The organism is Paenibacillus sp. PastF-3 (assembly GCF_029893135.1).
GTDB lineage: Bacteria > Bacillota > Bacilli > Paenibacillales > Paenibacillaceae > Paenibacillus_AQ > Paenibacillus_AQ nitricinens.
Window position 1 is genome coordinate 1 of record NZ_JARXWM010000005.1, and the last position, 57671, is coordinate 57671.

Below are 57671 nucleotides of genomic sequence, written 5' to 3' on the forward strand. Positions count from 1 at the left end.
CCGAAGCTATGAACCGAAGCCCCAGTAAACGGCGGCCGTAACTATAACGGTCCTAAGGTAGCGAAATTCCTTGTCAGGTAAATTCTGACCCGCACGAATGGCGTAACGACTTGGGCGCTGTCTCAACGAGAGATCCGGTGAAATTTTAATACCTGTGAAGATGCAGGTTACCCGCGACAAGACGGAAAGACCCCATGGAGCTTTACTGCAGCTTGATATTGAATTTGGGTACGATCTGTACAGGATAGGTGGGAGCCGTAGAAATCGGAGCGCAAGCTTCGGTGGAGGCGCCGTTGGGATACCACCCTGATCGTATCTAGGTTCTAACCTAGTACCGTAATCCGGTACGGGGACCGTGTCAGGCGGGCAGTTTGACTGGGGCGGTCGCCTCCTAAAGAGTAACGGAGGCGTTCCAAGGTTCCCTCAGAATGGTTGGAAATCATTCGAAGAGTGCAAAGGCATAAGGGAGCTTGACTGCGAGACCTACAAGTCGAGCAGGGACGAAAGTCGGACTTAGTGATCCGGTGGTACCGCATGGAAGGGCCATCGCTCAACGGATAAAAGCTACCCTGGGGATAACAGGCTTATCTCCCCCAAGAGTCCACATCGACGGGGAGGTTTGGCACCTCGATGTCGGCTCATCGCATCCTGGGGCTGAAGTAGGTCCCAAGGGTTGGGCTGTTCGCCCATTAAAGCGGTACGCGAGCTGGGTTCAGAACGTCGTGAGACAGTTCGGTCCCTATCTGTCGTGGGCGCAGGAAATTTGAGAGGAGCTGTCCTTAGTACGAGAGGACCGGGATGGACGTACCGCTGGTGCACCAGTTGTTTCGCCAGAAGCATGGCTGGGTAGCTACGTACGGACGGGATAAGCGCTGAAAGCATCTAAGCGTGAAGCCCCCCTCAAGATGAGATTTCCCAATTAGTAAGACCCCTTGAAGACGACGAGGTAGATAGGTTGGAGGTGGAAGTGCAGTAATGCATGGAGCTGACCAATACTAATCGGTCGAGGGCTTATCCTATACTTAAAACGCAAATTCAATTCGGATTCAGTTTTCAGGGAGTCAAATTCCTGTTTGGATTGCTGTGGTACTGATATCGTTTGGAGAGATACCCAAGTGGCTATAAGGGGACCCTCTGCTAAGGGGTTAGACTGCGTAAGCGGTGCGTGGGTTCGAATCCCACTCTCTCCGCCATTTTCAATCCATAGCATTTCTAAATTATTGTGGCGGTGTAGCTCAGCTGGCTAGAGCGTACGGTTCATACCCGTGAGGTCGGGGGTTCGATCCCCTTCGCCGCTACCATAATACCTGGAGGCTTAGCTCAGCTGGGAGAGCATCTGCCTTACAAGCAGAGGGTCGGGGGTTCGATCCCCTCAGCCTCCACCATTTTTATCTCTTTAGGATCTATTTCACACCGTGCCGGTGTAGCTCAACTGGTAGAGCAACTGACTTGTAATCAGTAGGTTGGGGGTTCAAGTCCTCTCGCCGGCACCATTATTATCAATGCGGAACCGTGGTGTAGTTGGCCTAACATGCCTGCCTGTCACGCAGGAGATCGCGAGTTCGAATCTCGTCGGTTCCGCCATTTTTTTCCACAAAACTAGGGTGGGAAGTTTAATGCTACCACTTTATTTTTATGTCAATTTAATATGGCTCGATAGCTCAGTCGGTAGAGCAGAGGACTGAAAATCCTCGTGTCGGCGGTTCGAATCCGTCTCGAGCCACTTTTCCCTGGGGGATTAGCGAAGTGGCCAAACGCATCAGACTGTAAATCTGCTCACGTACGTGTTCGGTGGTTCGAATCCATCATCCCCCACCATTTATGAGCCATTAGCTCAGTTGGTAGAGCACCTGACTTTTAATCAGGGTGTCGAAGGTTCGAGTCCTTCATGGCTCATCCCAAACAGAAAGTCATCACCTTAGGGTGGTGGCTTTTTTTGTGTTTTATGGTTGTATTATAGCAGCGCGCTACTGAAGCGATTAACATAATATAAGAGAATATGCTAAAATAGGCGAAAAGAGCAAAAGTGGTGGAGCATGGTGACTATGGATAGTGAGACATTGCGGAAAAAATTAGAGCAGCTCACCGGAAAGAGAACCGGAATCAAGCAGTTAGGGAGGCAACATTCAGCTTCTCTTTTTAGCATGGGATTAGAAGGACAGGATCAGCTGGTAATCCATGAGGGTCATCTCTGGGCACCTTTGTATGAGAGTGACGGACGTATAACCGCTGTTTGGGTAGAAATGGAGGGGCTTACCTCTCTGGAAGTACAACTGGTCAACTATGCAGTTCGAAATTTTGCTATTGCACTTAAAGCTACAGGGCTTAGAGAAGAAGGTGAAGTGGAGGCGCGGCAGCTTGGCGCTTGGTTGAACACGGAGCTAGAGCAAGAGAAGAATGACACTGAAATTCCCGATGAGATCACCCTAAAGGGACGTCTGTTCGGAGATATGATTCCATTCCTCCTTAGTAGTGAGATTGCGCATAGTCCACAGATCTCTTACCGTTCACTGATGAAATTACTGCGCAGCTATTTTGAGAACGAAATTCTGCTCATTCCCCTTCAAGAGAAGGAATGGTTAATATTAGCTCGTAAAGAATTACTTACGGGCGGGGATGATAAGGATGATGAAGAAGAGAGTGTAGATGATCTTCTAGCACAGACTAGTATGGGGTTACATGAGCTGATAGCTAGTGAATGGGTAGGGGTATTCCATTTGGCAGTAGCTCGAGCTATGGTCCCTGTTAAGGGATTGACTGGATCTGTAGCTCTGCTCAGGGAGACCATTGTACTCGGTCGTATTTTTCAAGTAGGAGAGTATATTCATTTACCTTGGGAGCTGCATTTGGAACGTCTGGTTAACAGCATTCCTGATGTACGCCGCAAACAGTTGCTTGGACAAATTGGTGACTATTCCTCTGTACTATCAGATAAAGAAATGCTGCTGACTTTGGAGACTTTTTTTGAGATGGACTGTAATGTAAGTGAAACCGCCAAGAAGTTGTATATCCATCGGAATACGCTGCTCTACCGTCTGGATAAGATAAAACAAGAGACCGGAGCAGATGTACGAAGCTTTGGGGACGCTGCTATTGTGAAGCTTACTATGCTTTTGTATAAAGTGACGAAAAGGAAATAGGTTTTTTGTGAACCTTACAAATAGCCATAGTGTCCCGACTGGGGTAATATAAATGTACAAGGAAGCAGAATTTTTATATTAACTAATTAATAATTAACTCGAGGGGGAAATACAATGGCAGGCGTACGTTTAGAGCATATTTTCAAAAAATACCCGGGTTCAGATAAAGCAACAGTAATCGATATCAATCTTGATATTAAAGATAAGGAATTTCTAGTATTGGTTGGACCTTCCGGTTGCGGTAAATCCACAACTTTGCGTATGATCGCTGGTTTGGAAGAAATCTCCGAAGGTAAAATGTACATTGGCGATCGTGTAGTTAATGACGTTGCACCTAAAGACCGCGATATCGCGATGGTATTCCAATCCTACGCCCTGTATCCGCATATGAGCGTATACCAAAACATGGCTTTCGGTTTGAAACTTCGTAAAGTGAAGAAGGATGAAATCGACAAGAAAGTTCGCGAAGCTGCTAAAATTCTTGATATCGAGCATTTGTTAGATCGTAAACCAAAAGCGCTTTCCGGTGGTCAACGCCAACGTGTCGCTTTGGGACGCGCTATCGTACGTGATCCACAAGTCTTCTTGATGGATGAGCCTCTTTCCAACTTGGATGCTAAACTTCGTGGTCAAATGCGTGCTGAAATCACTAAACTGGTTAAGCGCCTTGAAACTACTTGTATCTACGTAACGCATGACCAAACAGAAGCAATGACAATGGGTGATCGCATCGTAGTTATGTATGATGGTATCATTCAACAAGCAGCTTCCCCTGAAGAGTTGTACAATGAACCAACAAACTTGTTCGTAGCTGGATTTATCGGATCCCCTACAATGAACTTTATCAATGGTACTTTGTCCGAAGTGAGCGGTTCTATCCGTTTCCGTGCTGAGAACCTTGATGTTGAAGTACCAGGCGGAAAAGCTCAAATCATCCGCAACAAAGGCTACATCGGTAAAGAAGTAATCATGGGCGTTCGTCCAGAAGATATCCATGAAGAGCCAGTATTCTTGGAAGCTTCCCCGAACACAATCTTCACTTCATTGGTTGATGTTACTGAGAACCTTGGTCACGAAATGCTCCTTTACTTGAGCGGCCTTGGTAAATCTACTGTAATCGCTCGTGTAGATGGACGTTCCACTACTCGCGAAGGCAGCAAGCCTAAATTGGCTATTGATATGAACAAAGTTCACTTCTTTGATAAAGAATCCGAAGCTAACATTTTGTTGGGATAAGATTGTAAAGATCTTTTCTCTCTTGATAAAGCCACCCGAAAGGGTGGCTTTATTGTTTAGATGGACCCTGTTTGGTTAGGTGCTAAGATTGCATTCATAAGCGTTATCAATTAAGATAGCAGGAGAATTACCTCCGGAATGTAAAGAGATCACTGCCAACCGGACGCAGTAAGCGGACAAATACCGCAGGTGACGAAAGGACGAACTTACATGGCTAAGAAAGTAAAAGTATCTGAATTGGTACAGCATTTTCAATTAGAGGTTATTTCCGGCCAGGAAGGTCTAAAGAGACCCATTACGGTCGATGACCTGAATCGCCCTGGACTAGAGATTGCTGGTTATTTTGAATATTATCCAGAAGAACGTGTTCAATTGCTAGGCAAGACAGAACTCGCTTTTTTCTCCATGCTGCCCGAAGCTGAGCGGAAAAGTCGACTTCGTGGAATTTGCAATGATAACACACCTTGTATTGTCATTACACGTGGTTTGGATGTGCCTCAGGAGTTAATTGACATCAGTAATGAAAAGGCCCTTCCTGTGCTTCGCAGCTCGATGGCTACGACTATTTTTTCCAGCCGTTTGACTAGCTTCTTAGAAGGGAAATTGGCCCCAACGGCGACGATCCATGGCGTACTTTGTGATGTATATGGTGTAGGTATGCTAATTACGGGTAGTAGCGGGATTGGTAAAAGTGAAACAGCCCTTGAACTTGTAAAGCGCGGTCATCGATTGATTGCTGATGATGCAGTGGAAATCCGTCAGACTTCAGATAACCAGCTGCATGGTACAGCCCCTGAGTTAATCCGTCATTTACTGGAGATCCGTGGAGTAGGTATCATTAATGTAATGACACTTTTTGGTGCGGGTGCTATTCGTAATCATAAACGGATTACACTTGTTGTTAGATTGGAAGCTTGGCAGCAAGACAAGCAGTATGATCGACTTGGACTTGATGAGGAAACGACACGGATTATTGACACAGATGTTCCGCTTGTAACGATTCCCGTACGCCCGGGACGTAACCTTGCAGTTATTATAGAGGTTGCAGCGATGAACTATCGCCTGAAACAAATGGGCTTTAATGCAGCCTTGCAGTTCACGAATAAGCTAACTGCGACCATATCCGAAGATATGGATGATCTCGATTAGGAGTGTGAGAGAATGTTCCCATTAGCACTAAATCCTATTGTCTTCTCAATTGGATCACTGCAAGTACACTGGTACGGATTAATACTGGGTTTCGGTGCACTCGCGGGGTTATTTCTTGCGATCCGCGAGGGCAAACGGTTTGGTATACCACAAGAATTCTTTATGGATATGCTACTGCTAGGTGTGCCCTCGGCCATTATTGGGGCACGGATTTACTTTGTAGCGTTTAAATGGGAGGATTATAAGGATAATTTAATAGATGTCTTTAAGATCTGGAACGGTGGCATCGCTATCTACGGTGCTTTAATTGGAGCCATTATTTGTGGGATTATTTATTTCCGCTATAAAGGGTACCCCTTCTGGCGTATCGTTGATATTTGTGCTCCTGGACTACTTGCGGGTCAAATGATTGGACGCTGGGGGAACTTTGTCAACCAAGAGGCATACGGCAGCGTGGTTGAAGAGTCATTCTTGCGGGATAAACTGCATTTACCTGACTTCATTGTGAATCAAATGTACATAGGGGATGCTTTTCATCATCCGACCTTCTTGTATGAATCTCTTTGGAGCTTACTGGGTATCGCGCTACTCATGGTCCTTCGTCGCCAGAAGTTTGTGCGTGCCGGTGAGATCTTCATGTCTTACTTTATATGGTATTCTATCGGTCGTTTCTTCATTGAAGCTATACGTACAGACAGCTTGGCGTTTAATGGAAGCGCAGGCTTGGCATCCTTTATGAATGGATTGTGGAAACCGATGGAATGGCTAGGTTTTGAGCAAGGATACTTGGACCCAAGCTATGGAAATATCCGCATTTCTCAGCTGCTTGCGCTACTGATCATCGTCGCAGCTGTACTGCTTATCATTATTCGTAGGGTCACCGGAGAGTCAAAAGCACATTATTCTGATCCTATTGTATGTACTAAACCGATCAAAGCAGATACTATAGTGCCTGAAAGCGCAGTAAATACACCGCAGAAAGCTCGTCACGGGGCTCAATCTGAGCAAGGACAGCCTGCGGATGGAGATAAGAAGGAGCAGTAAAGCTTATGATAGAATGCGTTCTTTTTGATCTAGATGGAACGATTGTCGATACAAATGAGCTAATTATTAGTTCGTTTATGTACGCGCTGAAGGACAATGGTCTAGCTCCACTCACTAGGGAAGAGATTATTCCGCATATGGGCACAACCCTTCAGCAACAGATGAGAGTCTTCTCTGGACTTGAGGATGTAAGTGGTGCGCTTGAGAAATCCTACCGTTCTTATAATTATGAACATCACGATGCGTTAGTACGTCCCTTTCCTCAAGTGAATGAGACAATGGAAGAGCTCTTACGTCGCGGAATTAAAATGGGGATTGTGACCACAAAAATTCGTCCAACAACGATTAAATCGCTTGAGATGTTTGATTTGCTAAAGTACATGGATACGATTGTGACAGTGAACGATGTTACTGAACCAAAGCCACATCCTGAGCCTGTTCTGACAGCAGTCAATAACCTTGGCGTTGATCCTCGTAAAACTCTTATGGTGGGTGACAGTACGGTTGATATTCAGTCAGCAAAAGCTGCCGGTGTATATGCGGCTGGAGTATCGTGGTCATTGAAAGGCGAAGAGACTCTCCGCAAGTATGATCCCGACTATATTATCCATAACATGAAGGATATTATAGAAATAGTGGAGCGAGGAACGAGTGAATCGTGAGAAACGTAACCCGATATCCTGTAGAAGGTCATAACTCACTTTGGTACATTTACCGTACGGTCAGCCCGTGGAAGGGTGTCCGGAACTTTATTTTTATTCAGATTGCCCGTTATTGCCCGATTCTACCGTTAAAGAACTGGATCTATCGTCGGATTCTCGGGATGAAGGTAGGCAAGCATACCTCCTTCGGTCTGATGGCGATGGTGGATGTATTTTTTCCGGAAAAAATAACGGTGGGTGAGAACTCTATTATCGGTTATAACACGACGATTCTGGCGCATGAGTATTTAATCAAGGAATATCGTCTGGGTGAAGTAGTGATTGGTGAAAATGTATTGATTGGCGCGAATACAACGATTCTTCCCGGTGTAACCATTGGTGATTGGGCAGTTGTTGCCGCTGGATCAGTAGTACACAAGAACGTGGCGGCTGGCTCTTTTGTAGGAGGCAATCCACTGCGAGAGCTACGCCCAGCTTCATCGGAAGATTCTTCGGAACAAGTATAAAAGATGCTTCGTAAACCCTGCAGTTTCATATTGCGTTTTTTTAGCGCAGGATCTGCAGGGTTTCTTGCGTCTTGGAGAAGCTTATTAAGAAAACTTTAAGATCTTCTTAAGTTTTTTATTCGGATGTAGACGGTATAATTAGCCTTAGTAATCACGTAAATCCCACGCTAGGCATTCAGCTTCAAATATCAGAATGTAAATTCAGCAAGTGCAGACTTCCTGGTATGTTCAGTTTCCACATTCCGCTTAGCGTCTCTATGAACAACCATCATAGTAGAGAAGAGGAATTTAATATGAATACTGTGAGACAGGAAAGGCTGCCCCAGCTGGATATTTTCAGAGCCCTAGCTATATTAGGAGTACTGCATGTGCATGCGTCATCTTTTGCTGCTGGAGAGCAGGCACTGCATTCTCCTTATTATTACTGGCTGAACTGGATTAACATTTTCTTTAAATTCGGCACGCCCTCATTTATTTTCCTTAGCAGCTTCGTATTGTTTTATAATTATTATGGTCGTCCTGTGACATGCAGCTTGATCATTAATTTCTACCGTCGGCGATTAAAGTACATCTTGCTGCCTTATTTGCTAGCTTCTATGGGCTATTATGCACTAAGTCTATATGTTAACGGACGATTGATGCAGAACTTTGGAGACAACTTGTTAAGCTTTTCTAGAGCATTATTCTCGGGTTCCGCATATGCGCATTTGTATTTTGTCTTTATTAGCATTCAATTTTATTTACTTTTTCCAGTGCTGCTTAAGCTAATGCAGAGTTCCCGCTTCTTAATTAAATGGGCGATACCGGTGGGTTTGGCGCTTCAGTGGGGTTTTATTTTTTGGAATAAGTACGAGCTGCATATTGTTGAAAAAGGGAGCTTGGCGATCTCCTACCTGGCTTATTATATGATGGGTGCTTTTATCGCGATTCACTTTGATAAGGTAAAGATATGGCTGATGAAGCCATGGAGGGAACAATCTGCCGCTCAGAAGGGATGGACTACCTTGCTGGTATCCTCATGGTTGATTGCAGCCTTTATCCATGTGCAGCTATGGTATGTAGCCCGCCATTTTGGGGTGTGGACAGATTCGCTGTGGTACGAGCTATTATGGAATGTCCATACGATGTTATCAGCATTGGTTCTGTTGTACGCTACATTTTTGCTTTATCGTAAGGCTCCTCATGTAATCGTTGCTTCCTTGACTCGTTTAGGTGAGCTGTCATTTGCAATTTATTTGATTCATCCGTTATTGCTGGCGATCTATCGCAGGTTCCGATACCATATTCCCCTAGAGTCGCTAACTTATGTTTTCTTCATCTATGGAGGACTTGTAGTTGCACTGGGAGGAAGCTGGTTCATGGTGCAGTTTGCTTTTCGCCGAATTCCTCAGTCATGGATCTTCTTGGGAAGTGTTCCTCGGTCTCTAGAGTCTAAATCCAAGGTAACGTCAGGACATGCCTCGGAGGAGATGAGGAAGGTTAATACTTGAATAAGGCATCATTTCGATGCAGAGCTTAACAGGAGGAAAGATAATGAGACAAAAAGAAAGAATTCCGCAGCTGGATATTTTTCGGGCGATTGCTATTTTTGCAGTGCTAGCGATTCATGCTACCTCGAGAACGTTGGCGGAGACACTAGGTACCAACATGTTTCATCCGTTCTTATTTATTAATAAATTCAGCCAGTTCGCTGTACCTTCATTCATATTTTTGAGCGGGTTCGTGCTGTTCTATAACTATATTGATCGTCCACTGGGCGGAAAGACGCTGGGGAAATTCTACAGTAGAAGGCTGCTTTATATTATTGTGCCTTATGTACTATTCTCGCTGCTGTATTTCGCATTAAAAATGACAGCGGGGCATACATGGAGCTTACCTCCAGGGGAGATGGCTTCTAAGCTTTGGAAGTATTTATGGACCGGAACGGCATACACGCATTTGTATTATATTATTATCATTATACAGTTTTACGTATTATTTCCGCTCATTTTGTGGTGTCTGCAAAAGGTTCGTCGCCTGGCGGCTTGGGCACCGCTAATCGGATTGGTTCTACAATGGGGTTTTGTGCTGCTGAATAAATACATGACTAATAACGGGTATTGGCAGTTGTCCAAGGGCAGTCTGGCAATCACTTATTTCTCGTATTTCTTGCTGGGTGCTGGGATTGCAGTATACTATCCTTCTTTGAAAAAATGGCTGGTACCTTCACGTGAAGGTTGGCGCGCTGGTAAAGGTCCGGTATGGATTACATTGTGGTTGTTGTGGATCGTAGCAGGGGTTGTTCATGTTGAGCTATGGTTTAACAACTATACGAAGAAAACAGTCATCAATAGTTTATGGTATGAGGGATTCTCTAACCTTCATGCGCTACTCTCTTGTGTGGTGTTGCTACAAGTCTCCTTCTTATTGTACGGAGCGGGCCGAAGCTTGCTGACAAGACTGTTGTTATCTGCCGGAGCCTGCTCTTTCGGAATCTATTTGCTGCATCCGTTACTGCTATTTTTCTATAGAAAAATACCGTTCCACGGAGGTTCTCTTGCATATACCGCAGCGATTGCTGGCGGCTGGCTCTTTGCGCTATTAGGCTCATGGCTCGTTGTAGCTTTGGCCTTCCGATATATTAAACCAGCTTGGATTATCTTCGGATCAGGTCCGCAGAAAGCGAAAACCATATCCAAAGGCGTGTAACTTCCTTATGCGCAAATGGCAATAAAAAAGCGTCGGTCTTCCACCATAGGGTGGCTTGATCGACGCTTTTTTGATTCTTATGCTTGCCGCTGAAATTCTGCAATGGCTTGATACTGGCTTTCGAGACTACGGTAGACAGAAATATAAATGGGTAGTAGCTGTTTGTATATTTTGGTATGTTCCTCCATTGGATCATGTTTATAGGTTGAACCAATCATGTCAAACACCACATCAAAGGAATCTACGCGACCCGTAGCGTAAAGGCCAAGCACGACGGCTCCAAGGCAGGAGCTTTCAATGCTCTCCGGAATGACAACCTCCTGATCAAAGATATCAGCCATCATCTGCCGCCACACCGAAGAGCGGGCGAAGCCGCCTGTGGCTAGGATTCTGCTTGGGCGCCCGATTTGCTCCTCCATAGCAAGAAGAACCATGTACATATTGAAGATTACGCCCTCAAGTACTGACCGAATCATATGTTCTTTATGGTGATTCATGGTAAGGCCAAAAAAGGAGCCGCGGGCATCCGGATTCCACAATGGCGCCCGTTCACCAGTTAAGTAGGGATGAAATAATAGTCCGCCGCTGCCTGGAGGAACTTGCTCCGCAATGCGGGTCAGTACCTCATAGGGGTCAATGCCAAGACGTTTGGCAGTTTCGACTTCAGAAGCGGCGAATTCGTCTCGTACCCACCGGAACAGCATACCGCCATTATTGACCGGTCCTCCGACTACCCAATGATTTGGGGTAAGGTTATAACAGAAGGTCCGTCCTTTGGGGTCCGTAAGCGGGTGATCAACTACGGTACGAATGGCTCCGCTGGTTCCAATCGTAGCGGCTACTACACCAGGTTCAATGGCACCTACGCCGAGATTGGACAGGACGCCGTCACTGGCGCCAATAACAAATGGGGTTGTAGGGAGCAGCAGAAGTTCCTCAGCTAGACCAGGGAGCAGCCCTTGCATGATTTGTGTGGTGGGAACAAGCCGCGAGAGTTGATCCGTTGTAATATGAGCAATCTCCAAAGCTTCTTTATCCCACTCCAGATTCTCCAGATTGAGCATGCCTGTGGAAGAGGCAATGGAATGATCGATGACGTATTCGCCAAACAATCTTGCGAATATGTATTCTTTTATGGAAATAAACTTATAAGTTTGCTGGAACACGTCAGGCTGCTCTTCGCGAAGCCACATTAGCTTGGTGATCGGAGACATTGGGTGTATAGGTGTGCCTGTGCGCAGATATAATTCATGGCCGTTTAGCTCATCCTTCAAACGAATTGCGCATCCGGCACTGCGATTATCAGCCCATGTGATGCAGGCAGTTAGGGCTTTACCCAGTTTATCGACGGCAATGACACTGTGCATGGCGGAACTGAAGGAGACAAATAGAATCTTATCCGCAGGTACACCGCTTTGCCGCATAACTTCAGAAATAGTATGGAAGACTGCGTTCAGGATTTGCTCTGGGTCTTGCTCTGCTATTGAGGGTGAGGGCTGATGTAAAGGATATCCTACATTAGCTTGTGCAGCTATGGCTCCTTTTTCCTCGAACAGAACTGCTTTGGTACTTGTAGTTCCAATATCAACGCCAATCATATAGGATTTAGTCATGCATTAGCCCTTCTTTCTAGTTGTAAGTAGATTTTTAGAACACTAATTACAGAATTATGAAGTACAATCATATTAGCTCATTATAGTATTGGATAAACGTGGAGGCAAAATAAAGGGATTCCCAAGTATTCGTTCGAAGTACATAAGTATTAATTCAGATTCAGATTCTCCTTGCGAGAAATTCAACCTAGATGGACAAGCTTAATCATACAAGCATTTGAAATGAAGTTGTAGCTTTATCCCGTTGGATTGACGAAAAAGCGGTGAACATGATACGATGTTAAAAACACTTTAATTTGCTACCACTTTACCATAGTAAAGTAAATATAGATATTATTTAATGATAACTGACGAGGTGAACAATGAAGATGTCCAAACCAAAGGGATTTGAGAAGCCGTCTGGCGTTCGGGACTATCTGCCCCGGGCTGTAACGAAATTGCGCAAAATTGAGAATGATGTCCTGCATTGCATGAGTCGCTGGGGTTATCAGCAAATGATGACTCCGACGCTAGAATATTACGATACAGTTGGCGTGGCTAGCTCCACGTCCGACCAGAAGCTCTATAAATTGCTTAATAACCGTGGTCAGGCTTTGGTGCTTCGGTCAGAAATGACGGCTCCGGTCGCCCGTGTGGTTGCATCTCTTTTGAAGGATGAGCCATTACCGTTGCGGTTATCCTATCACGCTAATGTTTTCCGTGCCATTGAGGAAGAAGCAGGGCGGGAAGCGGAGTTCTTCCAGACAGGAGTCGAGCTGGTAGGTGATGATTCACCTGAGGCCGATGCTGAAGTAGTGGCGCTCGCGATTTCATCGCTACAGGCTGCGGGTGTGAAATCTTTTAAAATCGCTATGGGGCATGTAGGCTTTCTGAATGGTTTATTTCAAGAGGTGCTTCCGGAATTGCCGGAGGCTCAGGAGGAGCTGAAGAGTCATTTATTGGGCCGTGACTACGTCTCATTTCGGGAGACCTTACGCCGGCTGGATCTGACAGAAGCTCAGAAGAATGAACTGGATGGACTGTTACGTCTGCGTGGAGGCAAGGAGATTTGTGGACAGGCGCTGGAGCTTAGCGATCATCCGCTTGCCCGTCATTCGATAGATCATTTATGCAAGGTATGGGAGGTGCTGGTCTCTTACGGCGTATCACAGCATGTGCTGATCGATCTGACGATGATCGGAGACTTTTCCTATTATACAGGGATGACTTTTGAAGGCTATGCAGCGGAATTAGGGTTTCCGGTATGTAGTGGAGGCAGATATGATAATCTCCTTCAGCAATTTGGACGTCCGATCCCTTCCACAGGTTTTTCTTTAAAAACAAATCGTATTCTCGATGGTGTGACTGGATCGAGCGAAGAGGAAGAGCTGCCTATCTTAATCCAATATGATGCCACTCGTCGAAAAGAAGGTCTGGAAGAGGCAACACGCTTGCGGTCGGAAGGGCACGCAGTAGTGACTAGACTGGCAGCAGGTCCAGAAGAGCTTGAAACGGTGAAGCGTCTAGATACGGATACGATCGAAGCAGATGGTGTGCGGTACGGTGAAATCTATACCTTTGTATCTTTTGTAAGTGAACATGGCTGAGATATCGCTAAACGAGAATGAGCGGTTAAGATAAATTTTGTAGGTAAATGGAAAAGGAGGAAACTTAACAATGGCACAGATTTTGAAGGTCGCTATGCCAAAAGGTCGGATTTACGAAAAGGCTGCTGAGCTGTTCCGCCAGGCAGGTCTCCCGATTCCACCGGATGGTGAGGCATCCCGCAAGCTTGTTATTCCGCTGCCTGAGGCAGGCATGGAGTTTATTTTAGCGAAACCAGTAGATGTACCTACATATGTAGAATATGGTGTAGCCGACATTGGAATCGTGGGCAAGGACGTATTGCTTGAGGAAGATCGTGATGTATATGAGCTGCTTGATCTTGGCATCGCTCGATGCCGGATGTCGATCATTGGATTGCCAAACTGGCAGCCGGGGATTCAGCAACGTGTAGCTACGAAGTATCCGAATGTGGCTTCTAAATATTTCCGGGAGCAGGGACAGCAGGTTGAGGTCGTGAAGCTGAATGGTTCCATTGAGCTTGCGCCGCTGATTGGTCTCGCCGATCGTATCGTGGATATGGTAGAGACGGGCCAAACGCTGCGGGATAACGGATTAATTGAAATGAAGAGCATATTCGAAATTACGAGCCGCCTTGTGGCCAATCGTGTGAGCTATCGGATGAAAAATGAAGAGATACAGCAGCTGTGTGATCGACTGCAGGCGGTTATAGGGGAACCAAGTTTGCGGTAGGTGACAAGATTTAGGGGCTAAGGGAGGAACCAGCGATGAAGGTTGTATCGAGCAAGGACTTTAAGCTAGAGCGAGAAGTCGAGTATGGAACGCCAGAGCAAAATCAGGCGGTAAAGGAAATTGTGACCGCGATTAAAAAAGAAGGAGACACGGCACTTCTTCGCTACACGGAGCAATTTGATCGGGTCACGCTTACGTCGAATCAGCTGCGGGTAACTCCAGAAGAGCTTCAGGCAGCATATGGCCGAGTAGAAGAATCTTTCGTATCCGCTATTCAAGCAGCCGCAGCCAATATCCGGGCCTTTCATGCTAGACAGAAACGGAATTCGTGGATGGATCTTCAGCCCGATGGCACGATTCTGGGACAGATTATTCGTCCGCTGAAGCGGGTAGGGGTTTATGTTCCTGGCGGTAAGGCAGCTTATCCTTCCTCCGTGCTGATGAACGTGATCCCTGCGCAGATCGCAGGCGTGCCAGAGATCGTTATGGTAACCCCGCCATCCACCGGCGGCAAAGAAGGGATTGATCCATACATCCTGGTTGCTGCCGCAGAAGCAGGTGTGAATGAGATCTACCGTGTGGGCGGAGCGCAGGCGGTAGCTGCTTTGGCTTTTGGGACGGAGAGCATAGCGCCGGTAGATAAGATATGTGGGCCCGGCAATATATACGTTGCGCTAGCGAAACGCGAGGTATATGGTGCCGTGGACATCGACAGTATCGCGGGACCAAGCGAAATTGTCGTGCTCGCAGATGAGACCGCTGAGCCGGCCTATGTCGCAGCGGATCTGCTCTCGCAGGCCGAGCATGACGAGATGGCCTCGGCGATTCTAGTCACGCCATCGCAGAGCTTGGCGGATAGTGTGGCTGCTGAAGTGGAGCTTCAGCTACAGGAGCTGCCGCGACAGGCGATCGCCCGTTCATCCGTAGAGAATTACGGTGCGATCATTGTTGTGGAATCTATGGAGGAAGGAATCTCCGTAGTGAATCGTTTGGCACCAGAGCATTTAGAGATTGTTGTCGAGGACCCTATGGGTCTTGTGGGCAGCATTGAGAATGCTGGAGCCATTTTCCTAGGAGCTTATAGCTCAGAGCCTGTGGGCGACTATTTTGCCGGACCGAATCATATTATCCCAACCAATGGTACGGCACGGTTCTCGTCGCCAGTGGATGTGGATGATTTTATAAAGAAATCAAGTCTGATCTATTACAGTAAGGAAGCCCTCCTGCGTGATGGAAAGACCATTATAGAGCTGGCACGTCGCGAAGGGTTAGAAGGCCACGCACGGGCCATTGAGATTCGACTCAAGAACGAAGGAAAAGGTGGAGACGGATATGGAGAATAATAATGAACAAGCCTTGCGCCAAGCAGGACTAAGCCGCAAAACAAACGAGACGGATATCAAGCTGTCTCTTAACGTAGATGGAAGTGGAGTTTCTGAGCTGGAGACGGATGTTCCTTTTTTGAATCATATGCTAGATCTGTTCACAAAGCACGGCCAGTTTGACCTGTCAGTACAGGCGCGAGGAGATATCGAAATTGATGATCACCACACGGTTGAAGACATTGGGATCTGCCTAGGTCAAGCACTGTACGAAGCACTAGGTGATAAAAAAGGAATCAAACGTTATGCGAGTGTTTTTGTACCGATGGATGAGGCGTTGGCGCAGGTTGTGATCGATATCAGCAATCGCCCACACTTTGAATATCGCGCAACGTATCCTTCACAGCAGGTGGGCAGCTTTTCGACGGAGCTTGTTCAGGAATTCTTATGGAAGTTCGCGCTGGAAGCTCGGATAACGCTGCATGTGATTGTACACTACGGTTCTAACACACATCACATGATTGAGGCTGTATTCAAGGCGCTTGGACGGGCACTCGATGAAGCAACACTAATTGATCCACGTGTAAAGGGTGTGCCTTCTACGAAGGGAGTGCTGTAGCATGACTGTTGCAATCGTCGATTATGGCATGGGCAACCTGCACAGTGTGAGCAAGGCGGTAGAACGCCTCGGTTATGAGTGTGTAGTGACGGGGGAAGCCGAGCAAATTCTCGCTGCTGATAGTGTCATTCTGCCGGGTGTCGGTGCATTTGGCGATGCGATGGAGCAGCTGCGGGAAAGTGGCTTGGATCTTGTGGTTAAACATGTAGCTGCCGGAACACAGCCGCTGCTTGGCATTTGTCTCGGCATGCAGCTGCTGTTTAGCAGCAGTGAAGAGCATGGCAGCCATGAGGGTCTTGATATTCTCTCAGGCTCGGTGATGCGATTTGCTCCTAGAGTTGGCTATAAAGTGCCACATATGGGTTGGAATAAGCTGAGCTTCACACAACCTCAAAGTCCGCTGTTTGCAGGTCTCGATGAGGGGCATGTGTATTTCGTCCACTCCTATCACGCACTTGTAGCGAATAAGAGTGATCTGCTGGCAGTCACCGATTATGGTTACCCAGTTACAGCTATCGTGGGCCAGGATAATGTATTCGGCATGCAGTTTCATCCGGAAAAAAGCGGAGAGCTGGGAATGAAGCTGCTGGGTAATTTCTTGAAATTAAAGGGAGAGCGGACGTAAGCCGCGCTATAAATATAATGTAACGAAAGTGGGGAGCGCCAAATGTCTTCTTTTATTGTATATCCGGCGATTGATATCCGGGATGGAAAATGTGTCAGGCTGCAACAAGGGGATTACAGTCAGGAAACGATATACAATGATAGTCCACTGAAGGTGGCCAAATCTTGGGAAGAGCAAGGCGGAAAATTCATTCATTTGGTGGATTTAGACGGGGCAAAAGCAGGTCATCCTGTGAATGATGCGATGATCGGCGCTATTGCTGCTAATGCTAACGTGCCTGTTCAGGTGGGCGGTGGCCTTCGTACTCTTGCGGACGTGGAAAAATTGCTCGGACTTGGTGTTAGCCGCGTTATTATCGGCACTGCTGCGATTAATGATCATGTTTTTACCGAAGCGGTATTGGCTAAATACGGTGATAAAGTAGCTATCGGCATTGATGCACGCAACGGTTATGTTGCCACACATGGCTGGTTGAATACCTCTGAGGTACGTGCTGAGGATCTGGCTAAGGAATTGGCTGCAAAAGGAGCAGAGACGTTCATTTACACCGATATCTCTCGCGACGGAATGATGCAGGGGCCGAACGTGGAGGGCATTGTGTCCATGGCGAAGGTCAGTGGTAAAACGGTGATCGCCTCCGGCGGAGTCACCAGTCTTGATGATCTGTTACGTCTGAGCATGCATAACGGCAGCGGTGTGGGCGGAGCTATTGTTGGCAAGGCGTTGTATACGGGCAATATTGATCTCTCCAAAGCTTTGCAGGCACTCGCACAGAAGTAGTGTTGAGTATGAGCTGCGTTAGTTGACGAACCTGACAAATAATGACTAATAACTGACTAATTAATTCGTTCTTACTGTGCTAAAAATCTTATTAGAGGGTTTGGTTGTATTTTGTGCAATAGAACCCTGCATAAAGGGCTTGAATGTTTATTTGATTGCACTTTATACAGTTGAAATAGTGATAAACCTTCGTTTTCGTGGATTTCTGGGAAATCTAATGCACGAAATACAATAGACGGCACAATTTGATTGTTTGAGGTTTACTCTATTGTACAGAGTGCAATAGAACGTCGAACTAGGTTGATAAACCCTAAGCTATTGAGCGAATAAGGTGGTTTCAGCTAAAGTCTGATGTGGAATCTGTTGTAATAAGCTAATTAGGCGGCGGGATGGGCATTACGCCTTAGCTGGATGATATAAGAGTACTTCATACAACTATTGTTCCAATTAAGAGCATGTTTGCTAATTTAATTGTATTTCGTGCAGCTATAAATGAGAGTTGATCTTATTTCTAAGCTCATTTCCAGATTTAATTGTACGAAATGCAGTTAAACGCATGGTTTGCTGGATGGACGGTGAAATAACTGTACATGATGCAACTAAATGAGCCGATTATTTCATGAGCGCGAGCCCACAGGTGGCCTAATGAATTTGGTCTTGCGGGTGTCGCGAGTCCGTCGTCCTGCCAGGAGCATGAATCGTGGAGACACAGGGATTATGAGTGTATGTCTAGCTTGGGCTTGCAGGCTGTGTAAGCCCGCCTACTCACAGAGGCAAGAACGTCAACGCGAAGGTGTTATGGGCTTAAGTTTGTGTTTAGGGGGACCGAAAAACCTTTGCAATAAAGGAGGGATTTATTATGTTAGCAAAACGAATCATCCCCTGTCTTGACGTTAAGGACGGACGGGTAGTCAAAGGCGTTAACTTTGTGAATCTGCGTGATGCCGGAGATCCGGTTGAGCTCGCGGCGCTGTATGACCGTGAGGGTGCAGATGAGCTTGTGTTTCTCGATATATCAGCTTCCGTAGAAGGCCGAGCGACCATGATTGAGGTTGTGCGGCAGACCGCAGGTGAAATCGCCATTCCTTTTACAGTGGGCGGCGGGATCTCTACACCTGATGATATGAAGCGGATTCTTCGTGCAGGTGCAGACAAAATTGGCATTAATACGGCTGCTATCACAAATCCACAGTTAATTCTGGAAGGTGCACGCCGTTTTGGCTCTCAATGTATTGTGGTAGCCATAGATGCTAAATTTAACGAGGCATTTGGTGAATGGGAAGTGTATACACATGGTGGTCGCAAGCCCACTGGCATCCGTGCTCTGACCTGGGTCAAGGAAGCCGAAAAGCTCGGAGCAGGTGAGATTTTACTCACAAGTATGGATGCAGATGGCACGAAAGATGGCTTCGACCTGAAGCTGACCTCAGCAGTAAGCGACTTACTTAGTATTCCTGTGATTGCTTCTGGCGGTGCTGGGAAGAAGGAGCATTTTTACGATGTATTTACGGAAGGGAAAGCCGATGCTGGACTGGCGGCGACCATTTTTCATTATAAAGAGATTGCCATTAACGACTTAAAGGCTGATTTGAAGCAAAAAGGGGTAGAGATCCGATGAGTCAAACAGAAAAGAATACATCCATTAGCCAACAAGAAGCGCTGGCCGGCATTCGCTGGAATGAAGCGGGGTTGGTGCCTACGGTTGTACAGGATGCCAACACACTCGAAGTTTTGATGGTTGCTTATATGAATTCGGAATCGTTGCAGCTTTCGCTGGAAAGTGGTCAGACCTGGTTCTGGAGCCGCTCACGCAGCGAGCTTTGGCACAAAGGTGGAACCTCCGGCAACACACAAGCGATTACCTCCATAGCCTATGATTGCGATAGTGATACATTGCTCGTGAAGGTTGTTCCTGAAGGACCAGCTTGCCATACTGGAGCTACTTCGTGCTTTTTCCGTGAAATCCCTTTGGATAACCAAACCAAGGAAGCGCAAAAATCGGCTGCTAGTCTTACGGATGGCGAGCGGTTTACCGTTCTTGGCGAGCTAGAGCGCGTGATTGCTGAGCGGGAAGTAGAACGCCCGGAAGGCGCATATACCACTTATTTGTTCGATAAAGGGGTCGATAAGATCCTTAAGAAGGTAGGCGAAGAAGCCTCTGAAACGATTATTGCCGCTAAAAATAAAGATAATGCCGAGCTGCGTCTTGAGGTTAGTGATCTGATCTACCACTTACTAGTTCTGCTACAGGAGCGTAAGCTTCCGCTGGATGAGATCATGGAAGAGCTCAGTACCCGCCACGAGCGCCCACGCCGGGATCAGTACTAGGGGGGACTGAAGGATGCATATCGATTACCACACGCATCATGAGCGCTGCGGTCATGCCGTGGGCAAGCTTGAGGAGTATGTGCAGCGCGGGATTGCGCTTGGACTTGAGCAACTAGGGTTATCGGACCACTTGCCGCTCATTCATGTCGATCCTGCTAGCTATTACCCTGAGATGGCGATGCCAATGGCTGAACTGCCTCGTTATGTAGAGGAATGTCTGAGTCTGAAGGAACGTTATCGTGGAGCCATAGATCTGCGGGTGGGGCTGGAAGCGGATTATATTGAAGGCTACGAAGATCAAATTCGTGAGATTTTATCTCCTTACCCATGGGATTATCTGATTGGCTCTGTGCATTTTCTTGGGGAATGGGATATTACGGATTATCGACAGGTTCATGGCTGGGAAGGTAAGGATGAACTAGAGGTATATCGTCTTTATTATGATGCTGTAAAGAAGTCGGCGTTATCGGGATTATATGATATTATAGGACATATGGATGTTATTAAACGGTTCGGCTATGGTCCACAGACACCAGAAGGTAAAGCAGAAGTGAGAGCATTGGAACTGGAAACCTTAAAGGTTATAGCAGATAGCGGAGTCGCCATGGAGCTAAATGCTTCAGGACTTTCCAAGCCGTGTGCTGAAATGTTCCCAGCGGAACATCTGCTACAGGAGGCTTTTAAGCTCGGTATACCTCTTACGCTCGGCTCGGATGCACATGACCCTGCTAAGCTTGGTGACGGCTTACAAGAGGCTCGTAGCCTGCTTTGGCACACAGGATTTCGTGAACTGGCTGTATTTGAGGGTCGTCGTCGTACCGCTGTTCCGTTCAAACTATAATTTATAATCCGCAGGAGGGTATTATGCATCATCAACAATTACGTATTTTTTCCGGTTCGTCGAATCCAAAGCTGGCGGCAGATATTGCAGAGCGACTTGGTGTTGAATTGGGGCAGATTAAGCTGACCCGTTTCATGAGCGGCGAGATTTACGTGCATTACGAAGAGAGCATCCGGAACTGCGACGTATTTTTGGTGCAATCCCTATCCCATCCCATTAATGAGATGTTCGTGGAGCTGCTCGTGATGATAGATGCTGCTAAACGGGCATCGGCACGTACAGTTAACATTATTGTGCCGTATTATGGATATGCTCGACAGGAACGTAAGTCTGCACCTCGTGAACCGATTTCGGCTAAGATGGTAGCTGATGTACTTACGACCGCCGGCGCAACCCGTGTAATCACTATCGATTTGCATGCAGCGGCAATTCAAGGATTTTTCAACATTCCGGTCGATCATCTGACTGCTCTCGATTTGATCAGCAGCCATTTGAAGGCAAAGGCTATGTCTGATTTGGTCATTGTCTCTCCAGATGCCGGACGTGCCTCTATGGCTGAGAAGCTGGCGAATAAGCTGGATTCACCTTTTGCCATTATGATCAAGAAGCGTCCAGCCCATAATGAATCTGTAATCACTCATGTCATTGGTGATGTCGAGGGACGTACACCGATTATTATCGAGGACCTGATTGATACAGGGACTACCATTGTGAATGTGGTAGAGGGTCTGAAAGAGAGAGGTGCGAAGGACAGTATCGTCTGTGCAACGCATGGATTGTTCTCAGGGCCTGCGCTGCAGCGGCTTGACCATCCCTCAATTGAGGAAGTGGTCATTACCGACTCTATCGCGCTGCCAGATGATCATTCAAGTCGGTTTAAGGTCTTATCGGTTGCACCGATGCTTGCTCAAGCTACACGTATTATTCTTGAGGGCGGTTCGATCGATAAGCTTTTCAGAGACGCGGGAATTTAATTCCCCGTCTTTTTTATTTTTATTTGAAAAAGTTGTTGTATGTGGAGTGGTAGAGTCTTTCTCAACTTGAGAATCTCACGGTCACATGTGGTATACTGTGTGAAGATAGCCGCACCCATATAGGGAACGGAATAGCGATTAAGTTTGGAGCTCCGGTATACCCCATTGGGCGCCGTCCTCCTATTTTTTCGTTAGTATAAAAGGAAGCTTCTTATAAGGGGGTGCCTTGCTTCCATGATGGAGAGAACTTCAGAGTATGAGGAGAATGGTAATGTTATTCCCGTCACTCTGAATGCCAATTTTTTCTTTGAAAGAGCCGTTCGGTCCTTGGATCGCTTTCAATATGATAAGGCATTAAAGAATTTTCGCAAAGCTGTAGAGTACGAACCGGAGAACCCGGTAAATCATTGCAACGTAGCAGGTGTATTATCAGAAATGGGTAATTATGAGGCGTCAAACGATATTTTGACCCATGTGCTGGAGAATATTGATCCTGGAATGACGGAATGTTATTTCTATATGGCTAACAACTTCGCCAATATGGAAAGCTATGAGGAGGCAGAACGCTCACTCGTTACTTATCTCGAAGAAGATGTGAACGGTGAGTTTCTGGCCGAATCGGAAGAGTTGATGGAACTTCTGCAATATGAACTGGATCGTCCTGCACCGCTTATTCGGATTAGAAGCCGGGAAGGGGTAATAGAGCATGAGCGGGCCCGGGCGCTGTTGGAAGAAGGCAAGTTTACTCAAGCCGTTACTTTGCTTGAAGAGATTGTAAGCAATACGCCAGACTTCTTGGCGGCGCATAACAACCTAGCCCTTGCGTATTTCTATATGGGTCGTTTTACCAAAGCCAAAGAATGTATTATGCGGGTGCTTGAACAGGACTCTGGCAATTTGCACGCACTTTGTAACTTGGCGATCTTTCTGCAGTATGAAGGTGACCGCGGGCAACTGGCAGGATTATTACGTCAGCTAGAGACGACTATTCCTTTTCACCAGGAGCATTTGTTCAAAATGGCCACTACGATGGGAATTCTTGGACGGCATAGAACCGCCTATGGTCATTTTCGTCGCCTGCTGAAGGATGAGGAAGTCGGCGGTGACGCCAGCTTGTATCATTACTGTGCGGCAGCAGCAAGTAATAGTGGACTGTACACAGAAGCTCAACGCTGCTGGCAAAAAGCTACTAAGCTGGATCCGGAATCGGCTGTGCCGAGATTTTTTCTGGCCCAGCTGCAGCAAGCACAGGGAGAAGGCAAAGCGTTATCTCCAATCAGCTACAACTATCAGCTTCCATTTCAAGAGCAGCTGAAGCTGTGGAAAGATAATAAAGGCAGCTTTGCCGAAGAGGTGCGGAACAATCCGCTGCTTCGGTCCTCCTTCTTCTGGGCACTTCGCTACGGAGATGCCAATACGAAGCTTCAGGTGACGGAAGCTCTGCGCTGGATCGAAGATGAAGAAATGTCCGAGATTCTGCAAGGACTTCTGAAGCAACAGCCATTGCAGGAAGAAAAGCTGCAAGAAGCTGCGCTTCTCAGCCTGCAACGACTGATTGGTAGTGTTCCGGAGGAAAATGTGCTTCAGGAAGCCAAAGAAACTTCTACTGCACGTCTGAAGGGATTGCCAGAATGGAGAGATGATTGGCAAAAAGTCATCGACCAGACGGTAAGTATGATGGACCGGAGATTTGATGCCGTTCAGAAAAAAGACGCTGAATTACTTTGGAAGCAATTCGTGAGCAGCATCTATCCAGATGTTCCTTTTATCCGTCACGCGGGGGGCTGGAGTGCTGCCTTAGAATATCTGATCGCAAAAATGCATAACCTTCCAGTTACCTATCGTGAAGTAGCTCTGCGTTACGACGTTTCTGTGTCGATGGTCAGTCGTTATGCTCGGCGTATCGATGATGAATGTAGCTTTCAGGGAAGTGTGAGCGACAGTCTTCCCCCGTTTACTGAAAATATCTAAATTCTTGACGCTTAAACCCTATTGTGAGGAGGCCACTGTTATGTACAAAACGATTGTAATCGGAACAGGCCCGGCCGGGCTTACTGCTGCTATTTATCTGGCACGTGCCAACCTTAACCCACTTGTAATTGAAGGCTTGCAGCCAGGTGGACAACTGACAACGACAACGGAAGTAGAGAACTTTCCAGGTTTTCCTGAAGGGATTCTCGGTCCGGATTTAATGGACAACATGCGGAAGCAGGCTGAACGTTTTGGTGCTGAATTTAAGAATGGTTGGGTGGATTCAGTGGATTTTTCACAGCGTCCATTCAAAGTGACAGTAGATGGTTTGGGTGTATTAGAGGCAGAGTCGGTAATTATTTCTACCGGTGCTTCTGCCAGATATTTAGGAATACCAGGGGAGCAGGAGAATGTGGGCCGTGGGGTCAGCACTTGTGCTACTTGTGACGGCTTCTTTTTCCGGAACAAAAAGATTATCGTGGTCGGTGGAGGAGACTCCGCGATGGAGGAAGCCAGCTTCTTAACAAGATTTGCTTCCAGCGTAACTCTGGTTCATCGTCGTGATGAGCTCAGAGCTTCGAAGATCATGCAGGATCGCGCACGCGATAACAGTAAGGTTGCGTGGGCACTTAACCGTACACCGCTTGAAGTAACTACCGGCGAGTCTGGCGTTAAAGGGCTGACGGTTCGCAACAATGAGACAGGGCAGGAAGAACTCATCGAAGCGGATGGGGTGTTTGTCGCGATCGGACATACGCCGAATACCGGGTTCTTAGGCGGCCAGATTACTACGGATACCAATGGCTACATTGTGGTCACCCCTGGAACGACAGAAACGAACATTCCGGGTGTATTCGCTTGTGGTGACGTGCAGGATACCCGTTACCGTCAAGCGATTTCTGCAGCAGGCACCGGCTGCATGGCAGCAATGGATGCTGAGAAATACTTAGAGGGTTCGATGGTGCATGATTGGAGCGAAAATCTGGGTAGTTAATTTCCCGCTAACTTAAATTGGAATGACTTCTAGCAGGCGATCCTTATCTTACAGGATTGCCTGTTTTTTTATGATAGGAAATAGCGGTATTAAAATAACTGTAACAATGTCCTTCGAAAAAGACTTGCGCATTTTATAAATAAGTTTACAATGTAGATAAATGTTAACGTGAACAATTTTCAACACAACGCTAGGCAAAACATTTATTTTAGATTTAATTAATATTCAATGAATAGTTCAAACATCAAAATGTTTACGTTAAACTGATTGTAACTCCCATTATGATTATAAAGGAGAGCAGCAAACCTCATGAGCAGAAAATTTATGGATGAGAACTTCTTATTGTCCAGTGAGACCGCGATTCAGCTGTTTCATAACTATGCGAAAGACATGCCGATTATCGACTATCACTGCCATCTCAGTCCGAAAGAGATTTATGAGAACAAGACGTTTAACAATATTACCGAGGCTTGGCTGTATGGTGACCATTACAAATGGAGAGTGATGCGGGCAAATGGTGTAGAAGAGAAGTACATTACCGGTGATGGTAGTGACTACGATAAATTTCTGGCCTGGGCAAGAACTGTTCCAAGGATAATCGGTAATCCGCTCTATCATTGGACACATCTGGAGTTACAGCGTTTCTTTGGAGTATATGATTTGCTAAATGAGGTTAATGCTCCGAAGATTTGGGACGAAGTGAACAAGCAACTGCAAGGCGAGGGCTTTGGAGCAAGAGACTTGATCATTAAATCGAAGGTGACCGTTGTATGCACCACCGATGACCCTGTAGATGATCTAGAATATCACGAGAAAATCAGTACTCTAAGTGGATTCGAAGCTAGCATAGTTCCGGGATTCAGACCAGATAAATCACTCGAAATCAACCGTCCTACCTTCAAGGCTTGGGTGGATCAGCTTAGTGAAGTTTCGGGAATAGCGGTTGAGCATTATGGACAGTTTCTTGAAGCGCTGGAGAGCAGGGTGAGATACTTCCATGCTAGAGCGGGCCGTGTATCCGATCATGCTTTGGATGCAGTAATGTTTGAGCCAGCTACCTTGGAGGAAGCTACAGAAATATTCGCCAAAGCAATTCGTGAAGGCACTGTAAGCGAGAGTGAAGAGAAAAAGTACAAAGGGTTCACACTTATATTCCTCGGGAAATTATATAGCGAACTGGATTGGGCGATGCAATTCCATATCCATGCGCTTCGTAATAATAACAGCGTAATGTTCGGGCGTCTCGGTCCGGATACAGGCTATGATGCCATCAATGATGGCATGATTGCTAAACCACTGGCAGGACTGCTTGATGCGCTGGATCGTGTGAACGCACTGCCTAAGACGATTTTGTATTCATTGAATCCGAATGATAATCATGTCATTGCGGGTTTAATGGGCTGCTTCCAAGGGGGAGGTATACCTGGGAAAATTCAATTCGGAACGGCATGGTGGTTCAATGACAATAAGGATGGCATGCTGGAACAGATGAAGACGCTCGCTAATCTAGGGGTACTCAGCCAATTTGTCGGAATGTTAACAGACTCCAGAAGCTTTTTATCGTATACCAGACATGAGTACTTTAGAAGAATTCTATGTGATCTTGTAGGTTCTTGGGTAGAGGCTGGAGAAGTCCCGGATGATATGGAACTGCTGGGCGGTATGATTGAGAACATCTGTTACAATAATGCGGATCAATATTTCAATTTCTCGAAACAGGCATTGGTGACAAGGTAATCGTTATGATATCCTTACATGGAAGAGCCAAACCCGTTTGATAAGGAAGGTTGACCCATGGCACCTACAATCAAGGATATCGCCAAATTGGCGAATGTTTCACATACAACTGTATCAAGAGCACTTAACAACAGTCCACTCATTAAAGAGGTCACACGTAAAAAAATTGCTGAGATTGCCGCGCAAGTGGGTTACGTCCCCAATTACAATGCTAAAAGCCTTGTAATGCAGCGATCATATACCATTGGCTTGTTCTTCACGAGTATTGCCAAGGGCACAACATCCGGTTTCTTCTCTGACACGATCCGTGGTGTGAACAGCGTTATAGATGTTGAATATAATTTGTTCATACGTGGGATCGACGATTATGCAGAGTACTCCTCCATTCATCACAAACGTTTTGACGGAATTATTCTAATGAGCCAAAGTGAAGCAGACAATAAATTTATTTACCATGTGATCCAGCAAGGCATTCCAATCGTTGTGTTGAATCGACAGATCGATGATCGCTCCATTATTAACATCATCTCGAATGACCGGGAAGGCGCTTATCATGCAGGTAAATACCTGATAGAATCCGGCCATCAAGACATTGCGATTATTGAAGGCGTCGAAGGCTTTAAATCCACACAGGAGCGCAGAGATGGTTTTATAAAAGCATTGATAGATTATAACATTCCTGTGCGTAATGACTACATGATCAGTGGTAAGTATGATTTGCAAAGTGGATATGAGGCGATGGGCCAGCTGCTGGATCTGGAAAAAGCGCCGACGGCAGTATTTTGCTCTAATGACGATATGGCGATCGGAGCTATGAAATCTGTGTTTGAACATGGGCTGCAGGTGCCGAATGATGTCTCTATTGTTGGTTTTGATGATATTGGCTTTTCGCTCTTTGCCAATCCTTCGTTGACCACAGTTAAGCGTCCGATTGAGAAAATCAGCGAGCAAGGTGCCCGTAAGCTACTAAGCTTAATCAAAGAGCCATTGGAGAATGAAGGGCTAATCTCGATCGACACGGAGTTTATTGCGAGAGAATCGGTTAAGAACCTGCAAAGATAGTAATGATGCACATACCAGCGACGTAATCCTTTACAATTTGTGAGGGGTTTTCAATTAAAATTTTCACGTGTGCATATTATTTAACATAACATAATATAAATATTGTTTTATATGGTAATTTAACTTTGTTTATCGTGTGCATTATAAATTAGGAGGCATTTGTATGAACAGATTAAATAGTGATAGCTGGAAAGCTTATAAGCAATATCCCGAGAAGGTTCTGCAATTTGGTGAAGGGAATTTCATGCGCGCTTTTGTAGATTGGCAGATTCATACCATGAATCAAAAAACGGATTTTAATGGCGGAGTAGTTGTGGTACAACCGCTGGGCAACGGACTTGCAGAAATGCTAAATGCTCAGGATGGGTTGTATACGCTTTATCTCCAAGGGCTCAAAGATGGGGCAGCGGTAAAAGAACATGAGGTTATCAACTGTATTACGCGAACGCTTAATCCTTTTGCCCAGCATGAGGAGTATATGAAGCTTGCCGAGAATCCAGAGCTGCGCTTTATCGTGTCTAATACCACGGAGGCGGGAATTACTTTTGAAGGGGACGACAAATTAACGGATGCTCCGCAAAGCAGTTTTCCAGGCAAACTGACGGCCTTATTGTATAAACGTTTCGAATTTTTTAATGGGGATGCTTCCAAAGGTTTTATTATCATTCCGTGTGAGCTGATTGACCGAAATGGGGATGAGCTTAAGAAGGTTATTTTGAAATATGCTGAACTGTGGAATCTTGGAGACGGCTTTATTGAATGGCTGAATGAAGCCAATACCTTCTGCTGCAGTCTGGTAGACCGCATTGTTCCCGGATATCCAAGAGACAGCATCGCTGAGATTACTGAAGAACTGGGGTATGAGGATAAGATGGTTGTTGTCGGCGAGCAGTTCCATCTTTGGGTAATTGAAGGGCCGCAGTGGATGAAAGAGGAGTTCCCGGCTGAACTAGCAGGTCTTAATGTGCTCGTGGTAGATGATGTGACCCCTTACCGGACTCGTAAAGTGAGAATTCTAAACGGAGCGCATACCGCGATGACACCCGTAGCGTATTTGTACGGAATTGATACGGTGGCCGAGGCGATTGAGCACGAAGAGGTTGGGGCGTACGTGAAGTCCTTGATCTATGATGAGATCATCCCGACGCTGGATCTGCCGGTAGAAGAATTGAATTCTTTTGCAGACGCGGTATTAGAAAGGTTCCTGAACCCGTATGTGCAGCATTACTTGATGAGCATCTCTCTGAATTCTATTTCGAAATTTAAGACAAGAGATCTACCTTCGTTGCTGCAATATGTAGAGTCCAAAGGACAATTGCCTGAGAAGCTTGTCTTCTCATTAAGTGCATTAATTGCCTTCTATAAAGGACGCAGAGGGGAAGAAGAGATTCAGTTGGCGGATGATGCAGATATTGTGGAATGGTTCGCTTCCTTATGGGGAGGATGGGATGGCACAGATACTGGGTTACGCGCACTGGCTGTCGAGGTATTAGCGGCGACAAATCGCTGGGGCTGTGACCTGAACGAAGTGGCCGGACTTACGGATAAGGTGACAGAAGGGCTCATTGCGATTGAGAGAACAGGTATGAAGCAAGCGCTGCAAGCGTACGTGAAGAGACCTGCGCACAACTAATACACAGGAGGTGGATGACGACATGATTAAGACTATGAAAGAGGTACTGCAGATTAACGAGGCTGATAACGTGGCAGTTGCACTTAAAGACTATCAAGCAGGCGACACCATTGTGATAGGTTCAAAAGAGATTAAAATTACGGAAGATATTGCTAGAGGTCATAAAATTGCACTAACCAGCATTAGCGAAGGTGAGAATGTATTGAAGTATGGCTATCCCATCGGTCATGCTAAAGCGCCTATCGAGCCGGGCCAGTGGGTGCATACCCATAATACGAAGACAAACCTAACAGGGGTTGAGGAATATACTTTTGAGCAGAAGCTGACACCCAATCCTTTTAAAACAGAAAATTTGACCTTTAAGGGGTATCGTCGTTTTGACGGATCAGTAGGTATTCGTAATGAGCTATGGATCGTCCCTACGGTTGGTTGTGTAAATGGAGTGGCGGAGCAGATCATTAATATTTTCAAGGCAGAGGTTGGGGATATCGCTCCATTTGATAATGTACTCGTGCTTAAACATAACTATGGTTGTTCTCAGCTAGGCGATGACCATGACAATACTCGTACAATACTTGCTAACGCGGTTAAGCATCCAAATGCGGGCGCCGTACTTGTTCTCGGACTAGGTTGTGAGAATAACAATTTGCATATTTTTAAAGACATGCTGGGTAGTTACGATGAGGATCGAGTGCGTTTTCTTGTCTCCCAAGAGGTTGGAAACGAGATTGAAGAAGGCGTAAAGCTGCTGAAGGAACTCTACAATAATGTACAGGGTGATCATCGGGAAGAAGTCTCACTCTCTGAGCTGAAGATTGGTCTGAAGTGTGGAGGCTCGGATGGCCTGTCCGGGATTACTGCGAATCCGCTTCTTGGACGTCTGTCTGACTATATGGCTGCCCAAGGCGGCACAACTGTACTCACTGAAGTACCAGAAATGTTTGGCGCCGAAAAAATTCTGATGGAACGTGCGGCAGACGAAGCTATTTTCCACAAAATTGTTGATCTCATCAATGACTTTAAGCAGTATTTCATGGACTATAAACAGCCGGTATATGAAAATCCTTCACCAGGAAATAAAGCCGGAGGAATTACTACGCTTGAGGATAAATCTCTGGGCTGCACTCAAAAATCCGGTAATTCTACGGTAATGGATGTACTCAAGTACGGAGAGCTTATCACTAACAAAGGCTTAAATCTTCTTAACGCGCCGGGCAATGACCTAGTGGCTTCGTCGGCTCTGGCTGCTGCTGGCTGCCAATTGGTGATCTTTACGACCGGGCGGGGAACGCCTTTTGGAACATTCGTGCCTACGATGAAGGTATCTACCAATACCCCATTGTATGAAGGGAAACGTCACTGGATCGATTTTAATGCAGGGGTGTTGGTTGAAGACGGTTCTCCAGATGAGGTCCTGCGCGACTTCATTAACTACATTGTCAATGTAGCTAGTGGAGAATGGGTGAATAACGAGAAGAACAATTTCCGCGAGATTTCCATTTTCAAAACAGGCGTTACGCTATAATGAATGATTTATAACAGATCAGGCTGTCCCTTATGCTTTTTAAGGTAGGGGGCAGTTTTTTTATTTTCATACGAATACATAATCCTCTGTTAAAAGAACGACCATCGCTTTCTTCTTAATTAGTGATTGCAATCACAATCGCTCCATACAGCCTGTGCTAATCTGTTGTTGAGAATAGTTCTCACAAAAAGGAGAAGAGTTGCATGGAAAAAGTCCTGCGTATGGATGAGTCTATCTTCGACATTGTATCCCGGCATCCAGAGGTCATCGAGATTATGGTGGATCTGGGCTTTAAGGATATCGCCAAGCCGGGCATGCTGCAGACCGCTGGACGTTTCATGACCTTATCCAAAGGAATCAAGTTGAAGAAAATAGATCTCGACACTGTGAAGTTAGCCTTTGAACGTCATGGCTTCGAGATTGTGAAATAAAGAGCAAATGATAACCAAACTTCATTAAGGAGAGATCAATAATGAGTGAATTGATAAATAACCGCGAGGTTGATGTACCGGAGCAAACTCGTCGCCAAGCCATGCTCAAGGAGATTATTAAAGAACTGCATGCAGGCAAAAGCGTTGAAGAGGTTAAGGCACGCTTCGAGGAAGCTGTAGGCGATGTTACTGTTGCAGAAATCTCTGCTATGGAGCATTCGTTAATGACCGAAGAAGGGATTCCGGTATCCGAGGTACAGCGGCTTTGTTCGGTGCATACAGCCATTTTCAAAGGTTCTATTGAGGAAATCCACCGCTCCTCGAAGCCTGAAGAACAACCCGGCCACCCAGTCCACACCTTCAAGCTAGAAAACCGTGAGATTGAAAGACTTGTGAACTTCCGCATGGATCTGCACGCAACAAAGTTTCAGAAGAACGATAGTGAGGAACTGATCTTCAAGCTGCTGGAGGATCTTAGCTTGCTGCTGGATCTAGATAAGCACTACAGTCGAAAAGAAAATCTGTTGTTCCCATACCTCGAAAAATACGGCATTTATGGACCAACCAAGGTCATGTGGGGAGTGGATGATCATATCCTCCGTATGATTAAAGAAGCAAAAGCAGCGCTCAGCAGCTACAGCGGAAATGCAACAGATATTGGTGCTCAACTTACGGAGATCATCATGGAAGTTAATGAAATGATTTTTAAGGAAGAAAATATTTTATTGCCTATGTCGCTGGATAAATTGACGGAAGACGAATGGGTCAAAATCGCTCGGGAGAGCGATGAGATCGGATTCTGTCTAACGGCGCCTGAACAGGAGTGGATACCCGAACGTGCCGCAGAGCCGGAAGGTGCAGCATTGCAGGGTGAAGCAGTGGGTGCGGCTCCCCAGGAAGGGTTCATTCGTTTTGAGACAGGGCTGTTATCACTGCATCAGCTCGAAACAGTACTCAATCATCTGCCAGTAGATCTGACATTCATTGATGAGAATGATGTCGTTCGATATTTTTCACACGGGAAGGAACGTATCTTTGCCCGAACTAAGGCAGTTATCGGCCGCACGGTACAGAACTGCCATCCTCCCCAAAGTGTGCATGTGGTAGAGAAGCTTCTGGAGGACTTTAAGGCAGGCATTAAGGACGCTGAAGACTTCTGGATTAACATCAAGGATAAATTCATCTATATCCGTTATTTTGCTGTCCGCGACGATACAGGTCGGTATATGGGCACGCTGGAGTTCACACAGAATATTGCCCCAATTCGTTCACTAGAGGGACAAAAACGCATTTTATCAGAATAGCTGGGTGCTTTGGGTGATTTTCCAGTAATAATATAGGTAGAAGACTCTCTTACTTAGGCGTAAGGGGGTCTTTTTAGAATATAATAGAGTATAGTATTAAAATAAGGAATTCCCGGGTGTGTTGTCTTTCCTTGACCACAGAGGGGGCTTCTATTATAGTTGGTACTTAGGATTAACTATTTTAGTATAAAAAAAGGTGGCTTGTTACATGTCTGAGAATATCTACGTTGGCGTGGATTTGGGTGGAACTGCAATTAAGGTTGGAATCTGCAATGCTGAGGGAACTCTATTGCATACTTATGAGGGACCTACAGGAACTGCAGAAGGTGTCGATACTGTTATCGATAATATCGAGAAGTATGTTCGCCAAATTGTGGAGGATTCCCCGTACTCTTGGGATCAGCTTGCAGGTGTAGGAGCGGGCGTAGCAGGGTTCACAAATATTCGTGAAGGAATCATTATACTTGCGCCTAACATAGGATTTAAAGATGTGCCGATTCGCTCCATTTTGGAAGATCGCTGGAACAAGCCTGTCAAAATAGACAATGATGCGAACGTGGCTGCACTGGGTGAAGCCTGGAGTGGTGCAGGACGCGGGATTGAAAATTGTGTTTGCTATACGCTAGGAACAGGTGTTGGTGGCGGAATTATTATTAACGGAAAGATTTATCAAGGTTTTGCAGGTCTAGCAGGTGAGCTTGGCCATATCACTGTAGTGCCGGATTTGGAAGCCATTCAATGTGGTTGCGGTAATATGGGATGTCTGGAAACCGTTTCCTCCGCTACAGGAATTATTCGTATGGCTAACGATGCAGTAGCTCGTGGTGATCGTACTTCGCTCTCAATGGTAGAGAAGATTGCTGCGAAGGAAGTCTTTGATGCGGCTAAGGCTGGCGATGAAGTAGCGATTCGCATAGTAAACCGTGCAGCATACTACCTGGGTAAATCTATGGCTTCTGTTGCAGCCGTGCTTAACCCTGAGGTCTTCATCATTGGCGGTGGTGTGTCCAAGGCTGGAGATATTCTATTTGATGAAGTTCGTCGTGTGTTTGCTAAGCTCGCACCGGCTCCGCTTCAGACTGGTGTTTCGATTATCCCTGCGGAGCTTGGTAATGATGCAGGTATTGTGGGTGCGGCAGGTCTTCTGCTTCGTTCTTAAAAGATAGGGAGTATTCATATACTAATTTAGGGAGGGGACGCTTTAATGACCGAATTGGACAATACTCCAACGGCTGGAGCCACCCTGATCATTATTACCGGAATGTCAGGTGCGGGTAAGACAATTGCTGTTCAGAGTCTGGAAGACCTAGGGTTCTTCTGTGTCGATAATTTGCCGCCGGTGCTGATCCCTAAGTTTGCAGAACTGATTGAGCAGTCGAAGGGTAAGATCGCCAAGGTAGCGCTTGTGATTGACCTGCGCGGTAGGGAATTCTTCACTGCTTTGTCCGAGTCTCTAGCCTATATCAAAGATGAGTCAACCATTGGCTGTGAAATCTTGTTCTTGGATGCTACGGATTCGGTGCTTGTGCAGCGTTACAAGGAAAGCCGGCGTCATCATCCGCTAGCGCCTAAGGGACTTCCGCTTGATGGTATCAAGCTGGAACGTAAGATGCTTGAGGAATTAAAGAATTCAGCCACATTATGTCTGGATACTAGCAGTATGAAACCAGTGCAGCTCAAGGAGAAGATCGTTTCTCGGTTCTCGCATTTAGGAAAAAGTACACTCTCCGTCAACATTACATCGTTCGGATTTAAGTATGGTATTCCTATTGATGCAGACCTCGTATTCGATGTTCGCTTTTTGCCTAACCCACATTATGTGGATCACCTGCGGCCCAAAACAGGTCAGGACAGCGATGTCTATGACTATGTAATGAAGTGGCCTGAAACACAGGTGTTCCTGACCAAACTGCTCGATATGCTTCATTTCTTAATTCCGCAATATCGTAGGGAAGGTAAATCCCAGATTATTATCGGCATTGGCTGTACCGGCGGGAAACACCGTTCAGTAGCCATTTCTGAATATTTGGGCAAAATGCTGGGCGTCAGCGAAACGGAATCCGTAGCTGTTAGTCATCGGGATTCCGAGCGTGATCGGCACTAATGAGAGAAGGGGTCCATAGTGGCTGAAGAACAAAGACAGCGTCCACGTATCGTCGTTATGGGCGGTGGCACGGGACTATCTGTCATGCTTCGCGGCTTAAAAGAAAAGCCGCTAGATATTACAGCTATAGTTACCGTAGCAGATGACGGAGGAAGCTCGGGCATTTTGCGTAGTGAACTGCAAATGCCGCCTCCTGGGGACATCCGCAACGTATTAACAGCTATGGCTGATGTAGAGCCGCTCATGGCGGATATTATGAGATATCGTTTTAACACTGGCGAAGGATTGGCGGGCCATAGTCTTGGTAATTTAATTCTTGCCGCGCTTACAGATATATCTGGCGATTTTGTCACAGCTGTTCGTGAGCTTAGCCGATTATTTGCTGTTCGCGGACGGGTATTACCCGCTGCGGGAGATGCCGTAGTATTGCGTGCAGAAATGTCGGACGGCACGATTATCACGGGGGAATCTAAAATACCGGAAGCAGGCGGGATCATTAAACGGGTTTCTTTGGAGCCTGCTGATGTGGAACCGTTGCCTGAAGCGCTTGAAGCGATTCGAAATGCAGATGCAATTCTTTTGGGTCCAGGGAGTCTATATACGAGCATTCTTCCGAACCTACTTGTTCCGAAGCTAGCAGAAGCGGTTGTATCTTCTGATGCAATCAAAATTTTTGTCTGCAATGTAATGACTCAGCCTGGCGAAACGGATAATTATACTGTAAATGACCATCTACAAGCCGTTTATGATCATATTGGAATTCATTTATTTGATTATATTATTGTGAATGACGGTGAAATTCCAGAGCAGGTGCAGTCGAAGTATGCTGAGAAGGGTGCGCGTCCGGTACAGCTCGATAAGGATGTACTAGAAGGCAGTGCATATAAAGTTATAGCGGATAAGCTAGTGTTATTCCGAACTTATTTAAGGCATGATACCGATAAGCTTAGTCATCATATCTATCAGCTTGTGCAAGATTGGATAAACAGAAACCCTAGGGTATAACTTAAAATATAAGAGAGTATAAGTTTACACCTATACTTTATGTTTTATATTTCTCGCTTAAACGCTTACCGTCCTTACAAGGACACCGAAGGCTTTTATGCTTGTATATATGAATGACGTACTTATTTCAGAAAGAGGTGAGACCCTTGTCTTTTGCGGCCCTTACCAAAAAAGAGCTGACGATGGTGGAGAGTGAGCCCTGTTGTGAGAAGGCGGAAATGTCAGCACTTATCCGTATGAATGGATCTGTGCAGCTTTCAAGCAAAAAGGTGATTCTCGACATTTCGACGGAGAACGCCGCGATTGCAAGGCGGGTATATTCTTTGCTTAAGAAATATTACCAGGTCCATATTGAGCTACTCGTGCGTAAAAAAATGCGTTTGAAGAAAAATAACGTGTATATCGTTAGAATCCCCAGCCGCGTACAGGAGATCTTAAATGATCTCAGAATTGTGTCCGAAGGATTTATTTTTACCGACGGTATTGATAAAGAGATTGTTGGGAATAACTGCTGTAAGCGTGCTTATTTGCGGGGTGCTTTTTTGGCGGGCGGATCGGTTAATAATCCGGAGGGTTCCTCTTACCATTTGGAGATTTCCTCGATGTATGAGGAGCACTGTAAAGCGCTAGTTGATCTGGCTGGTGAATTTCACCTAAACGCACGCTGCATTGAACGTAAAAAAGGGTTCATTCTATACATTAAAGAAGGCGAGAAGATTATCGAATTCTTAAGTCTGATCGGGGCGCATCAAGCGTTGTTCAAATTTGAGGATGTAAGAATTATGCGTGATATGCGTAATTCCGTGAATCGGATCGTGAACTGCGAGACCGCGAATCTCAATAAAACGATAAGTGCCGCGGTGCGGCAGATTGAGAATATCAAATTGCTGCAGCGGGAAGTGGGGCTGGAGAGCTTGCCGGATAAACTGCGGGAAGTTGCAGAAATCCGAATGGCACATCCAGATATCAACCTTAAAGAGGTTGGTGAAATGCTGAAAGGTACGGTTAGTAAGTCCGGAGTAAATCATCGACTTCGTAAGATTGATGAACTGGCGGACAAGGTTCGAGGCGGCTAGTCACTTTTTTTCTAGTGTGGTTTACGTTATAATGATATAATAATATAAAATTAATGTGAAATTTTTGGGGAGAACTCAATTAGGGGGTAAGCGTTTCATGACAAAGCACCCGGTAGTTGTTCGGTTGAAGACAGGGCTACACGCTCGACCGGCAGCATTGTTTGTGCAAGAAGCTAACAAGTTTTCGTCGGAGATTTTCGTGGAAAAAGACGATAAAAAAGTAAACGCCAAAAGTATTATGGGTATTATGAGCCTAGCGATCAGTTCCGGCACGGAGATCTATATCAGCGCGGATGGTGCAGACGCCGATCAAGCTGTAAACGCTTTGACGAGTCTCGTCAGCAAAGAAGAGCTTGAGAACCAATAATCTTTTGACATGACTTTTTATTGCATGACTAAAAAGCCCCTAGGGGCTTTTTTTAATACCAAAAAATAGATTTAAGATGTGCAACATTTACCAGAATGACTCGTCTAGAGGATAATAACAAATCACAAAAGATGAAAGGGGCTGGCAAATATGAAAGGTTTGGTAAAGAAGATTGGTTCAGTGTTGATTGTAGGGAGTTTGTTAATTGGAGGAATTGGTATGAGTGGTGTCTCCCAGGGTCCTACAAAGGCTTACGCAGATGAAGTGCAGAAAAATGTTGTTAGTGTAGTAGGTAAAGGCGAATTGTCCATCAAGCCGGATATTGTATACTTGTCCATCGGAGTAGATACTACGGCGTCAACTGCGCAAGAAGCGCAAAAAACAAATGCTGCTAAAATCCAAAAGATCACTACCCTACTGAAAGGGACTTGGAAAATCGCAGATAAAGATATTCAAAGCACCCAATTCTATGTGCAACCCAACTATAGTTATAGCGAAAAAGAAGGACAGCAAGTAAAAGGATACAACGCGAATCATACGCTGTTAGTGTCTTATAGAGATCTGACTAAGGTTGGTGAATTGCTTGACGCTGCATCTGCAGCAGGGGCAAACAATCTCGGAAATGCACGTTTTTCTGTGGAAGATACTTCTGCCTTTGAAGCTCAGGTGATTGAAAAGGCGATGGCGAACGCAGATGTTAAGGCAGGAGCTATTGCTAAGGCAGCTAAACGTAGCTTAGGCCAAGTGCTCACGGTTAGTCAAAATGATGGCGATATTACTCCAGTATATTTTGAACAAAATCTAAAAATGGATATGGCTGCAGCAGATGCTGGTGCAAGCACATCCGTACAACCGGGAGTAGTTAAAGTTACAACACAACTAAGCGTTATGTATGAATTGAAATAGTAGCCTACAAGATGAATACAGAGAGAAGAGGTAATCTTCCGCTTAATAGTGGGGGATGCCTCTTTTTTGTGTAAGCTCTCTGGGATTATGTTTAATTAATTGGAAAGGAGAGGGAAAACAAGATGATGAATATCTCAAAAGAAATCGTACGCAAATGGGGCATAGGTTTGATGTCGGCGGGGTTATTGCTTGGTGGAGGATTACTGCCTAGTGATACGGGTTATGCAGCGTCTGATCAGGCGAAGAGCAAGGCTAATGCTTCAAGTATAGTATTAAAGGCGAACGGGGTGATTTCGCAGCAGACAGGTATTGTGCAGGAAGGGAAGGTCTGGATCCCAATTACCTTTATGCGTGATGTGCTGGGATTACCTCTCACTTATGATAAAGAAGAAAATGCATACACGATTGGAAAAGGGACGGCTAAAGCCAAGTTAACGCTATCTAGTTTTGGTACTTCTATCTGGGTGAACAACTATTACATTCGGGAATATGAAGGAAAGCTAATAAACAATCGTCTCTATGTTCCATCCGGTCTCTTAAATGATTATTTGGGCTATAAAGTGGATTGGACTCTAGGCTCTAGTAAGCTGAACGTGATGAACAGACCACAGAACGCATTGACAGTAACCACTGAGACCTATGCTAAAGATCGAAAAGAGGCTTTAATCCAGCTTGATTATCCGAAAATTAGTGGACTGAGTCAATCCGCTGCGCAAAAGGCCATGAACGATACCTTGAAAGAAAGTGCCATGAGATTCGCCGCAGGGGCAGAGCAGGATATCTCCAATCGTTCTGGGTCAGAGCCCAAGTATACTTATGATATAGATTATGTAGTGACCTACAATCAGAATGGTGTGATTAGTTTGCTGATGTCACAGTATAGCGATACGGGCGGGGCTCATGGCATGACCAACCGGGAGGCGTTTACCTTTTCGCTCAAGGATGGCAAACGTCTATTGCTGGGCGATCTTTTTGGTGCTAACCCAAACTACAAAAAAACGTTAAATGCTAAGTTGAACAAGCTGGTAAAAGCGGAGGAAAGTTATTTGGGAGGATTCAACGGATTGAATACGGAAAAGTATTTTTATCTGAAGGATGATCAGGTCGTTCTGTTCTTCCAATTGTACGAATACACAGCATATGCTGCGGGGTTCCCCGAATACCCCTTTACTTTCAAAGAACTGTTGCCGGAAGGCGGTAGCCCATTTGCTGCTGTAAAATAAATAGAGAATTCGTAACCGCTAGTGCCACCACTGGACATCTCCCCCTTACCAGAATCACCTCGAATTCATATGCTAAATGGAGTAACTAGTTTATGAACGGGGGAGAGCTATGAGCTATCAATACACTGCAATTGGCGATTCCTTGACGACTGGATTTGGCGCTCTGCCAGGTAACGGTTTTGTACCGGTGTACCGTAGAATGGCGGAAGGGAGACTGCGTTCTAATGTAGCCTCTACGAATTTGGGCGTGAATGGATTGACTACTTCTGAACTGGAACAGCGGCTACGGGGGAGTGCAATGACTCGCGAAGCCATTCGAGCAGCCGACATTATCACGCTATCCATCGGTGGCAACGATTTAATTCATGCTGCAAAGGCTGCAGCTAGACAACCTGGGAATTTATCTAAAGAGCTGGGAAGATCACTGCAGGAATGCAAACAAAATTTCGCTGTCATTATGAGTATTCTCTTCCAATTGAAAGCGGGGGCACGTAGACCTTATATCATTCGAATTGTGGGATTGTATAATCCCTATCCTCAGGTAGTAGGCGCTACAGAGTGGGTGAAGCAGTTTAACCGCTATGCATCGCAGTATAGTAGCCGAGTAGTTGGATTTGCTTCTATTTATGGTGAGTTTGCAGGAAATGAGAGAGGCCTTTTATCGTTTGACCACTTACATCCTAATGGCCGAGGCTACCGTGTGATTGCTGAGAAACTCAATGCGCTTGGTTATGGTGGTTTGATTTAATTGAGATTCATTTGTAATGGGGGTCTGAAAAGCAAAGAGGCTGTGCACTAACCATCAAGTGGATAGTGTACAGCCTCTTTGTGTTGTTTTATAGCTTACACACCGCTAGGCAGTGTTTTCTCGATGACTTTATCAACGATACCGTAAGCTGCCGCGTCTGCAGCAGTCATGAAGTAATCACGATCTGTATCCTTCTCAATACGTTCCAGGGGTTGACCCGTACGTTCTGCAAGAATGCGATTCAGCTTATCGCGCAATTTGAGGATACGGCGAGCACGGATTTCGATATCCGTTGCTTGACCTTGAGCACCACCCAGAGGTTGGTGAATCATGATCTCACTGTTAGGAAGTGCGAAGCGTTTGCCTTTAGCACCAGCGTTAAGCAGGAAAGCTCCCATGGAAGCTGCCATACCGACACAGATGGTGGAAACGTCTGGCTTAATGTACTGCATTGTATCAAAAATAGCCATACCTGCAGTAATGGAACCACCAGGGCTATTCACATAAAGGTGAATGTCCTTCTCAGGATCTTCGGCAGCCAAGAACAGCATTTGTGCGATGATAGAATTGGCTACCACGTCATTAACCTCCGTTCCAAGGAAAATGATGCGGTCCTTCAGCAGGCGGGAATAGATGTCATAAGCGCGCTCACCGCGGTTGCTCTGTTCTACTACCATAGGAATATAACTCACGTGGAAAACCTCCTTGATATTGGTTCTTCAAATGTATTCATTTTTACTCTTGCCGTATTACCCACATGATAAACAAATTCAAACAAAAAGTCAAAGAAAGTCAAACTTATATTCAAAAAAAAGAGCCGACATGCGGCTCTTTGGTTAAGTAGTAGTATAGGCACTACTAAATTATGTACAAAAGTGAAATTAATGGCGCGCCCGCCAAGAATCGAACTTGGATCTCAGGCTTCGGAGGCCTACGTCATATCCATTGGACCACGGGCGCAACAAAAATGATTATAATATAATTCCTGAGCAATTGCAATGAATTTAATAATACAGAGCAGGACACTATGCTTTTTCTTAAAGGTAGACAAGCTTATATTCGTTTTCACTCAGAGATAGAATCTGGATAGTTAATGACAGGTTTTAGGTGCTTTAACTCTTTCCCAATCTTATAAATGTATAAGAAGACAAGCGCTTGAGAATTCTACTCTCGGAAGACTTGCACTTCGAGCAATATTTGGTTAGAATATGAGTGGGACTTAAAAAGTTTACCCGGGACATTTTGAGACCATGAACAAGGGAATAGAGGAAGACGAAGTTGCAGGAGTGAAAGCATGCGTAATTTATTAGATATCCAAAAGCAGCTTCTGCCTGATCTCATGGAAACCCTTAAGAGACGGTACACGATTCTTCATCAGATCATGCTGTCCGATATCATTGGACGCAGAACGCTTGCCGCTTCGCTTGATATGACTGAGCGGGTACTGCGTGCCGAGACGGATCTTCTGAAATCGCAAGGGCTCATTGAGATCGAGAGCGTTGGTATGCGCATTAGCGCTGCTGGGCGCAGACTGCTTGATTTGCTAGAGCCGGTCGTTAAGAGCCTGTTTGGTCTGGATGAGCTGGAAGAGAAAATTCGGGCAACATACGGTCTGGATAAAGTCATTGTGGTGCCGGGTGATTGTGAGTCATCACCATTCACCAAACGTGAGCTTGGCCGCGCAGGTGCAAAAGCGCTGCTCAGTGTCCTCCGTACAGATGATATTGTTGCTGTCACAGGTGGATCAACGCTTGCCGATATGGCTGATCAACTGACACCGCCGTTATCCCTTTCCTATAAGAACGCCTGGTTTGTTCCAGCGCGTGGCGGATTAGGAGAGAGTATGGAGATTCAAGCCAATACGATTGCCTCTACAATGGCAAAACGGGTTGGAGCGAATTACCGGTTGCTGCATGTCCCTGATTTACTTAGTGGGGATGCCTATCAGTCATTAGCACTTGATTCTAATATTGGAGAGATTGTACAAATCATCCGCAGTTCGCGTATTATTGTACATGGGATTGGGGATGCCATTGAAATGACTCGCCGCCGCAAGCTGGATGAGGCTACTGTCTCAGAAATCCAGGGTGAGGGAGCAGTGGCAGAATCCTTTGGATATTATTTTAATGAAGATGGTCAGGTTGTGCATACGATGCTTACGATGGGATTACGTCTAGAAGATATTGTTCGGACGGAAACTGTCATCGGTATTGCCGGAGGCAAGCCAAAGGCCAAAGCTATTCATGCCATGCTGCGTTTCGGGCAGGAGAATATTCTCGTCACGGACGAGGCTGCTGCTGTGGAAATAGGCAAGGAGATTGACAATCAGTTACAGATATCGTCGTAACTTACTAGAACATATATCTTGCATTATACTTAACATTGTTGTCATGACAGGCTTCACGGTCTGTTTTGAATAAATAAAACGAATTCTAGGAGGAACTATTCAATGAGTGTAAAAGTTGGAATTAACGGATTTGGACGTATTGGACGCCTTGCTTTCCGCCGTATTCAAAATGTAGAAGGTATCGAAGTGGTAGCAATCAACGACTTGACTGACGCTAAGATGCTTGCTCATTTGCTTAAATATGATACAACTCAAGGTAAATTCCAAGGTGATGTTGAAGTGCATGACGGCTTCTTCAAAGTCAATGGTAAAGAAGTTAAGGTTCTTGCTAACCGCAACCCTGAAGAATTGCCATGGGGCGACCTAGGCGTTGATATCGTACTTGAGTGCACAGGTTTCTTCACAACTAAAGAAGCAGCTGAAAAACACTTGAAAGGTGGAGCTAAGAAAGTAGTTATCTCCGCTCCAGCTACTGGCGACATGAAAACTGTCGTTTACAACGTTAACGATGACATTCTTGATGGTACTGAGACTGTTATTTCCGGCGCATCTTGCACTACTAACTGCCTAGCTCCAATGGCAAAAGTATTGAACGACAAGTTCGGTATCGTTGAAGGCTTGATGACTACAATTCACGCTTACACTGGCGACCAAAACACTTTGGATGCTCCACACGCTAAAGGTGACTTCAGACGTGCTCGTGCAGCAGCTGAGAACATCATCCCTAACACTACTGGTGCTGCTAAAGCAATCGGTCTGGTTATTCCAGAACTTAAAGGTAAATTGGATGGTGCAGCTCAACGTGTTCCAGTTGCAACTGGTTCCCTGACTGAGCTTGTAACTGTTCTTGATAAGAGCGTTACTGTTGAAGAAATCAACGCAGCTATGAAAGCAGCTTCCGATCCAGACACTTATGGTTACACTGAAGATGAAATCGTATCTTCCGACATCAAAGGTATGACTTTCGGATCCCTGTTCGATGCTACACAAACTAAAGTATTGACTGTTGGCGACAAACAACTGGTTAAAACGGTTGCTTGGTATGACAATGAAATGTCCTACACTGCACAATTGGTTCGTACTTTGGAGAAATTCGCTAAAATCGCTAAGTAATTGACTTGATATAAGCAACATCTATAGAGCGGAAACAGAAGTTCCTTGTTTCCGCTCTTTCTAAATGTATTTCTTGTTTCCTGCTAGAAACAATATGGGGTGTGGAGGAATTAATCATGAACAAAAAGAGCGTCCGTGATGTAGAAGTAAAGGGTAAACGCGTATTTGTACGCGTGGATTTCAACGTGCCTGTAGAAGACGGTAAAATTACTGATGATACTCGTATCCGCGAAACACTTCCAACTATTAAATATTTGATTGAGAACGGTGCAAAGATCATTCTTGCAAGTCACATGGGTCGTCCTAAAGGCCAATTCGTAGATTCCATGCGTTTGACTACTGCTGCTGAACGCCTGTCCGAGCTTCTTGGCAAACCAGTAGCTAAAGCTGACGAAGCTGTTGGTGAAGCTGTAAAAGCAAAAATTGCTGAGCTAGGAGAAGGCGACGTACTTGTACTTGAGAATGTTCGTTTCTACCCAGGCGAAGAGAAAAACGATCCTGAACTGGCTAAACAATTTGCTGAACTGGCTGATTTGTTCGTTAACGATGCGTTTGGTGCGGCTCACCGTGCTCATGCATCGACAGAAGGTATCGCTCATTTCCTACCAGCTGTATCCGGTCTTTTGATGGAGAAAGAATTGTCTGTTCTGGGTAAAGCTCTTTCTAACCCTGAGCGTCCTTTCACTGCAATCATCGGTGGTTCGAAAGTGAAGGACAAAATTGACGTGATCGACAACCTGCTGAATTTGGCAGACAATGTCTTGATCGGTGGCGGTCTGTCCTACACCTTTACCAAAGCATTGGGATTTGAAATCGGTATTTCCCTAGTGGACAACGATAAATTGGGAACTGCTCTTGAATTCATTGAGAAAGCCAAATCGCTTGGTAAGAACTTCTTGCTTCCAGTTGACGTCGTGGTAGCCGATAAATTCGGTGCGGATGCCAATACGCAAATCGTTCCTTTCAATGAAATCCCAGAAGGCTGGGAAGGTCTTGATATCGGACCGAAAACCCGTGAGCTTTATGCAGATGTGATCAAAAACTCCAAGCTAGTTGTCTGGAATGGACCTATGGGTGTATTTGAAATTGATAAATTCGCTGAAGGTACAATTGCAGTAGCAAAAGCTTGTGCAACTACTGAAGGTTATACTGTTATTGGTGGCGGAGATTCCGCAGCAGCAGCAGAGAAATTCCACCTGGCTGATCAAATGGATCATATTTCAACTGGTGGCGGTGCATCCCTTGAGTTCATGGAAGGCAAGGCGCTTCCTGGCGTAGAAGCACTGAACGATAAGTAAGACCCAAGAAGGAGGCAACTTAAGTCATGAGAACACCAATTATCGCAGGAAACTGGAAGATGTTCAAAACAGTTCCTGAAGCAGAAAGCTTTATTGCTGACATCAAAGGCAAAGCAGAAGTAGAAGGCGTTGAGACTGTAATCTGCGCTCCATTTACTAACCTGCCTGCACTTGTAGCAGCTGCAAAGGGTACAGACATCAAGATTGGCGCACAGAACCTGCACTTTGAAGATAACGGTGCTTACACTGGAGAAATCAGTGGTGTAATGCTTAGCGATCTCGGCGTAGACTATGTAATCATTGGTCACTCAGAGCGTCGTGCTTATTTTGGCGAAACAGATGAAATCGTGAATAAGAAAATGCATGCTGCATTCCGTCACGGTATCACTCCAATCGTATGTGTTGGCGAAAAGCTCGAAGAGCGTGAAGCTGATCAAACTAAAGCAGTATGTAAAGTACAAACTGAAGCTGCATTCCAAGGACTTAGTGCCGAGCAAGCAGCAAAAGTTGTCATTGCATACGAACCTATCTGGGCTATTGGCACAGGTAAATCATCCACTTCCCAAGATGCTAACGAAGTTATTGCTTACATCCGCAGTCTTGTAAAAGATTTGTATGATGCAGCAACAGCTGAAGCTGTTCGTATTCAATACGGCGGCAGCGTGAAGCCTGAGAATGTAACTGAGTACATGGGCCAAAGCGACATCGATGGTGCGCTTGTTGGCGGTGCCAGCTTGCAGCCTGCTTCCTTCGTTCAATTGGTTGAGGGGGCGAAGTAAGATGTCAGCTCCAAGACCTGTAGCTTTGATCATCATGGATGGTTTCGGTTTGCGTGGAACCTCTGAAGGTAACGCCGTTGCTCAAGCTAACAAACCTAACTATGACCGTTACTTGAAACAATATCCTAATACTACCCTTACTGCTTGTGGTGAAGCTGTTGGTCTTCCAGAAGGCCAAATGGGCAACTCTGAAGTAGGGCACTTAAATATTGGTGCAGGACGGATTGTATACCAGGATTTGACTCGTATCGATAAATCGATCCGTGAGGGCGAATTCTTCGATAATGAAACACTGGTAGCCGCAGTTAGAAATGCTAAGAACACAGGTAAAAAGCTTCATCTTTACGCGCTTGTATCCGACGGAGGGGTACATAGCCATATTAATCACCTGTTTGCTATGCTTGACCTGGCTAAGAAAGAAGATATGCACGAAGTGTATATCCACGCTTTCATGGATGGCCGGGACGTACCTCCAGATAGTGGTAAGAAGTTTGTTCAAGATCTGGTTGCTAAGATTGAAGAGGTTGGAGTAGGTACAATTGCTACGGTATCCGGGCGTTATTACGCAATGGACCGTGACAAACGTTGGGATCGTGTAGAAAAAGCCTATCGTGCTATGGTTTATGGCGAAGGACCGAAATACACGGATGCTCTGCAAGCTATCACTGCATCTTATTCAAATTCCGTGTTCGACGAATTCGTTGAACCTAGCGTAATTGTAGACAGTGAAGGCAAGCCGGTAACGGCAGTAGAGAGCGGCGATTCCGTCGTGTTCCTCAACTTCCGCCCTGACCGTGCTATTCAGTTGTCACAAGTGTTCACGAATCAAGATTTCCGTGGTTTCGAACGGGGTCCTTTGTTCCCGCAAGACTTGCACTTCGTATGCCTGACTACTTTCAGTGAAACGGTACAAGGTTATGTAGCCTATTCACCGAAGAACCTGGATAACACATTGGGTGAAGTACTTGTGCAACAAAACAAGAAGCAACTGCGCATCGCGGAAACTGAGAAATATCCGCACGTAACGTTCTTCTTCAGTGGTGGACGTGATGAGGAGCTTCCAGGAGAAACTCGTATCTTGATCAACTCTCCTAAAGTAGCAACCTATGATCTTCAACCTGAGATGAGTGCTTACGAAGTGGCTGCAGCCTGCGTAGCAGAAATTGAAGCGGAAAGACAGGATGCTATTATCCTTAACTTTGCAAACCCTGATATGGTTGGACACTCCGGAATGCTGGAGCCAACAATCAAGGCTGTAGAGGTAACTGATGAGTGTGTAGGTAAAGTAGTGGACGCAGTAGTTGCCAAGGGTGGCGTTGCGATCATTATTGCCGATCACGGTAATGCAGACATGGTGTTTGATGAGAACGGTCGTCCGTTCACAGCTCATACCACTAACCCGGTTCCGTTTATCCTTACGGATGAAAATGTTGTATTGCGCGATCGCGGTATCCTTGCCGATGTAGCACCAACCATTCTGGATCTGATGGGACTTCCGCAACCTGCGGAAATGACCGGTCAATCCATGATTGCTAGTCGCAAATAAGGAAACAATACCTAAGATTCAAGCTTTAACAATTAAAAACCAAAACATTGTTTAAAGGAGATTAACTAAAATGACTATTATTTCTGATGTATATGCTCGCGAAGTCCTTGACTCCCGCGGTAACCCAACTGTAGAGGTTGACGTTTATCTTGAATCCGGTGCTAAAGGCCGCGCTATCGTTCCTTCCGGCGCTTCCACTGGTGCTCATGAAGCTGTAGAGCTTCGTGATGGCGATAAATCCCGTTACATGGGTAAAGGCGTTCTTAAAGCTGTTGAGAACGTAAATGAAATCATTGCTCCAGAAGTTATCGGTATGGACGCTCTTGATCAAGTGGGCATCGACAAATTGATGATTACTTTGGACGGAACACATAACAAAGGTAAATTGGGCGCTAACGCAATCCTAGCAGTATCCATGGCCGTAGCTCGCGCAGCTGCAGCAGCATTGGATATTCCTTTGTATGTATACCTGGGCGGATTCAACGCTAAAACTCTTCCAGTACCAATGATGAACATCATCAATGGTGGTGAGCATGCGGATAACAACATCGATGTTCAAGAGTTCATGGTTCTTCCTGTAGGAGCTCCAAGCTTCAAAGAAGCTCTTCGTACAGGTGCTGAAATTTTCCACAACTTGAAATCCGTACTTCAATCCAAAGGCCTGAACACTGCTGTGGGTGACGAAGGTGGTTTCGCACCAAACCTTGGTTCGAATGAAGAAGCAATCACTACAATTATCGAAGCTATCGAAAAAGCTGGTTACAAACCAGGCGTTGACGTATTCTTGGGTATGGACGTTGCTTCCACTGAGTTCTACAAAGACGGTAAATACACACTTGCTGGCGAAGGTAAATCTTACACTTCCGCTGAGTATGTTGACCTTCTTGCTTCATGGGTTGAGAAATACCCAATCATCACAATCGAAGACGGTATGTCCGAAGACGACTGGGATGGTTGGAAATTGCTTACTGAAAAATTGGGAGACAAAGTTCAATTGGTTGGTGACGACTTGTTCGTTACAAACACTGAGCGTCTTGCAACAGGTATCGAAAAAGGTATCGGTAACTCCATCTTGGTTAAAGTTAACCAAATTGGTACATTGACTGAAACTTTCGATGCTATCGAAATGGCTAAACGTGCTGGTTACACAGCTGTTATCTCTCACCGTTCCGGCGAATCCGAAGATAGCACAATCGCTGACATCGCTGTTGCGACTAACGCTGGTCAAATCAAAACGGGTGCTCCTTCCCGTACAGACCGTGTTGCTAAATACAACCAATTGCTTCGCATTGAAGACGAGTTGGGTGAATTGGCTCAATACAACGGCCTGAAATCCTTCTACAACCTTAAAAGATAATCTGCTTTTATAGCAGAGTACGAAGACCCGCCATTATGGCGGGTCTTTTTTTGAATAGCTGTTTATCCTAATCTTTCAAGAAAAGCTACGACTTAACAGCCTAGGCTGTTGTATTAACGGCATTGCTATGATAAAATAAGAATACTGTTTATGTATCGTGATAACCTCAATTACCATAGATAGTGATGCTTAGGCGTAGGAGGTGGAAGTGAATGGATATCTTTTTGAAAGTTGTGCTCCTGATTTTTTCCGTCGGTCTTATTGCGGTCGTTCTTCTGCAAAAGGGGAAAAGCGCGGGTCTTTCCGGTGCCATCTCCGGCGGTGCTGAGCATCTCTTTGGTAAAACAAAAGCTCGTGGTATGGAACTTGTACTACAACGTGTAACTGTTGGACTTGCTGCAGGATTCTTCATTATGGCAATTCTAGCTGCTGTTTTCATTGATTAAAGTACCTACAGTAAGCCCTCGCTCTGTTCTGAATGGAATGGAGTGAAGGCTTTTTTGTTATAATTAAAAGGAGAAGCACCTGTTGGTGCTTTTCTTTTCATAGTAGTAAGAATAAAGAATTCGGTACGAAAAGCATCATAAAGAAGACTTTCTTTTTCGGTGGAGTGAAATTTTGTACTGCGTTTACCTTTGGATGACAGTAACAGGGATGCGCAGGATTGATTTCGTGTATACTAGGGTATGAAGTAGGTAAAGGTAAAATTTACTTGGCATTACTACAGAGCAGGACAAGACATACATATTTGCCAGCGGCTTGGAGCCGCGGAGGGTTGGGGTGACGAACATGATAACACAAGAAATATTACTCGATTTCATGCGGGAAACTGCATATAAACCAATGACTTATGAAGAGCTGGTGAGCCATTTTGCTCTAGAAGATAGCACAGGGTTTAAAAAGTTCGAGGAACTACTAATTGAATTAGAGCAGGACGGAAGAATTGTATTAACTCGAAATGCACGTTATGGCGTGCCGGAACGAATGGATTTACTGCGAGGCCGGTTACAGGCTCATGCGAAAGGCTTCGCTTTTCTTATCCCGGATGATCGTGATCATCCTGACGTATATATCCATGCGAATGATCTTAAGGGAGCTATGAATGGAGATATCGTTCTAATCCGTATTACTTCTAAAAGTCCGTCCGGCGGACGTATGGAAGGTGAAGTTGAACGTATTGTAAAACGAGGCGTATTGCAGACAGTTGGCGTATTTCAAAACTTGGAGACCTATGGTTTTGTGCTGCCTGATGATAAACGGATTAACCGTGATATTTTTATTCCAAAGCAATCCTTCATGGGAGCGGTAGACGGCCAAAAGGTCGTTGTGCGCATTGTTAATTATCCAGAAGGCCGATCAGCGGCAGAGGGTGAAATTATTGAGATCCTCGGACATAAGGATGATCCGGGAGTTGATATTCTATCTATCATCCGTAAACATCAGCTACCAGAGGCCTTTCCCGCTGAAGTGATGAACGAAGCGGACAACGCTCCGGACTCCATCACAGAAGAGGAAATTGCTGAGCAGGGACGTCGCGACTTGCGCGGACTAAACATTGTCACGATTGATGGTGAGGATGCTAAGGACCTGGATGATGCGGTTAATGTTCAGCGACTGGAGAACGGACACTACAAGCTAGGCGTGCATATTGCGGATGTAGGTTATTACGTACGTGAGAGCTCTGAGCTCGATAAAGAAGCCTATGATCGGGGCTGTAGTGTGTACTTGGTGGATCGGGTGATTCCGATGCTGCCTCATCGTTTGTCTAACGGGATTTGCAGTTTGAATCCACAGGTAGACCGCTTAACGATGTCCTGCGAGATGGAATTTAACGAACACATGAAGGTCGTGAAGCACGATGTCTTTACAAGTGTGATTCGCACCAAGGAAAGAATGACTTATTCCAATGTTCGCAAAATTTTGGAGGATGAAGATCCAGAATTGCTGGAGCGCTATAGTCCATTAATTGATGATTTCCGTCTCATGAAAGAATTGGCGATGAAGCTGCGTGATGCGCGGATGCGGCGGGGCGCGGTTGATTTTGACTTTGAAGAGAGCAAAATCATCGTAGATGAGAACGGCAAGGCTGTAGATATTGTGAAGCGTGAACGTTCTGTAGCTGAGCAAATTATCGAGGAATTTATGCTCGCGGCGAATGAAACAGTCGCGGAGCATTTTCACTGGTTGAAGGTTCCGTTCCTTTACCGGATTCACGAAGATCCAGATCCAGAGAAGCTGCAGAATTTTATGGCTTTTGCAGCTAATTTCGGATATCACGTGAAGGGACGTGGCAATTCGGTTCATCCACGTGCTTTGCAGGATCTGTTGGAGCAAATCCAAGGGACTAAAGAACAGACCGTTATTAGCACAATGATGTTGCGTTCCATGAAGCAGGCGAAATATGATGCGGAGAGCACAGGCCATTTCGGACTGGCTGCGGAATACTATTCCCACTTCACTTCGCCGATTCGCCGTTACCCCGATCTGGTCATTCACCGCGTAATGCGTGAAGTGATTGAGAATGGAGGGGCGCTGAGCCAGAAACGGCATGATTATTTGGCCGGCCGGATGCCGGATATTGCTCAGCAGTCCTCGGAGCGTGAGCGTGTAGCGGTAGAAGCAGAACGCGATACAGAGCAGCTGAAGAAAGCTGAATATATGCAGGATAAAGTAGGCGAGGAATTCGAGGCAATGGTCAGCAGTGTGACCAGCTTCGGGATGTTCATCGAGCTGGATAATACTGTCGAAGGCCTTATTCGTCTCAGCGCTATGAGCGACGATTATTATCACTTCGACGAAGCGCATATGGCGCTCATTGGCGAGCGCACATCGCGGGTGTTCCGCATTGGTGACGAGGTGAAGATTCGAGTCGCCAAGGTAAATATGGATGACCACACGATCGATTTCGAGTTGGTCGACATGAAGCCACGCGCGCCAGGTGAACATCGCGGCGGTGGCTTTGGAGGCGGCCGCGGTGGCAAGGGCGGCCGTGGGGCTGGCGGCTTCGGCAAGCCAGCCGCTGGGGGTAAAGCCGGCGGCGGCAAGGGCCGCGGCGGTAAAGGCAAGCCCGGCGCTGTTGTAGGCGCGGGCAAGAGCAAGCCGGGCGCTGGTGTGCGCGCCGGCGAAAGGCCGCGCGAAGCGGCCGGTGTTGCACCGGGCGGACGCGGAAAGCGGAAGCACGGGCGTGATACCGGCGAGGATGCGAGCCGGGTAGTGGCGGCGCCGGGCGGAAGCACCGGCGCAGAGCGCGGAGGCGAAGCCGGCAACGCAGGCGCGCCGCGTGAGCGCAGCGGCGGGCGAGGCCGCGGTGGTGATAACGGCGGTGCCGGTGGTGGACGCGGCATTAGCTTCGGCTTTGGCTCCGGCAAAGGCGGATATGGCGCTCCTGCGTCTGACTCTTCCGGCGGCGAAGTCCGCGGTCTGGACGGCAGCACGAAGTTCCGTAGCCGTGAGGACCGCGGTGGTAACTTTGGCGGTGGAGAAGGCCGTGGCGGTGCTCCAACAGGTAAAGGTCGCCGGAAAAAGAAGAACAAAAGCGGTGTGTTCATCGGTCAATCCGTGACACCGGGTAACGTTCAGACGTCTGATCAAGCCGCTTCTAAACGTAGTGACACTACAGGCAGCGCTCCAGACGGAGCTCCTCGTAAGAGAAAGAAGAAATAAATAACGTTATTGGACTGCGTTACGTAGCTCTATGACGCAAGATTAAGCACTGTCTCCTTTGAGGGGGCAGTGCTTTTTTAATTTTTTTTCGCTGCTCAAGTGTGAAATTCTCGTTTCTGAACGAGACTATTGGTTTCCATAAGTTGTTAAGTAATAGCCTGAAGAAGCTATGAGACAGCGTCATTTTGTGACTTTGACACTTGGATTGGAGCGAAGTAACCAGTGTTATAACGATGCTTATTTTTTGATTGCATAATGTGCAGTTAAAATTCCGGTGTTTCAGTAGAGATTGAGGTTAATTGCACTTTGTACAACTAAATCTGATCAGTATCTTCAAAACCGCATGTTTTCGAGTTTTTAACTGCAGAAAGTACAACTAAACAACCATCGAGCGTCTAAATATATTAAATAGATTTATAAAGTGCATTTATGTAGCTTTAGCGAAGCATCGGAGGGAAAGAGTGAATAGAAAAGGGTATGAGTGGACTGGGATGTGTGAATAAAGAAACACAAACGTATTTTTACAAACAAATGTAATTAAAGTTAACTATTGGGTAAACTTACTGACAACTAGTTGTCAAAATGGCCGAGAAAGGATTACCTGATCCTTCCTTGCGCACAATCGATTCCATTTGTTACAATATAGATCAGACGTTCGATGACTATGTCGTTTAAGATTAGAGAGACATGGTTACTTTAACTTATGAATATGATTCAAGGAGTGATTCTCATGGGTAAAAAAGCAGACGGGAAAGTACTTGCCCAGAACAAAAAAGCTTCCCATGATTATTTTATCGAGGATACTTATGAAGCTGGCTTGGTGCTGACAGGTACAGAGATCAAGTCGCTGCGTAATGGCCGCGCTAATATTGGAGATGCTTTTGCTACGATCCGTAACGGTGAGATTCACATTCACAACATGCATATCAGCCCGTTTGAACAAGGTAATCGTGCTAACCCTACGGACCCGACGCGTACTCGTAAATTGCTGATGCATAAGGAGCAAATTCATAAACTGCTGGGCTTGTCCAAGCGAGATGGATTTACGATTGTGCCACTCAAGGTTTATGTGCGAAATGGCTATGCGAAGCTGTTAATTGGTCTTGGTAAAGGTAAGAAAGAGTACGATAAACGTGACTCTGCTGCTAAGCGTGATGCTCAGCGTGATATCCAGCGTGTATTGCGTGAGAAGCAAAAGATCGCCAGATAATCTAGGAAGAATGGACGATTCAAATGAGTACCAGTTTCCACCTTCAATTCCTTTAACCCACGTGTTAAAGTATTGATAAATGTGATATACTGAGTAAGTAAGATTATTGCTTCGTTACAGACTTCTTCAAGAAGAAGCTGTGGATTGGATCTCTCTTGCTTGGAAGATCCGCTTGATCCGAAGCGCCCTTTTTAATGAGGGGCCGTTCTTGGATTCGACGGGGGTAGTTCGAGCATGAGTAGCGAGTAGTGGGGACGCGTCCGCTTCATCAACGCTAAAGCCTATTAAACGGCAAACAACAAAACAACTACGCTTTCGCAGCCTAAGAAACTGCGCGCGTGCTTCTACCCTGCATCGCCCATGTGACAGGGATAGGGGCTAACAAGTAGTGGGATACGCCGTCTGGTCTCCGCCTGGGGTCAACGGAAGAAGATAATCAGGCTGACCCAACGTATAGCCGGTTACGGGGCGATACTCGGGTGACATCAAAACTGTGACTACACTCGTAGAAGCTTATGTGCCGTTATCTTCGGACAGGGGTTCGACTCCCCTCGGCTCCATAAGAAAAACCCGCTGAATTAGCGGGTTTTTTGCTGTTTAGTGCTTGGATTGTACACCGAATCTAGACAAGGAGTTATGGGGAACTAAATGTGTTCATTATTGCAGACCTATTGTCTACATCTTGAATAAGATCATTCACTTTGAAGTTAATAATTAATGGCACATTTTCCGAAACTACATCTATAAGAACTCGAATTGATATAAAATTATGGTATTAAGCATCCAAAAAGAAAAACATTCGGAGGAATTACTATCATGAGCTTTACTATTGATTATGTTAAAAACAAAAACAGAATTATTGTAACATCGGACGGTATGGATGTTGAGGATGCCCTTGCGTATGCGGAACAATTTCCGAAAGTACTGAAGAAAACTAAGCGAGGGTTTACAGGTATGACTGTAATTACTGGTGGCCTGGTATTTAAGCAAGAAGTGTTGGCAATTCTTGCTCCAACTAGTGAAGAAGCTGTCAAAGCTGGAATCTCTACAAAACACAAATGGGTGTATGTTGCGCCTACCTCGTTCTACAAAGCGCAAATGTATCGTATGTTTAAAGATATTGCAAACTTGTATGAATCGATAGAAGAAGCTGAAACGTATCTTAATTCTGCAGGGAATTAGTATATGGAGTATCAGAGAAAGACACCTTGAAGGGTGTCTTTTTTCATTCTAACGGAAGTTTCGGATAATACGTGGCGGTTAAACGGCTTATCCCTAGACTGTTCTGGGGCTTGCTGTTAGTGGATACAGTAACAGCATGACTCACTTACTAGGGGGTATGAAGACGACGGGTGAAGGTACGGTGATTATTAATACTAATATATTCTCATACGTGAATCTGAAAGAATTGTTTAAACGCATGCTCTCTTTCTTTATATGCTGCATTGTCTTTTTATTTTGATATAATTAATTATTGAGTTTAAGGTATATACAATAGTGGAAAAATAGGGATATAGAGCATTGCTTCGCGAACGGTATACCTATAGTTAAAGGATTTAATAGTTACTTAATGCTATAATATTTATTTAGAATAAGAAATAGGGTGAGATCATCATGAATCAATTTCAAAGTACCCACCATAAGCTGTTAATTATCGGCGCGGGTGCTGCCGGACTAATGGCCGCTGTTACTGCGCGTGATATGGGTATCGATACTGCCATTCTGGAGAGCAACGACCGGATTGGAAAGAAGATATTAATGACAGGTGATGGCCGCTGCAACATTACGAATGATTCCACTGCGACGGGTACGGATGAAGCGGTCGCTTTGTCGCGTAAGTACCACAGTAATCAGGCTGGATTTCCATTGGCGGTATTACAGCAATTTGGCATTCGTCAAACCATTGATTTTTTCTCCTTGCTCGGGCTTCCGCTTACAAGATTGAAGGAGGGCTTGATGTATCCGATGTCGCTGCAAGCTGCAGCGGTGCAGGATATTTTTCAGCTTGCGCTGGAGGATCGGAATGTTCCGGTATACCTCAAGAACAAAGTGTTGGATGTTACTGTTTCGACGAATCATCCGCGCTTCACGATAAAATGCCAAACGGAAACAGAGGAGGGGGAGGTACAAGAGGTTGTTTATACCAGTGAATATCTATTTCTCTGTGCGGGTGGCCTTACCGGTCCAAATGCGGGAAAAGAACCTCCTGGTTATATCCTTGCCGAACGTCTGGGGCACTCCCTGGTCGAGCCTTTGCCAGCCATTGTGCAATTGAAGCTAAAGTATCCGAATATGAGGGCGCTGACCAGTATCAAATTTCAGGGACAAGCCCATATCTTTGTAAATGGTAAAAACATTCTCAGTGCATCTGGTGAGATTGCTTTCACGGATTATGGCATTTCTGGTCCGGCAGCTCTCCAGCTAAGCAGGGTAGCTTCTTATTATCTCGCAAGAGGAGAGAATGTGACAGTATCGGTTGATCTGATGCCGGACCGCACGGAGGAAGAGCTAGTTAATTTTTTGGAAATGCTCTGGGAGACCTTTGGACACCGGACTGTTTCAGATTCTCTTGTGGGGATCTTCAACAAGAAGTTGGTTTCTGTCCTGCTGAAGGAGGCAGGCATCGACCAGCAGCCACAGCTACTTTGCCAGGATCTATCGATGAAAACTAAGAGGACATTTTATCGAATCTTAAAGCGTTGGGAATTTAAAGTGACGGATACCAATGGCTTTACGAATGCGCAAGTGACAGCTGGTGGCATCGATACGACTGAACTAATCGAGGGAACGCTGGAATCCAAGCTGGTGCCTGGGCTGTATTTGGCTGGCGAAGTGATGGATGTGGACGGAGATTTCGGCGGCTATAACCTGCAATGGGCCTGGAGTTCCGGATATGTGGCCGCCATGGCGCTAGCTAAGTCAATTCAATAAATTTATTAGGAAAAGGGATGCATCAATTAACATGTATAAGGATCAGACTTCTAAGCACCACGAGCTGTTCATTATCGGTGGGGGTGCTGCAGGTCTAATGGCTGCAGTTACAGCGAGGGATCAAGGTATTGATACAGCAATTATTGAAAGCAATGACCGGCTTGGGAAGAAAATAATAACGACGGGTAACGGGCGTTGCAACATTACGAACCAATCCACCGCCACCGGTACGGATGAAGCGGCCGCTTTATCACACAAGTATCACAGTAATCAGGAAGGATTCCCAATACATGTATTGCGGCAATTCGGTGTCCGCCAAACGATCGAATTTTTCTCCTCGCTCGGGCTTCCTTTTGTAAGCTTGGAGAATGGCCGGATGTATCCGATGTCGCTGCAGGCGGCTTCGGTGCCGGGTGTATTTAAGCTGGCGCTGGAGGATCGGAATGTTCCCGTATATTATAAACATAAAGTGTTGGATATTATCGTTTCGGAGGAACATCCGCGCTTTACGATTAAATGCCAAACGGAGACAGAGGAGCTAGTTGAGTATACCAGCGAATACCTCTTTCTATGTACGGGGGGTCTTACTGCTCCGAAAACGGGAACAGATGGATCCGGTTATACGCTTGTCGAACGGCTGGGACATACTATGATTCATCCTGTGGCAGGCATTGTGCAATTGAAGTTAGATTATCCGTATTTAAAGGAACTATCTGGCATCAAATTCGAGGGATTAGGTCATATTATCGTAAACAATGAAGTCATCCGCAGTGAATATGGTGAAATTCTTTTCACGGACTATGGCATCTCGGGCCCGCCAATACTTCAGCTAAGCAGGAAGGCTGCGTATAATCTCGGAAGAGGAGAGTCCGTGACATTGTCGGTTGATATGATGCCGGAACGTACGGAAGAAGAGGTAATTGATTTTCTGGAAACACACTGGGCGATCTTCGGGCACCGGACAGTTGCGGACGCCTTTATCGGCATCATCAGCAAGAAGTTGATTCCGGTTCTGCTGAAGGAAGCGGGAATTGATCAACAGGTTCACCTGCTCTGTGAGGATTTATCGTGGAAAACTAAGAAAATATTTTATCGACTCATGAAGCGTTGGGAATTTAAAGTGGCCGATACCAATAGCTTCACGAATGCACAAACAACAGCTGGTGGGATCGATACGACTGACCTAGTTGAAGGAACGTTGGAATCTAAGATTGTACCTGGGCTTTATTTGGCAGGTGAGGTGATGGATGTCGATGGTGATTGCGGCGGCTATAACCTGCAATGGGCCTGGAGCTCAGGCCATGTCGCTGCGATGGCGCTTGCTAAACGACGTGCCGGCACCACATAAGAGGCTAGAGGTTGCAGACTCTTGAAACGTTGCGGTGGAATACTTGCATGCATTGAACACACGGCGGCTAATAGATTTGCCTTGCCACGGCTCTGCTCCGTTTGGAGTAAGTAAAAGACACCTTGAGAGGTGTCTTTTTTCAATCAATTCTTATTCCAATATTCCCAAACT

General features: G+C 45.8%; 49 protein-coding genes, 9 tRNA genes, 1 rRNA gene and 1 other RNA gene (1 of these 60 running past the window's edge). 56 read left to right on the forward strand and 4 right to left on the reverse strand.

What is annotated here, in order from left to right; all coding sequences use genetic code 11:
- The 17 genes from M2444_RS11745 to M2444_RS11825 form a co-directional block, all read left to right on the forward strand.
- Positions 1 to 1019, forward strand: a 23S ribosomal RNA gene (locus M2444_RS11745); the annotation flags it as partial.
- A gap of 82 nt (positions 1020 to 1101) precedes the next feature.
- Positions 1102 to 1193, forward strand: a tRNA-Ser gene (locus M2444_RS11750).
- Positions 1194 to 1224: 31 nt separating this feature from the next.
- Positions 1225 to 1301, forward strand: a tRNA-Met gene (locus M2444_RS11755).
- 8 nt (positions 1302 to 1309) lie between these two features.
- Positions 1310 to 1385 (forward strand) — tRNA-Val (locus M2444_RS11760).
- A gap of 32 nt (positions 1386 to 1417) precedes the next feature.
- Positions 1418 to 1493, forward strand: a tRNA-Thr gene (locus tag M2444_RS11765).
- Positions 1494 to 1506: 13 nt separating this feature from the next.
- Positions 1507 to 1584 (forward strand) — tRNA-Asp (locus M2444_RS11770).
- 66 nt (positions 1585 to 1650) lie between these two features.
- Positions 1651 to 1723 (forward strand) — tRNA-Phe (locus tag M2444_RS11775).
- A 9-nt stretch (positions 1724 to 1732) separates the two neighbouring features.
- Positions 1733 to 1818: transfer RNA gene (locus M2444_RS11780), tRNA-Tyr, on the forward strand.
- A gap of 5 nt (positions 1819 to 1823) precedes the next feature.
- Positions 1824 to 1896 (forward strand) — tRNA-Lys (locus M2444_RS11785).
- Between the two features lie 149 nt (positions 1897 to 2045).
- A complete protein-coding gene (locus M2444_RS11790; protein ID WP_280787060.1) occupies positions 2046 to 3140 on the forward strand; it encodes a PucR family transcriptional regulator in 1095 nt (364 codons plus the stop codon).
- A 114-nt stretch (positions 3141 to 3254) separates the two neighbouring features.
- Positions 3255 to 4376: an ABC transporter ATP-binding protein gene (locus tag M2444_RS11795; protein ID WP_094873152.1), complete on the forward strand. Its 1122-nt coding sequence runs from the start codon at positions 3255 to 3257 to the stop codon at positions 4374 to 4376.
- A gap of 210 nt (positions 4377 to 4586) precedes the next feature.
- A complete protein-coding gene (hprK, locus tag M2444_RS11800; protein WP_042123257.1) occupies positions 4587 to 5525 on the forward strand; it encodes an HPr(Ser) kinase/phosphatase in 939 nt (312 codons plus the stop codon).
- A gap of 12 nt (positions 5526 to 5537) precedes the next feature.
- Positions 5538 to 6569, forward strand: a complete 1032-nt coding sequence (lgt, locus tag M2444_RS11805; RefSeq protein ID WP_280787061.1) for a prolipoprotein diacylglyceryl transferase — start codon at positions 5538 to 5540, stop codon at positions 6567 to 6569.
- Positions 6570 to 6574: 5 nt separating this feature from the next.
- Positions 6575 to 7231 carry a pyrophosphatase PpaX gene (gene ppaX / locus M2444_RS11810; protein ID WP_094873155.1) on the forward strand — a complete coding sequence of 219 codons (657 nt, stop codon included), beginning with the start codon at positions 6575 to 6577 and terminating at the stop codon, positions 7229 to 7231.
- Positions 7228 to 7737 carry an acyltransferase gene (locus M2444_RS11815; protein WP_179281711.1) on the forward strand — a complete coding sequence of 170 codons (510 nt, stop codon included), beginning with the start codon at positions 7228 to 7230 and terminating at the stop codon, positions 7735 to 7737. Before ppaX ends, M2444_RS11815 begins: the two co-directional genes overlap by 4 nt.
- A gap of 293 nt (positions 7738 to 8030) precedes the next feature.
- Positions 8031 to 9227, forward strand: a complete 1197-nt coding sequence (locus M2444_RS11820; RefSeq protein ID WP_094877708.1) for an acyltransferase — start codon at positions 8031 to 8033, stop codon at positions 9225 to 9227.
- A gap of 43 nt (positions 9228 to 9270) precedes the next feature.
- Positions 9271 to 10425 carry an acyltransferase gene (locus M2444_RS11825; protein WP_094873160.1) on the forward strand — a complete coding sequence of 385 codons (1155 nt, stop codon included), beginning with the start codon at positions 9271 to 9273 and terminating at the stop codon, positions 10423 to 10425.
- A 77-nt stretch (positions 10426 to 10502) separates the two neighbouring features.
- Here the strand turns inward: M2444_RS11825 and gntK are convergent, their stop codons facing one another.
- Positions 10503 to 12038 carry a gluconokinase gene (gene gntK, locus M2444_RS11830; protein ID WP_280787062.1) on the reverse strand — a complete coding sequence of 512 codons (1536 nt, stop codon included), beginning with the start codon at positions 12036 to 12038 and terminating at the stop codon, positions 10503 to 10505.
- Between the two features lie 368 nt (positions 12039 to 12406).
- On the opposite strand from gntK, the gene M2444_RS11835 reads away from it, so the two are divergent.
- The 26 genes from M2444_RS11835 to M2444_RS11960 all read left to right on the forward strand — a co-directional run bounded on the left by M2444_RS11835 (position 12407) and on the right by M2444_RS11960 (position 39908).
- Entirely contained in the window at positions 12407 to 13624 is a 1218-nt protein-coding gene (locus M2444_RS11835; RefSeq protein ID WP_094873192.1) for an ATP phosphoribosyltransferase regulatory subunit, read from the forward strand.
- A 70-nt stretch (positions 13625 to 13694) separates the two neighbouring features.
- On the forward strand, positions 13695 to 14333 hold the full coding sequence (gene hisG / locus M2444_RS11840) for an ATP phosphoribosyltransferase (protein ID WP_094873163.1): 639 nt from the start codon (positions 13695 to 13697) through the stop codon (positions 14331 to 14333).
- A 35-nt stretch (positions 14334 to 14368) separates the two neighbouring features.
- Positions 14369 to 15676: a histidinol dehydrogenase gene (gene hisD, locus M2444_RS11845; RefSeq protein ID WP_280787063.1), complete on the forward strand. Its 1308-nt coding sequence runs from the start codon at positions 14369 to 14371 to the stop codon at positions 15674 to 15676.
- Entirely contained in the window at positions 15666 to 16274 is a 609-nt protein-coding gene (gene hisB, locus M2444_RS11850; RefSeq protein WP_094873166.1) for an imidazoleglycerol-phosphate dehydratase HisB, read from the forward strand. The genes hisD and hisB overlap by 11 nt, the downstream gene beginning before the upstream one ends.
- A gap of 1 nt (position 16275) precedes the next feature.
- A complete protein-coding gene (gene hisH / locus M2444_RS11855) occupies positions 16276 to 16899 on the forward strand; it encodes an imidazole glycerol phosphate synthase subunit HisH (protein WP_280787064.1) in 624 nt (207 codons plus the stop codon).
- A gap of 42 nt (positions 16900 to 16941) precedes the next feature.
- On the forward strand, positions 16942 to 17679 hold the full coding sequence (gene hisA / locus M2444_RS11860; RefSeq protein WP_094873169.1) for a 1-(5-phosphoribosyl)-5-[(5-phosphoribosylamino)methylideneamino]imidazole-4-carboxamide isomerase: 738 nt from the start codon (positions 16942 to 16944) through the stop codon (positions 17677 to 17679).
- An 859-nt stretch (positions 17680 to 18538) separates the two neighbouring features.
- Positions 18539 to 19297: an imidazole glycerol phosphate synthase subunit HisF gene (hisF, locus tag M2444_RS11865; protein ID WP_280787065.1), complete on the forward strand. Its 759-nt coding sequence runs from the start codon at positions 18539 to 18541 to the stop codon at positions 19295 to 19297.
- Entirely contained in the window at positions 19294 to 20007 is a 714-nt protein-coding gene (hisIE, locus tag M2444_RS11870; RefSeq protein WP_280787066.1) for a bifunctional phosphoribosyl-AMP cyclohydrolase/phosphoribosyl-ATP diphosphatase HisIE, read from the forward strand. The genes hisF and hisIE overlap by 4 nt, the downstream gene beginning before the upstream one ends.
- Positions 20008 to 20020: 13 nt before the next feature.
- Positions 20021 to 20848 (forward strand): histidinol-phosphatase HisJ, encoded by an 828-nt coding sequence (gene hisJ, locus M2444_RS11875; RefSeq protein WP_094877720.1) that lies wholly within the window; start codon positions 20021 to 20023, stop codon positions 20846 to 20848.
- Positions 20849 to 20871: 23 nt separating this feature from the next.
- Complete coding sequence (locus tag M2444_RS11880; protein ID WP_094873173.1) at positions 20872 to 21822, forward strand: ribose-phosphate diphosphokinase; 951 nt, start codon at positions 20872 to 20874, stop codon at positions 21820 to 21822.
- Positions 21823 to 22056: 234 nt separating this feature from the next.
- Entirely contained in the window at positions 22057 to 23793 is a 1737-nt protein-coding gene (locus tag M2444_RS11885; RefSeq protein ID WP_280787067.1) for a tetratricopeptide repeat protein, read from the forward strand.
- A gap of 40 nt (positions 23794 to 23833) precedes the next feature.
- Positions 23834 to 24787 (forward strand): thioredoxin-disulfide reductase, encoded by a 954-nt coding sequence (gene trxB, locus M2444_RS11890; RefSeq protein ID WP_094873176.1) that lies wholly within the window; start codon positions 23834 to 23836, stop codon positions 24785 to 24787.
- Between the two features lie 309 nt (positions 24788 to 25096).
- Positions 25097 to 26524, forward strand: coding sequence for a glucuronate isomerase (gene uxaC / locus M2444_RS11895; protein ID WP_280787068.1), 1428 nt, complete (start codon positions 25097 to 25099; stop codon positions 26522 to 26524).
- A 57-nt stretch (positions 26525 to 26581) separates the two neighbouring features.
- Positions 26582 to 27586 (forward strand): LacI family DNA-binding transcriptional regulator, encoded by a 1005-nt coding sequence (locus tag M2444_RS11900; protein ID WP_094873178.1) that lies wholly within the window; start codon positions 26582 to 26584, stop codon positions 27584 to 27586.
- Between the two features lie 163 nt (positions 27587 to 27749).
- The gene (locus M2444_RS11905; protein WP_280787069.1) at positions 27750 to 29219 is read left to right on the forward strand and encodes a tagaturonate reductase; all 1470 of its coding nucleotides are present in this window, start codon (positions 27750 to 27752) and stop codon (positions 29217 to 29219) included.
- A gap of 34 nt (positions 29220 to 29253) precedes the next feature.
- The gene (locus tag M2444_RS11910) at positions 29254 to 30744 is read left to right on the forward strand and encodes a UxaA family hydrolase (protein ID WP_280787199.1); all 1491 of its coding nucleotides are present in this window, start codon (positions 29254 to 29256) and stop codon (positions 30742 to 30744) included.
- Between the two features lie 203 nt (positions 30745 to 30947).
- Positions 30948 to 31175: a DUF1858 domain-containing protein gene (locus M2444_RS11915; RefSeq protein ID WP_094877725.1), complete on the forward strand. Its 228-nt coding sequence runs from the start codon at positions 30948 to 30950 to the stop codon at positions 31173 to 31175.
- Positions 31176 to 31216: 41 nt separating this feature from the next.
- Positions 31217 to 32479: a DUF438 domain-containing protein gene (locus M2444_RS11920; RefSeq protein WP_280787070.1), complete on the forward strand. Its 1263-nt coding sequence runs from the start codon at positions 31217 to 31219 to the stop codon at positions 32477 to 32479.
- 208 nt (positions 32480 to 32687) lie between these two features.
- The gene (locus tag M2444_RS11925) at positions 32688 to 33638 is read left to right on the forward strand and encodes an ROK family glucokinase (RefSeq protein WP_042184026.1); all 951 of its coding nucleotides are present in this window, start codon (positions 32688 to 32690) and stop codon (positions 33636 to 33638) included.
- Positions 33639 to 33683: 45 nt separating this feature from the next.
- The gene (rapZ, locus tag M2444_RS11930; protein ID WP_042123306.1) at positions 33684 to 34583 is read left to right on the forward strand and encodes an RNase adapter RapZ; all 900 of its coding nucleotides are present in this window, start codon (positions 33684 to 33686) and stop codon (positions 34581 to 34583) included.
- 57 nt (positions 34584 to 34640) lie between these two features.
- Entirely contained in the window at positions 34641 to 35588 is a 948-nt protein-coding gene (locus M2444_RS11935; RefSeq protein WP_179085868.1) for a gluconeogenesis factor YvcK family protein, read from the forward strand.
- Positions 35589 to 35734: 146 nt separating this feature from the next.
- Positions 35735 to 36664 carry a DNA-binding protein WhiA gene (gene whiA / locus M2444_RS11940; protein ID WP_042123310.1) on the forward strand — a complete coding sequence of 310 codons (930 nt, stop codon included), beginning with the start codon at positions 35735 to 35737 and terminating at the stop codon, positions 36662 to 36664.
- A 97-nt stretch (positions 36665 to 36761) separates the two neighbouring features.
- Positions 36762 to 37031 carry an HPr family phosphocarrier protein gene (locus M2444_RS11945; protein WP_036687106.1) on the forward strand — a complete coding sequence of 90 codons (270 nt, stop codon included), beginning with the start codon at positions 36762 to 36764 and terminating at the stop codon, positions 37029 to 37031.
- 150 nt (positions 37032 to 37181) lie between these two features.
- A complete protein-coding gene (locus M2444_RS11950) occupies positions 37182 to 37937 on the forward strand; it encodes an SIMPL domain-containing protein (RefSeq protein WP_094873184.1) in 756 nt (251 codons plus the stop codon).
- Between the two features lie 122 nt (positions 37938 to 38059).
- Entirely contained in the window at positions 38060 to 39160 is a 1101-nt protein-coding gene (locus tag M2444_RS11955; RefSeq protein WP_280787071.1) for a PdaC/SigV domain-containing protein, read from the forward strand.
- 109 nt (positions 39161 to 39269) lie between these two features.
- The gene (locus M2444_RS11960; RefSeq protein ID WP_280787072.1) at positions 39270 to 39908 is read left to right on the forward strand and encodes a GDSL-type esterase/lipase family protein; all 639 of its coding nucleotides are present in this window, start codon (positions 39270 to 39272) and stop codon (positions 39906 to 39908) included.
- 95 nt (positions 39909 to 40003) lie between these two features.
- Here the strand turns inward: M2444_RS11960 and clpP are convergent, their stop codons facing one another.
- A complete protein-coding gene (gene clpP, locus M2444_RS11965; protein ID WP_042184034.1) occupies positions 40004 to 40600 on the reverse strand; it encodes an ATP-dependent Clp endopeptidase proteolytic subunit ClpP in 597 nt (198 codons plus the stop codon).
- Positions 40601 to 40793: 193 nt separating this feature from the next.
- Positions 40794 to 40868, reverse strand: a tRNA-Arg gene (locus M2444_RS11970).
- 334 nt (positions 40869 to 41202) lie between these two features.
- On the opposite strand from M2444_RS11970, the gene M2444_RS11975 reads away from it, so the two are divergent.
- The 13 genes from M2444_RS11975 to M2444_RS12035 all read left to right on the forward strand — a co-directional run bounded on the left by M2444_RS11975 (position 41203) and on the right by M2444_RS12035 (position 57500).
- The gene (locus M2444_RS11975) at positions 41203 to 42255 is read left to right on the forward strand and encodes a sugar-binding transcriptional regulator (RefSeq protein WP_042123320.1); all 1053 of its coding nucleotides are present in this window, start codon (positions 41203 to 41205) and stop codon (positions 42253 to 42255) included.
- A 102-nt stretch (positions 42256 to 42357) separates the two neighbouring features.
- Entirely contained in the window at positions 42358 to 43368 is a 1011-nt protein-coding gene (gap, locus tag M2444_RS11980) for a type I glyceraldehyde-3-phosphate dehydrogenase (protein ID WP_036687120.1), read from the forward strand.
- Positions 43369 to 43484: 116 nt separating this feature from the next.
- Entirely contained in the window at positions 43485 to 44666 is a 1182-nt protein-coding gene (locus tag M2444_RS11985) for a phosphoglycerate kinase (protein ID WP_094873189.1), read from the forward strand.
- A gap of 26 nt (positions 44667 to 44692) precedes the next feature.
- Entirely contained in the window at positions 44693 to 45445 is a 753-nt protein-coding gene (gene tpiA / locus M2444_RS11990) for a triose-phosphate isomerase (protein WP_060626476.1), read from the forward strand.
- Between the two features lies 1 nt (position 45446).
- Positions 45447 to 46991 carry a 2,3-bisphosphoglycerate-independent phosphoglycerate mutase gene (gene gpmI / locus M2444_RS11995; RefSeq protein ID WP_094877730.1) on the forward strand — a complete coding sequence of 515 codons (1545 nt, stop codon included), beginning with the start codon at positions 45447 to 45449 and terminating at the stop codon, positions 46989 to 46991.
- Between the two features lie 70 nt (positions 46992 to 47061).
- Positions 47062 to 48348, forward strand: coding sequence for a phosphopyruvate hydratase (gene eno, locus M2444_RS12000; RefSeq protein ID WP_042123330.1), 1287 nt, complete (start codon positions 47062 to 47064; stop codon positions 48346 to 48348).
- A 212-nt stretch (positions 48349 to 48560) separates the two neighbouring features.
- The gene (gene secG / locus M2444_RS12005; RefSeq protein ID WP_042123332.1) at positions 48561 to 48794 is read left to right on the forward strand and encodes a preprotein translocase subunit SecG; all 234 of its coding nucleotides are present in this window, start codon (positions 48561 to 48563) and stop codon (positions 48792 to 48794) included.
- A gap of 343 nt (positions 48795 to 49137) precedes the next feature.
- The gene (gene rnr, locus M2444_RS12010; RefSeq protein WP_280787200.1) at positions 49138 to 52011 is read left to right on the forward strand and encodes a ribonuclease R; all 2874 of its coding nucleotides are present in this window, start codon (positions 49138 to 49140) and stop codon (positions 52009 to 52011) included.
- Positions 52012 to 52741: 730 nt separating this feature from the next.
- The gene (gene smpB, locus M2444_RS12015; protein WP_042123338.1) at positions 52742 to 53221 is read left to right on the forward strand and encodes an SsrA-binding protein SmpB; all 480 of its coding nucleotides are present in this window, start codon (positions 52742 to 52744) and stop codon (positions 53219 to 53221) included.
- A gap of 198 nt (positions 53222 to 53419) precedes the next feature.
- Positions 53420 to 53784: a transfer-messenger RNA gene (gene ssrA / locus M2444_RS12020) on the forward strand.
- 253 nt (positions 53785 to 54037) lie between these two features.
- Positions 54038 to 54403 (forward strand): hypothetical protein, encoded by a 366-nt coding sequence (locus M2444_RS12025; protein ID WP_094874399.1) that lies wholly within the window; start codon positions 54038 to 54040, stop codon positions 54401 to 54403.
- A 432-nt stretch (positions 54404 to 54835) separates the two neighbouring features.
- A complete protein-coding gene (locus M2444_RS12030) occupies positions 54836 to 56152 on the forward strand; it encodes an aminoacetone oxidase family FAD-binding enzyme (RefSeq protein WP_094874400.1) in 1317 nt (438 codons plus the stop codon).
- A 31-nt stretch (positions 56153 to 56183) separates the two neighbouring features.
- Complete coding sequence (locus M2444_RS12035; protein ID WP_094874401.1) at positions 56184 to 57500, forward strand: BaiN/RdsA family NAD(P)/FAD-dependent oxidoreductase; 1317 nt, start codon at positions 56184 to 56186, stop codon at positions 57498 to 57500.
- Between the two features lie 139 nt (positions 57501 to 57639).
- Here M2444_RS12035 and M2444_RS12040 read toward each other — a convergent pair whose 3' ends face one another.
- Positions 57640 to 57671, reverse strand: the 3' portion of a protein-coding gene (locus M2444_RS12040; RefSeq protein WP_280787073.1) for a zinc-binding dehydrogenase. It continues 958 nt past the right edge of the window; 32 of the gene's 990 nt are visible here — the last part of the coding sequence; the start codon falls outside the window, past its right edge; its stop codon occupies positions 57640 to 57642.

What these genes read in the sequence shown, in the direction of transcription:
- eno (WP_042123330.1), top strand. Translation starts at nt 47,062, where the DNA reads ATGACTATTATTTCTGATGTATATGCTCGCGAAGTCCTTGACTCCCGC.
- M2444_RS12030 (WP_094874400.1), top strand. Translation starts at nt 54,836, where the DNA reads ATGAATCAATTTCAAAGTACCCACCATAAGCTGTTAATTATCGGCGCG.
- M2444_RS11950 (WP_094873184.1), top strand. Translation starts at nt 37,182, where the DNA reads ATGAAAGGTTTGGTAAAGAAGATTGGTTCAGTGTTGATTGTAGGGAGT.
- M2444_RS11820 (WP_094877708.1), top strand. Translation starts at nt 8,031, where the DNA reads ATGAATACTGTGAGACAGGAAAGGCTGCCCCAGCTGGATATTTTCAGA.
- smpB (WP_042123338.1), top strand. Translation starts at nt 52,742, where the DNA reads ATGGGTAAAAAAGCAGACGGGAAAGTACTTGCCCAGAACAAAAAAGCT.
- M2444_RS11880 (WP_094873173.1), top strand. Translation starts at nt 20,872, where the DNA reads ATGCATCATCAACAATTACGTATTTTTTCCGGTTCGTCGAATCCAAAG.
- M2444_RS11835 (WP_094873192.1), top strand. Translation starts at nt 12,407, where the DNA reads ATGTCCAAACCAAAGGGATTTGAGAAGCCGTCTGGCGTTCGGGACTAT.
- M2444_RS11790 (WP_280787060.1), top strand. Translation starts at nt 2,046, where the DNA reads ATGGATAGTGAGACATTGCGGAAAAAATTAGAGCAGCTCACCGGAAAG.
- M2444_RS11910 (WP_280787199.1), top strand. Translation starts at nt 29,254, where the DNA reads ATGAAAGAGGTACTGCAGATTAACGAGGCTGATAACGTGGCAGTTGCA.
- M2444_RS11905 (WP_280787069.1), top strand. Translation starts at nt 27,750, where the DNA reads ATGAACAGATTAAATAGTGATAGCTGGAAAGCTTATAAGCAATATCCC.
- M2444_RS11945 (WP_036687106.1), top strand. Translation starts at nt 36,762, where the DNA reads ATGACAAAGCACCCGGTAGTTGTTCGGTTGAAGACAGGGCTACACGCT.
- M2444_RS11955 (WP_280787071.1), top strand. Translation starts at nt 38,060, where the DNA reads ATGATGAATATCTCAAAAGAAATCGTACGCAAATGGGGCATAGGTTTG.
- secG (WP_042123332.1), top strand. Translation starts at nt 48,561, where the DNA reads ATGGATATCTTTTTGAAAGTTGTGCTCCTGATTTTTTCCGTCGGTCTT.
- tpiA (WP_060626476.1), top strand. Translation starts at nt 44,693, where the DNA reads ATGAGAACACCAATTATCGCAGGAAACTGGAAGATGTTCAAAACAGTT.
- M2444_RS11975 (WP_042123320.1), top strand. Translation starts at nt 41,203, where the DNA reads ATGCGTAATTTATTAGATATCCAAAAGCAGCTTCTGCCTGATCTCATG.
- rnr (WP_280787200.1), top strand. Translation starts at nt 49,138, where the DNA reads ATGATAACACAAGAAATATTACTCGATTTCATGCGGGAAACTGCATAT.
- hisJ (WP_094877720.1), top strand. Translation starts at nt 20,021, where the DNA reads ATGCATATCGATTACCACACGCATCATGAGCGCTGCGGTCATGCCGTG.
- M2444_RS11960 (WP_280787072.1), top strand. Translation starts at nt 39,270, where the DNA reads ATGAGCTATCAATACACTGCAATTGGCGATTCCTTGACGACTGGATTT.
- M2444_RS11915 (WP_094877725.1), top strand. Translation starts at nt 30,948, where the DNA reads ATGGAAAAAGTCCTGCGTATGGATGAGTCTATCTTCGACATTGTATCC.
- M2444_RS11885 (WP_280787067.1), top strand. Translation starts at nt 22,057, where the DNA reads ATGATGGAGAGAACTTCAGAGTATGAGGAGAATGGTAATGTTATTCCC.
- M2444_RS11935 (WP_179085868.1), top strand. Translation starts at nt 34,641, where the DNA reads ATGGGCGGTGGCACGGGACTATCTGTCATGCTTCGCGGCTTAAAAGAA.
- M2444_RS11925 (WP_042184026.1), top strand. Translation starts at nt 32,688, where the DNA reads ATGTCTGAGAATATCTACGTTGGCGTGGATTTGGGTGGAACTGCAATT.
- hisH (WP_280787064.1), top strand. Translation starts at nt 16,276, where the DNA reads ATGACTGTTGCAATCGTCGATTATGGCATGGGCAACCTGCACAGTGTG.
- hisG (WP_094873163.1), top strand. Translation starts at nt 13,695, where the DNA reads ATGGCACAGATTTTGAAGGTCGCTATGCCAAAAGGTCGGATTTACGAA.
- hisB (WP_094873166.1), top strand. Translation starts at nt 15,666, where the DNA reads ATGGAGAATAATAATGAACAAGCCTTGCGCCAAGCAGGACTAAGCCGC.
- hisD (WP_280787063.1), top strand. Translation starts at nt 14,369, where the DNA reads ATGAAGGTTGTATCGAGCAAGGACTTTAAGCTAGAGCGAGAAGTCGAG.
- M2444_RS11825 (WP_094873160.1), top strand. Translation starts at nt 9,271, where the DNA reads ATGAGACAAAAAGAAAGAATTCCGCAGCTGGATATTTTTCGGGCGATT.
- ppaX (WP_094873155.1), top strand. Translation starts at nt 6,575, where the DNA reads ATGATAGAATGCGTTCTTTTTGATCTAGATGGAACGATTGTCGATACA.
- hisIE (WP_280787066.1), top strand. Translation starts at nt 19,294, where the DNA reads ATGAGTCAAACAGAAAAGAATACATCCATTAGCCAACAAGAAGCGCTG.
- M2444_RS11900 (WP_094873178.1), top strand. Translation starts at nt 26,582, where the DNA reads ATGGCACCTACAATCAAGGATATCGCCAAATTGGCGAATGTTTCACAT.
- gpmI (WP_094877730.1), top strand. Translation starts at nt 45,447, where the DNA reads ATGTCAGCTCCAAGACCTGTAGCTTTGATCATCATGGATGGTTTCGGT.
- gntK (WP_280787062.1), bottom strand. Translation starts at nt 12,038, where the DNA reads ATGACTAAATCCTATATGATTGGCGTTGATATTGGAACTACAAGTACC.
- M2444_RS11795 (WP_094873152.1), top strand. Translation starts at nt 3,255, where the DNA reads ATGGCAGGCGTACGTTTAGAGCATATTTTCAAAAAATACCCGGGTTCA.
- M2444_RS11920 (WP_280787070.1), top strand. Translation starts at nt 31,217, where the DNA reads ATGAGTGAATTGATAAATAACCGCGAGGTTGATGTACCGGAGCAAACT.
- M2444_RS11985 (WP_094873189.1), top strand. Translation starts at nt 43,485, where the DNA reads ATGAACAAAAAGAGCGTCCGTGATGTAGAAGTAAAGGGTAAACGCGTA.
- hisA (WP_094873169.1), top strand. Translation starts at nt 16,942, where the DNA reads ATGTCTTCTTTTATTGTATATCCGGCGATTGATATCCGGGATGGAAAA.
- M2444_RS12035 (WP_094874401.1), top strand. Translation starts at nt 56,184, where the DNA reads ATGTATAAGGATCAGACTTCTAAGCACCACGAGCTGTTCATTATCGGT.
- rapZ (WP_042123306.1), top strand. Translation starts at nt 33,684, where the DNA reads ATGACCGAATTGGACAATACTCCAACGGCTGGAGCCACCCTGATCATT.
- trxB (WP_094873176.1), top strand. Translation starts at nt 23,834, where the DNA reads ATGTACAAAACGATTGTAATCGGAACAGGCCCGGCCGGGCTTACTGCT.
- hisF (WP_280787065.1), top strand. Translation starts at nt 18,539, where the DNA reads ATGTTAGCAAAACGAATCATCCCCTGTCTTGACGTTAAGGACGGACGG.
- gap (WP_036687120.1), top strand. Translation starts at nt 42,358, where the DNA reads ATGAGTGTAAAAGTTGGAATTAACGGATTTGGACGTATTGGACGCCTT.
- hprK (WP_042123257.1), top strand. Translation starts at nt 4,587, where the DNA reads ATGGCTAAGAAAGTAAAAGTATCTGAATTGGTACAGCATTTTCAATTA.
- lgt (WP_280787061.1), top strand. Translation starts at nt 5,538, where the DNA reads ATGTTCCCATTAGCACTAAATCCTATTGTCTTCTCAATTGGATCACTG.
- uxaC (WP_280787068.1), top strand. Translation starts at nt 25,097, where the DNA reads ATGAGCAGAAAATTTATGGATGAGAACTTCTTATTGTCCAGTGAGACC.
- M2444_RS12025 (WP_094874399.1), top strand. Translation starts at nt 54,038, where the DNA reads ATGAGCTTTACTATTGATTATGTTAAAAACAAAAACAGAATTATTGTA.